The 57,671-nt window shown below is 51.9% G+C and carries 39 protein-coding genes (1 of these 39 running past the window's edge); 23 read left to right on the top strand and 16 right to left on the bottom strand.

Going from position 1 to position 57,671, the window contains the following annotated elements; all coding sequences use genetic code 11:
• The 4 genes from HBA93_RS00195 to HBA93_RS00180 form a co-directional block, all read left to right on the top strand.
• Positions 1 to 411: the final stretch of an ABC transporter substrate-binding protein gene (locus tag HBA93_RS00195; protein ID WP_121993964.1), read on the top strand. The gene continues 474 nt to the left of window position 1, outside the view; 411 of the gene's 885 nt are visible here — the last part of the coding sequence; its start codon lies off the left edge, out of view; it ends in the stop codon at positions 409 to 411.
• A complete protein-coding gene (locus HBA93_RS00190; protein WP_221721927.1) occupies positions 408 to 1,340 on the top strand; it encodes an amino acid ABC transporter permease in 933 nt (310 codons plus the stop codon). The genes HBA93_RS00195 and HBA93_RS00190 overlap by 4 nt, the downstream gene beginning before the upstream one ends.
• Positions 1,340 to 2,122: an amino acid ABC transporter ATP-binding protein gene (locus HBA93_RS00185; RefSeq protein ID WP_221721926.1), complete on the top strand. Its 783-nt coding sequence runs from the start codon at positions 1,340 to 1,342 to the stop codon at positions 2,120 to 2,122. Before HBA93_RS00190 ends, HBA93_RS00185 begins: the two co-directional genes overlap by 1 nt.
• Before the next feature lie 239 nt (positions 2,123 to 2,361).
• A complete protein-coding gene (locus HBA93_RS00180; protein ID WP_221721925.1) occupies positions 2,362 to 3,555 on the top strand; it encodes a M20 aminoacylase family protein in 1,194 nt (397 codons plus the stop codon).
• A gap of 163 nt (positions 3,556 to 3,718) precedes the next feature.
• On the opposite strand, the gene HBA93_RS00175 is transcribed toward HBA93_RS00180, so the two are convergent.
• Positions 3,719 to 4,309, bottom strand: a complete 591-nt coding sequence (locus HBA93_RS00175; RefSeq protein WP_221721924.1) for a 3'-5' exonuclease — start codon at positions 4,307 to 4,309, stop codon at positions 3,719 to 3,721.
• Positions 4,310 to 4,398: 89 nt separating this feature from the next.
• A complete protein-coding gene (locus HBA93_RS00170) occupies positions 4,399 to 5,307 on the bottom strand; it encodes a LysR family transcriptional regulator (RefSeq protein WP_221721923.1) in 909 nt (302 codons plus the stop codon).
• A gap of 123 nt (positions 5,308 to 5,430) precedes the next feature.
• Between HBA93_RS00170 and HBA93_RS00165 the strand changes: the two genes are divergently transcribed.
• From HBA93_RS00165 to HBA93_RS00155, 3 genes are all read left to right on the top strand, one after another.
• Entirely contained in the window at positions 5,431 to 6,633 is a 1,203-nt protein-coding gene (locus tag HBA93_RS00165) for a M20 aminoacylase family protein (RefSeq protein ID WP_221721922.1), read from the top strand.
• A gap of 27 nt (positions 6,634 to 6,660) precedes the next feature.
• A complete protein-coding gene (locus HBA93_RS00160) occupies positions 6,661 to 7,971 on the top strand; it encodes an MFS transporter (RefSeq protein WP_121993970.1) in 1,311 nt (436 codons plus the stop codon).
• A 147-nt stretch (positions 7,972 to 8,118) separates the two neighbouring features.
• Positions 8,119 to 9,051, top strand: a complete 933-nt coding sequence (locus tag HBA93_RS00155; RefSeq protein ID WP_502909996.1) for a glutaminase — start codon at positions 8,119 to 8,121, stop codon at positions 9,049 to 9,051.
• Positions 9,052 to 9,096: 45 nt separating this feature from the next.
• Here the strand turns inward: HBA93_RS00155 and HBA93_RS00150 are convergent, their stop codons facing one another.
• The 5 genes from HBA93_RS00150 to HBA93_RS00130 form a co-directional block, all read right to left on the bottom strand.
• Positions 9,097 to 11,835, bottom strand: coding sequence for a hypothetical protein (locus HBA93_RS00150; protein ID WP_221721921.1), 2,739 nt, complete (start codon positions 11,833 to 11,835; stop codon positions 9,097 to 9,099).
• A gap of 111 nt (positions 11,836 to 11,946) precedes the next feature.
• Complete coding sequence (locus HBA93_RS00145) at positions 11,947 to 13,179, bottom strand: Gfo/Idh/MocA family protein (protein ID WP_221721920.1); 1,233 nt, start codon at positions 13,177 to 13,179, stop codon at positions 11,947 to 11,949.
• A gap of 106 nt (positions 13,180 to 13,285) precedes the next feature.
• A complete protein-coding gene (locus HBA93_RS00140) occupies positions 13,286 to 14,467 on the bottom strand; it encodes an ABC transporter substrate-binding protein (protein ID WP_221722173.1) in 1,182 nt (393 codons plus the stop codon).
• A gap of 59 nt (positions 14,468 to 14,526) precedes the next feature.
• Positions 14,527 to 15,537 carry an N-acetylglucosamine-6-phosphate deacetylase gene (locus tag HBA93_RS00135; RefSeq protein WP_221721919.1) on the bottom strand — a complete coding sequence of 337 codons (1,011 nt, stop codon included), beginning with the start codon at positions 15,535 to 15,537 and terminating at the stop codon, positions 14,527 to 14,529.
• The gene (locus tag HBA93_RS00130; protein WP_221721918.1) at positions 15,519 to 16,268 is read right to left on the bottom strand and encodes a glucosamine-6-phosphate deaminase; all 750 of its coding nucleotides are present in this window, start codon (positions 16,266 to 16,268) and stop codon (positions 15,519 to 15,521) included. Before HBA93_RS00130 ends, HBA93_RS00135 begins: the two co-directional genes overlap by 19 nt.
• A gap of 212 nt (positions 16,269 to 16,480) precedes the next feature.
• Between HBA93_RS00130 and HBA93_RS00125 the strand changes: the two genes are divergently transcribed.
• Positions 16,481 to 17,668 (top strand): ROK family transcriptional regulator, encoded by a 1,188-nt coding sequence (locus HBA93_RS00125; RefSeq protein ID WP_221721917.1) that lies wholly within the window; start codon positions 16,481 to 16,483, stop codon positions 17,666 to 17,668.
• Between the two features lie 187 nt (positions 17,669 to 17,855).
• On the opposite strand, the gene HBA93_RS00120 is transcribed toward HBA93_RS00125, so the two are convergent.
• The 6 genes from HBA93_RS00120 to uxaC form a co-directional block, all read right to left on the bottom strand.
• On the bottom strand, positions 17,856 to 18,695 hold the full coding sequence (locus HBA93_RS00120; RefSeq protein ID WP_022710252.1) for an ABC transporter permease: 840 nt from the start codon (positions 18,693 to 18,695) through the stop codon (positions 17,856 to 17,858).
• A 1-nt stretch (position 18,696) separates the two neighbouring features.
• Positions 18,697 to 19,596: an ABC transporter permease gene (locus HBA93_RS00115; RefSeq protein ID WP_122010291.1), complete on the bottom strand. Its 900-nt coding sequence runs from the start codon at positions 19,594 to 19,596 to the stop codon at positions 18,697 to 18,699.
• Between the two features lie 8 nt (positions 19,597 to 19,604).
• Positions 19,605 to 20,684, bottom strand: a complete 1,080-nt coding sequence (locus HBA93_RS00110) for an ABC transporter ATP-binding protein (protein WP_221721916.1) — start codon at positions 20,682 to 20,684, stop codon at positions 19,605 to 19,607.
• Between the two features lie 59 nt (positions 20,685 to 20,743).
• The gene (locus HBA93_RS00105) at positions 20,744 to 21,922 is read right to left on the bottom strand and encodes an ABC transporter substrate-binding protein (RefSeq protein ID WP_221721915.1); all 1,179 of its coding nucleotides are present in this window, start codon (positions 21,920 to 21,922) and stop codon (positions 20,744 to 20,746) included.
• A 118-nt stretch (positions 21,923 to 22,040) separates the two neighbouring features.
• Positions 22,041 to 23,537 (bottom strand): mannitol dehydrogenase family protein, encoded by a 1,497-nt coding sequence (locus tag HBA93_RS00100; protein WP_221721914.1) that lies wholly within the window; start codon positions 23,535 to 23,537, stop codon positions 22,041 to 22,043.
• Entirely contained in the window at positions 23,534 to 24,934 is a 1,401-nt protein-coding gene (gene uxaC / locus HBA93_RS00095) for a glucuronate isomerase (protein WP_221721913.1), read from the bottom strand. Before uxaC ends, HBA93_RS00100 begins: the two co-directional genes overlap by 4 nt.
• Positions 24,935 to 25,167: 233 nt before the next feature.
• Between uxaC and HBA93_RS00090 the strand changes: the two genes are divergently transcribed.
• The 4 genes from HBA93_RS00090 (at position 25,168) to HBA93_RS00075 (ending at position 29,634) form a co-directional block, all read left to right on the top strand.
• Positions 25,168 to 25,878 carry a GntR family transcriptional regulator gene (locus HBA93_RS00090; protein WP_286201678.1) on the top strand — a complete coding sequence of 237 codons (711 nt, stop codon included), beginning with the start codon at positions 25,168 to 25,170 and terminating at the stop codon, positions 25,876 to 25,878.
• Positions 25,879 to 25,948: 70 nt separating this feature from the next.
• Entirely contained in the window at positions 25,949 to 27,157 is a 1,209-nt protein-coding gene (gene uxuA, locus HBA93_RS00085; protein WP_221721912.1) for a mannonate dehydratase, read from the top strand.
• Between the two features lie 3 nt (positions 27,158 to 27,160).
• Positions 27,161 to 28,693, top strand: coding sequence for a UxaA family hydrolase (locus tag HBA93_RS00080; protein ID WP_221721911.1), 1,533 nt, complete (start codon positions 27,161 to 27,163; stop codon positions 28,691 to 28,693).
• Positions 28,694 to 28,737: 44 nt separating this feature from the next.
• The gene (locus tag HBA93_RS00075) at positions 28,738 to 29,634 is read left to right on the top strand and encodes a sugar kinase (RefSeq protein WP_286201677.1); all 897 of its coding nucleotides are present in this window, start codon (positions 28,738 to 28,740) and stop codon (positions 29,632 to 29,634) included.
• Positions 29,635 to 29,703: 69 nt separating this feature from the next.
• Here HBA93_RS00075 and HBA93_RS00070 read toward each other — a convergent pair whose 3' ends face one another.
• Together HBA93_RS00070 and HBA93_RS00065 are read right to left on the bottom strand one after the other, a co-directional pair.
• Positions 29,704 to 31,281 carry an ABC transporter substrate-binding protein gene (locus HBA93_RS00070; protein ID WP_221721909.1) on the bottom strand — a complete coding sequence of 526 codons (1,578 nt, stop codon included), beginning with the start codon at positions 31,279 to 31,281 and terminating at the stop codon, positions 29,704 to 29,706.
• Between the two features lie 23 nt (positions 31,282 to 31,304).
• A complete protein-coding gene (locus tag HBA93_RS00065) occupies positions 31,305 to 31,889 on the bottom strand; it encodes a MarR family winged helix-turn-helix transcriptional regulator (protein ID WP_221721908.1) in 585 nt (194 codons plus the stop codon).
• 185 nt (positions 31,890 to 32,074) lie between these two features.
• On the opposite strand from HBA93_RS00065, the gene HBA93_RS00060 reads away from it, so the two are divergent.
• From HBA93_RS00060 to HBA93_RS00040, 5 genes are all read left to right on the top strand, one after another.
• Positions 32,075 to 32,782, top strand: coding sequence for a creatininase family protein (locus HBA93_RS00060; protein ID WP_221721907.1), 708 nt, complete (start codon positions 32,075 to 32,077; stop codon positions 32,780 to 32,782).
• Positions 32,783 to 32,889: 107 nt separating this feature from the next.
• On the top strand, positions 32,890 to 33,864 hold the full coding sequence (locus tag HBA93_RS00055; RefSeq protein ID WP_022711035.1) for an ABC transporter permease: 975 nt from the start codon (positions 32,890 to 32,892) through the stop codon (positions 33,862 to 33,864).
• The gene (locus HBA93_RS00050) at positions 33,864 to 34,745 is read left to right on the top strand and encodes an ABC transporter permease (protein WP_022711036.1); all 882 of its coding nucleotides are present in this window, start codon (positions 33,864 to 33,866) and stop codon (positions 34,743 to 34,745) included. Before HBA93_RS00055 ends, HBA93_RS00050 begins: the two co-directional genes overlap by 1 nt.
• Positions 34,742 to 36,421, top strand: a complete 1,680-nt coding sequence (locus tag HBA93_RS00045) for a dipeptide ABC transporter ATP-binding protein (protein ID WP_221721906.1) — start codon at positions 34,742 to 34,744, stop codon at positions 36,419 to 36,421. The genes HBA93_RS00050 and HBA93_RS00045 overlap by 4 nt, the downstream gene beginning before the upstream one ends.
• 136 nt (positions 36,422 to 36,557) lie before the next feature.
• The gene (locus HBA93_RS00040) at positions 36,558 to 36,794 is read left to right on the top strand and encodes a hypothetical protein (protein ID WP_221721905.1); all 237 of its coding nucleotides are present in this window, start codon (positions 36,558 to 36,560) and stop codon (positions 36,792 to 36,794) included.
• Between the two features lie 94 nt (positions 36,795 to 36,888).
• Here HBA93_RS00040 and HBA93_RS00035 read toward each other — a convergent pair whose 3' ends face one another.
• Positions 36,889 to 38,391, bottom strand: coding sequence for an MFS transporter (locus tag HBA93_RS00035; protein ID WP_221721904.1), 1,503 nt, complete (start codon positions 38,389 to 38,391; stop codon positions 36,889 to 36,891).
• Positions 38,392 to 38,505: 114 nt separating this feature from the next.
• Between HBA93_RS00035 and HBA93_RS00030 the strand changes: the two genes are divergently transcribed.
• From HBA93_RS00030 to HBA93_RS00005, 6 genes are all read left to right on the top strand, one after another.
• Positions 38,506 to 39,414: a LysR family transcriptional regulator gene (locus HBA93_RS00030; protein ID WP_221721903.1), complete on the top strand. Its 909-nt coding sequence runs from the start codon at positions 38,506 to 38,508 to the stop codon at positions 39,412 to 39,414.
• 174 nt (positions 39,415 to 39,588) lie between these two features.
• Positions 39,589 to 40,695 (top strand): agmatine deiminase family protein, encoded by a 1,107-nt coding sequence (locus HBA93_RS00025; RefSeq protein ID WP_221721902.1) that lies wholly within the window; start codon positions 39,589 to 39,591, stop codon positions 40,693 to 40,695.
• A gap of 2 nt (positions 40,696 to 40,697) precedes the next feature.
• A complete protein-coding gene (locus HBA93_RS00020) occupies positions 40,698 to 41,156 on the top strand; it encodes a hypothetical protein (RefSeq protein WP_121993993.1) in 459 nt (152 codons plus the stop codon).
• A 532-nt stretch (positions 41,157 to 41,688) separates the two neighbouring features.
• On the top strand, positions 41,689 to 52,308 hold the full coding sequence (locus HBA93_RS00015) for a CLIPPER-2 domain-containing protein (RefSeq protein ID WP_221721901.1): 10,620 nt from the start codon (positions 41,689 to 41,691) through the stop codon (positions 52,306 to 52,308).
• On the top strand, positions 52,305 to 56,117 hold the full coding sequence (locus HBA93_RS00010) for a TonB-dependent receptor (protein WP_221721900.1): 3,813 nt from the start codon (positions 52,305 to 52,307) through the stop codon (positions 56,115 to 56,117). The genes HBA93_RS00015 and HBA93_RS00010 overlap by 4 nt, the downstream gene beginning before the upstream one ends.
• Before the next feature lie 577 nt (positions 56,118 to 56,694).
• Positions 56,695 to 57,671 (top strand): BapA/Bap/LapF family prefix-like domain-containing protein (locus HBA93_RS00005; protein WP_221721899.1); only part of this gene is annotated, 977 nt, incomplete at its 3' end.

Below are 57,671 nucleotides of genomic sequence, written 5' to 3'. Positions count from 1 at the left end.
GTAATGGCGGGCGGTTCGGCTGAAAAAGTGATCAAGGAGCAGAATGAGAAATGCACAGCAGACGGTAAGCCGATTGAAGTGCAGTCTTATAATGACCAGCCAAGCTCCATTCTGGCTGTGCGCTCAAACCGCGCCGATGCGTTTTTCTCATCACAGGCACCTCTGACCTATTTTGTTCAGCAGTCCAATGGTCAGCTGGAACTGGCTGCAACCGGCCAGAAAAACGGCTTTGACGACTTGTATCAGGGCGCAGTTCTGCCAAAAGACTCTCCGCTGAGCGAAGTGTTCCGTGATGGTATCCAGATACTGATCGACAACGGCACCTATGCCACGATCATGAAAAAATGGGGTCTGGAAAAGAACATGATTGATAAAGCCGGTGTCAATCTCGCCGGAAAGACCGCACAATGAGTGAGTTGCGTGGTTCAGGCGCAGCCGTGGGTGATGTCGAACGTTTCGACGTCGCCCGTGCGCGCGCACCCTTTCCGCTGAAACGTGTGATCCTGTGGGCTGTTGTTCTTGGTGTGGCATTGGATTTCGGTATTATTGTCGCCAATAATCCGAATTTCGGCTGGCCGGTCGTTGCCGCTTATTTCTTTGATTCCACGGTGATGGAAGGGCTGTATATCACCCTCAGTCTGACTGTTGTGGCGATGATTATCGGTGTTGCACTTGGCCTTATTCTGGCAATTGCCCGTATGTCGCAGGATAGACTGGCAAGCTCGCTGTCCAATCTGTTCATCTGGTTCTTCCGTGGCACACCGCTGCTGGTGCAGCTGATTTTCTGGTACAATCTTTCAACCTTGTTTCCGAAAATCTCGCTGGCTATCCCGTTCGGCCCGACACTTGTCAGCTGGAATACCAATGATCTCATCACGCCGCTGACTGCTGCCATTGTCGGTCTGGCGCTGAATGAAGCCGCCTATATGGCGGAGATTATCCGTGGCGGTCTGTTGTCTGTTGATAAAGGGCAGGGCGAAACCGCAGCCGCTTTCGGTATGACACGGGCACGCGCTTTGCGTCGTATCATTATCCCGCAGGCCATGCGTTCTATCGTGCCGCCGACAGGGAACCAGCTGATCAGTATGATTAAAGCGACATCACTCGTCAGTGTTATCGCCATGGCCGATCTGCTTTATTCTGTTCAGTCGATCTATAACCGCACATTCGAGGTTATCCCGATGCTGCTGGTTGCGGTTGTGTGGTATCTGCTGATCACATCCGTGCTGAATGTCGGGCAGAGTGCGATTGAACGTCATTATAACCGTGGTGAGCGCGGCGATGCGGTCAAAGATGAGGCGCCGGTTAAGACCCAGGGTCAGGCAGAGGAGAATGCATAATGGATAAGACCAGCAATATGCAAAAACCTCTTGTTCATGCCCATAATGTGCACAAGGCGTTTCACGGTATTGAAGTGTTGCGCGGCATTGATCTGGAAGTGCGCTCTGGTGAGGTCGTGGTTATTCTCGGGCCTTCCGGTTCGGGCAAATCCACCTTCCTGCGTTGCATCAACAGGCTTGAAACCATCGACAAAGGTTCGATTTTTGTCGATGAGCAGCAGATCGGTTATAAATATAAAAACGACCGCCTGCTGCCATTGTCAGACCGTGCTATCGCCAAACAGCGCAGCCAGATCGGCATGGTGTTTCAGCAATTCAATCTCTATCCGCATATGACAGTTTTGCAGAATGTGATTGAAGCGCCGGTAGGTGTTCATGGCCGTAACAAAAGCGAAGCTGTTGAAACGGCAAAGGAACTGCTGGCGAAAGTCGGCATGTCGCATAAGATCAACGCTTATCCGCGCCAGCTTTCCGGTGGCCAGCAACAGCGTGTGGCGATTGCCCGTGCCTTGGCTGTAAAGCCGAAGCTGATCTTGTTTGATGAACCGACATCGGCACTCGATCCGGAACTAGTGGGTGAAGTGCTGACCACTATGCGCAGCCTTGCGGATCAGGGACAAACGATGATCGTGGTCACTCACGAGATTGGTTTTGCCCGTGAAGCGGCTGACCGTGTGGTCTTTATGGATGGCGGCAAGGTGGTTGAAGAGGGCACGCCGGAAGAGGTGATCGAAAATCCTCAGCATCCGCGCACCCGCAGCTTCCTCAGTCGTTTTATCTGATAAAAAACAACACGCCGGAGACAAAACCGGCGTGTTTTGCATATAGAGTATTTCACAGTCAAGTTGGATCGACTTGACGCCCGTGATAATGCGACCAATAAAGAATCTAGAGCAAACGCTATGATCCAATCTGGACGTAAACCGCTCTAGTGTGCAGACAATTTGAGTCTCTGACCGCAATGCAACATGCTTGCCGATAACTATTACAGGAGATCCCGTTATGAGAACGGGAGATGACCATGACACAGTCCGATAATTTTGCCCGTATCACTGATCTTGAACCACGCCGTGAAGCGCTGGAAGAAATCCGCCATCATATCCATGCTAATCCGGAGCTTTCTTTTGAAGAAGAAAAAACCGCTGCTTTTGTTGCGGATAAGCTGGAAAGCTGGGGCTATGAAGTCACGCGCAATGTTGGTGGTCATGGCGTTGTCGGTTGCCTGACCGTTGGCACCGGTGGACGCAGTGTTGCTATCCGTGCGGATATGGATGCGCTGCCAATTCTGGAAAAAACCGGTCTGCCTTATGCAAGTACAGTGGCCGGTAAAATGCATGCCTGTGGTCATGATGGTCATACAACTATGCTGCTTGGTGCGGCTGAACATCTGGCACAGACAAAGAATTTCAACGGTACCGTCACTCTGGTGTTCCAGCCTGCTGAAGAAGCCGGTGAAATCAGCGGTGCGCAGGCAATGATCGCAGATGGTCTGTTCGAGCGTTTCCCGTGCGATGCGATTTTTGGTCTGCACAATCATCCGGGTGCACCGGAAGGCACTGTTCTCACCCGTTCCGGCCCGATGATGGCAGCGGCTGATACGGCTTATATCAAAGTCATCGGCAAAGGCGGTCACGCCTCCCGCCCGCATCTGACCGTTGATCCTGTGATGGTCGCCTGCAGTCTGGTTATGGCTCTGCAGACTGTGGTTGCCCGCAATGTCGATCCGACAGAAACAGCGGTGATTACTGTCGGCACTATTCACGGCGGTGAAGCATCCAATGTTATTCCTGATGATGTTGATCTGGCTGTGAGCATCCGCTCTTTCTCACCGGTTGTACGTGAGTTGCTGCAAAAGCGCGTTTGCGAACTGACTGAGCAACATGTGGCAGCCTATGGCGCGACAGCTGAGATCAAATATGAGCTGGGCTATCCGGTGGTGGTCAATTCTGATGCGGAAACCGCTTTTGCGACAGAAGTTGCGCGTGAACTGATCGGAGATGCCAAGGTTTCAACCTGTCCTTTGATTCCGGGCAGCGAGGATTTCTCTTATTTCCTCCAGCACAAACCGGGCAGCTTCCTGCGTCTTGGCAATGGCGTGGATTCTGCTGTGCTGCATAATCCGAAATATAACTTTAATGATGCCAATCTGCCGGTTGGTTCTGCTCTCTGGGCGCGACTGGCTGAACGTTATCTGGCTGCCGGTGGCAACAGCTAAAGCATGTCTCCCAAAAGTGGGCACCGGTTTTGGGATAAAGACATGCGTTAAAACAAAGAAATAAAGCGGGTGCAGTGGATCAGATTACATGCAGCACGCTCTTGTGAAACGCATCTGAGAGATAAAAAGGTGGTTCGCCACCTTTTTATCTGCACTCCTATTATTATTTCCTGCGGCTGGTGCAGGCTTCATACCCGTTGGCAAAGAGACGACCGGGGCGCATTCCGATCATGCGCGGCACCTCTGCCAATGTGGTAGCGCCCACAGAATGCGCCATAGCGATTGTTGCCTGAGCACAGATCGCAGCATCTTCCGCAGCATTATGATGATGAAAGCTCAGGCCAAGATAATCAGCCAGAATATTCAGCTTGTGTGACGGCAATTGCGGCCAGACTTTTTGTGCCATTTTGACGGAACACAGATACTGAAATTCAGGATAGTTCTGCCGGTATAAATCCAGAGATGCACGCCAGACACTGAAATCAAAAGCAGCATTATGAGCAATCATTGTTGCTCCCGTAAAATCATCAGCGAATTCATCCATCACTTCCGGAAACTCTCCGGCATTTTCCACATGCTCCGGACGAATGCCGTGGATGGCAATGTTGAAAGTGGAAAAACGCATATCTTTCGGGCGAATGAAGCGTTCTTCAACACGCACGACCTGATCATTTTCAATCCATGCCAGACCAACAGAACAGGCGCTGCCGCGTTGTTCATTGGCAGTTTCAAAATCAATTGCAATGGTTTTCACGGGATGCTCCGGCACTGTCTGTATGTGTTGTTACTGGAGAATAATGAGCGCATGGTCAAGAACCGGAGCTGCTGATGGCGGTAAAGCCGTCAGATGGCACTCCATTCTTCCATTCTCTCACGAATGAGATTGCGCAGAATGGGAAACATCGGCGGCTGGGAACGGCCGGACAGACGGATGATCGCGAATTGTGAGGTATCTGAAACAGGACGCACAGGAACTTCCACCAGTTGTCCAGAAGTTATCAGTTCATGTGACGGTGCGATAACGCCGTAATAAATGGTCTGACTGCTCAATGTGGTCTGAAGCAACCCGTCAATCGCATCGGAGTGGAAGGTGACACTCTCATCCGGATGGGCTTCCGGCCCGTAGATCGCGACCATATTGCGTATCTGCTCCGGCGCGAGAATGGTGGTTGCCAGCGGCCATGGCCGTAAGTCTGAAAACTTCACTCGTTGATTTTGCAGTATGGGGTGCCCCTGGCTGACCAGAAAACCTGTGCGCAATGCCGGCAGCATTTCAATATGCAGGTCTGCGGTTATCGTTACGCCTCTGATCTCCACGACCAGCATGTCCAGTGTCCTCTCCCGCAATGCCTGTACCTGCAGCGGAATAGAACCGCGCATCAGCAGAATATGCAAAGACGGATTGGTGGTTGAAAACCGGCTCAGAAGCGGCGCTGTCAGCAGGGCGCTTGGTGTTGATCCAAGTCCGATCCTGATACGTCCTGCACTGCCTTCATGTTGTTGCTTGACCACACGATGGAGTTCTTCTGTCTCGAACAATACGCGGCGTGCATGGTCGAGCACCACATTGCCAAAAGCCGTAACTTCACAGCGCTTGCCGATGCGGTCGACCAGCTTCATTCCCAGCTCGGCTTCCAGCTGCGCAATGCTGCGCGACAGTGCCGGTTGAGTCAGATGCGCATATTCAGCTGCCCGCGTGAAGGAGCCTTTCTCAGCAAGCGCAATAAAATGTCGTAATTGCTGAATGTTCATGAAACTTTCCTAAATTGGTATGCGTATTATGCATGATTATCAAATTTACTATGCATTGGACAAATGAAAATGCACCTCGTAGCTAACATTGGTAATGGTTTCTAAGTTTAGGAGGGTGGAGTCATGAAAAACATCAGAACGCTGAGTGAGCGCGATGTTGAGGAGTTTGTTGCGCTGAGGCGTGATCTGCACCAGCACCCTGAACTGGCATTTAACGAAATCAGAACCGGTGGCATTGTCGCTGATCTGCTGGAAAAATGGGGCTATAAGGTTGAGCGCAATATCGGCACGACCGGTGTTGTCGGCCAGTTGCGCAACGGTGATGGATCAGCGGCCATTGGTCTGCGTGCGGATATGGATGCGCTGCCGATTTTGGAAGCAACCGGTCTGCCTTATGCCAGTGTTAATAGTGGTGTGATGCATGCCTGCGGGCATGACGGTCACACAACAATGTTGCTCGCTGCTGCAAAAGCGCTGGCCGAGCGCCGCAATTTCAATGGTACTGTGAACCTGATCTTTCAGCCTGCTGAAGAATATGGCCGCCCTGATAGCGGTGCAGCCCGTATGGTTGCTGACGGTTTGTTTGAAAAATTCCCGTGCGATGCCGTGTTTGGTATCCACAATATGCCGGGTTCCCCGCAAGGGCAGCTGCAATTTTATGACGGTGCGATGATGGCATCGTCTGACAGTGTTTCTGTCAAGATCACCGGTCGTGGCGGTCATGGTGCGCAACCGCACACAACGGCCGATCCGATTGTTGCAACCGCTTCTATCGTGATGGCATTGCAGACTGTAGTGGCACGAAATGTTAATCCGCTGGATGCTGCTGTTGTTACCGTCGGTGTTATGCAGGCTGGTAAGGCTAATAATGTTATTCCTGAGACTGCACAGATCGAACTGACAGTGCGCTGTTTCAAACCGGAAGTCCGTGATTTGCTTGAAGACCGGATTCGTGATCTGGTCGCCACGCAGGCACAGAGTTTCGGTGTCAAAGCTGATATTGATTATTGCCGCGGCTATCCTGCCTTGCAGAATTCCACTGAAGAAACAGAGTTTGCACGACAAGTCGGTCAGAATTTTGCCGCTGAAGGTAATTTTGTTGCCCAGACCACGCCGATGACCGGCAGTGAAGATTTCGCATTCATGCTCGAAAAGCGCCCCGGTTCTTATGTTTTTCTCGGGAACGGCGATCAGCCAGGCCCTGTGAGCCGTGCGCTGCATAATGACGGCTTCGATTTTAATGATGCGAATATCGTTGAGGGAGCCGCTTATTGGGTAGCCTTGACGGAGGAATTTCTGAACGGCACCAGAGGCCGTAAAGACTAAAACTATTATATCTGTTGGAGGATAACCATGAGCGCTTCTGTTATGCACGCGCCGAATACGGCTTCGGACGATCTGTCCGGCCAGTCTGAGAAACCACCGGTCAAGGCAATTGCCGCGGCCGTTGCCGGTAACGCCCTCGAATTTTACGATTTCATCGTCTATTCGTTTTTCGCGGTTTATATCGGGCAGACATTTTTCCCGCTGGGCAGTGAAACAGCAAGCCTTCTGGCCTCGGTTGCGGTTTTTGGTGTGGGCTTTTTCACCCGTCCGCTTGGCGGCGTTCTGATCGGTGCTTTCGCGGATAAGGCAGGGCGCCGTGCTGCAATGATCCTGACCGTGACGCTTATTACTGTCGGTACATTGGGGCTGGCCGCAACACCAAGCTATGAAACCATTGGTATTGCTGCACCGATTATCGTTCTGCTATGCCGTCTGTTGCAGGGGCTGGCACTTGGCGGTGAAGTCGGACCGGCATCGGCCATGCTTATTGAAGCTGCACCGCGTGACAAGCGCGGCCTTTATGCCAGCTGGCAGATTGCCAGTCAGGGTATTGCCGTTGTTGCCGGTGGTCTGATGGGCGTGCTGGTGTCATGGTATCTGCCGCATGAGGATCTGGTGTCATGGGGCTGGCGCATTCCGTTCCTCGTCTCGCTGGCGCTTATTCCGATTGCGCTTTATATCCGACGTGCATTGCCGGAAACTCTGGAAAAGCCGAGTGATAAAACCGGTGCACAGATTGTGACTTCGGTCTTCTCTGATCACACCCGTTTTCTGGTGCTTGGTATTTTGGTGATGATCTCCACCACCGTGTCGACACAGGTGGGCAACTATATGACCACCTATGCCATTCAGACACTGAAGCTGCCGGCAACACTGGCACAGGCCGGTACAGTGCTTGGCGGTACGATGACTTTCATTTTCGCTCTCGTTGCCGGTTATCTTGCTGATAAATACGGCCGTAAAGGCGTGATGATCTGGCCTCGTATCGTGCTGATGATCGTTATTATTCCGCTGTTCTTCTGGCTGTCGGAATCTAAAGATGCGACTGTGCTGCTGATTGTAACCGCTGCGATTACACTGCTCACCTCGATGACAGGTGCTGCAAGCCTTGTGGCAATCCCTGAGATGATGCCGATTGCTTTGCGTGCCACCGGCGTTTCCCTGATCTATGCGATCGGCGCGACATTGTTTGGCGGTACCACACAGTTTATCATCACATGGCTGATCGGCATTTTTGGTGCTGTGGCACCGGCTTATTATGTGGTTGCAACCAGTGTGATTTCGCTTGTGGCAATGTTTATGATGCCGGAAACCCGTAATTTTGACGTTAAACGTTAAAAGATCGCGCATTTGAGAATGGACAGACTGGCTGGCATTGTTTAGCCATTCTGGCTCACAAGCGGGCGGTGATACGGTGTAAACCGGTCACCGCTGCTTTCATGACTGTTGGTTACGCAATAGCGGTATCTCAAAGGTGTAAAATAGTTGAAACAGCGTTTGCGCGCCGTACTCGATGAAATCGAGACTGAAATCAAAGATACCGGTATCCGTGGCAAAGTCGCTGATTATATTCCGCCTCTTGCACAGGTTGATCCCGCGAAATTCGGCATATCCATTATGCTTCATGACGGCACATTGATTTCTGCCGGTGACGCTCAGGAAAAATTCTCCATCCAAAGTATTTCCAAAGTGTTTGCTCTGGCGCTGGCTCTGGGCAAAAGAGGGGACGGCATTTGGCAGCGTGTCGGCCGCGAGCCTTCGGGCGATCCTTTTAACTCCAGTGTTTTGCTTGAGCTGGAAAAAGGGCTGCCGCGCAACCCTTTCATCAATGCCGGTGCTATTGTTATCTCGGACATTCTGCTGAGTTCGCATCAGCCGCGTGAAACGATCGGCGAGATTGTGCGCTTTGTGCAGTCTATCGCTGAGGACGACAATATTTATATTGATGAAGTAGTGGCGAAAGCAGAAGACCGCACCGGCTTCAATAATGCGGCGCTGGCCAATTTGTTGAAAGCAAATAAAAATCTCGACAATCTGCCGCCTCATGTTCTGGGCGTGTATCACCACCAATGTGCCTTGGCGATGTCCTGTGAGCAGCTGGCGCGGGCAGGTCTGTTTCTTTCTGCATCCGGCCGCAATCCTGTCAGTAATCACCGTATTGTCAGTGTGGAACGTGCCTTGCGTATCAATGCGCTGATGATGACCTGTGGCCACTATGACGGTTCAGGCGATTTTGCATTTCGTGTCGGCGTGCCAGCAAAAAGCGGTGTCGGTGGCGGTATTCTCGCTATCGTTCCCGGTATTTCATCCATTGCTGTGTGGTCGCCGGGCTTGAACCAGCACGGCAACTCGCTGCTTGGCACACGGGCTTTGGAAATCCTGTGCCGCCGTATGGGCTGGTCAGTGTTCGGGCGCTGAAGCGACACTCTCTGTGAGATTTACATCGGGCAAAAACGAAAAACCTCACTCCTGAAGGGGGCTTACACAGAAGCTTCGTTTTGAAACCGGATTGCGCCAGCATTTTGTTGCATCGATATAACGAAGTCCGGCTGTTGTTACTTCGTTGAGTAACCACGTACCATCTTTTTGATAGACGACGCTGCGGTCACCGTCGGGCCATACATAGACTTCGAGCCTGATCTGACGGCGCTCTTCTTTGAGTTGACCGGCAGCTTGATAAAATGAAAATTCACGGCATATCTTGTCGGAATAGACAGACCCGCGGTCATCCTCAACGCGGCACTGCACGCGGTTATGGGAATATAGTCCCTTGCTCCAGTCGGTCAGCAATTTCCGGTTCGCCTGACAAGCCTGCTCAATATTGTCCATGCAGCCCATGTCATAGGCTCTTGAAGCTTCTGATATCATGTCACCTGAATTTTGCAGATCGTCAGATGTTACAGGGTTTACGCTGTCAGGGTTATCATGTGCCTCCAGCAACATATTTCCGTATTTGATGCAGGCCTCGCCATCTGTCGTCTTCACGTGAGGATGAAAACATCCGTTCCGATAGGCTATAGCGGCTTTTTGTAAATCTGCTTCTGTACCAAGTCCTGAGGTATAGATATTTCCGGCCAGTTTGCATGCATAAGGTGACAGCCCCAAATCTGCAGAATTGCAGGCAAATTCCGACCATTGCAGCGCATCGGCATAGCGGGTCTTCTGACTTAATGCGAATTTGGCCGCATCATAGCAAATACGCACATCCTCAAGTTTTTCGCTGGCGTGAGTAACCCGATATCCGCACGCTTTGGTGTAGACATCCATCGCGGCGTTAACTTCACCGGCGGAATCCAGAGCATTCGCCAGTGAGAGGCAAGTACTGGCAGGGTTGTCATCAAAGCGACAACCGGTGCGCAGCACGGACAACAGAGTGACGTTTTTGTCCTCTTCAGGTGACTGATTTATCTCCGGATTATTTTGCGCTTTTGTAGCTATAAGCGATGCTAATGTCTGACAGCCATTGATATTTTCATTATTACACGCATTCGCCAGCATCGTTTCAATACTGTGTACCTGATCCGTGCTTTCCAGAGAAGCATAGGCAGATACCGCAGAGCTGCACGCCTGCGGGCCGTTGGACGACTTGTCTGTCATACATGTCATAACAAGCGTGTCGTAGACTTTGCGCTGGGCCGGTTTTGCCGTTTCGAGATTCGGATCGAGCGCAGCACCCAGACTGTCACAAACGCTGTCCTTGTCAGACTGTCCGGCGCACAACTTGATTGCTCTGGCAGCTGCCGTATTCCGGTCTTCAGCAGACCAGTGATCAGCTAGTTTGGTTTGTACTGCGCAGGCCGCCGGATCACCCGCGATACAGCCGCGCTCAAGCAAATCCTTTGCTTTTGCAATTCTTGTATCCGTGGCCGACGGCGTTTTGTTTGCCTGCAGAAAATCACGATATTTATAATAAGCTGGTTTACAGTGTACAATATTGGGTTGTGACGGGCCGGGCGTACAAATTTCTTCGGTCAGCGATCCGAGTGAATAATTCTCGTCGGCTGTTGCAGATGTATATTCACTGCGGGCTTGCACGACATATCCGAAGGCATCAGGAACTTCTTCACAAGCCCATGCAATATCGGATCTGCATGCTGTGAGTTTTGCGGTAAAGTTCGATGCGGACTCTGCAAGCATAGGCTTTGTATAAGTTGCGGTGCCGCGGGCAAGCAGAATGCAGCTCACAGCCTGACGTGCGTCGCAGCCCGGCTTGGCAAGTTCAGGCAGTACAAGATCTTCAGCATTGCCGGTGCCGCCCTCGACCGCGCGAAACTGCGCATTCTCCAACGTATTGTCTGAGCGGTTGATCGCCAGCTGACAGCCGCGTATGTCTCCCCCCATACAGCCCATCAGAGCGTAATGTGTAACCTTTGCGGGTAAAGTGCCGTCCGGATCTTCTATATTGTAGATCGCTTCAGCATAACGGCTGCAGGCTTCGTTCAAACCCAGATCGCAGGCTTTCTTAAGATCAGTCGCATTTCCTGCCTGTCCCATCAAATTGCGGGCGGCGGCAAGACGTTCAGAGGCGGATGCAAAATTTCCGTATTCTCCGTCTGAAAATTCCTTTTCATTTTTTACTAATGCTTCAATGAATTCGGTTCCAGTTGAGCATTCGCTGTTTTCAGGAAGATTACTGGCGCGCCCCATAATATTGCCGCTCGCCCGAATATTAAGCAAGCCAAGAGAAAGCGCATATTGACCGTCAGCCAATCGGTAAGCGGCCATGGACGGGCGATATTCTTTCAGAGCAACGGCTTGCTTGTTTAAAGCTGTTAGCGTGTCTGTTTTAACCGCGATCAGATGACAGGTATTAGGAGGAGCCAGAAAATTGTGCCCGCTGTCAGAACGTTTAGTGAAACCGCAAAAATTACTGATTTTTTCTACAGGCACAAAACCTGTCGCACGTTGCAGGCCTGTTCCTGTTGCATAGTCGACTGCAAAATAGGGCAGATTATCTGCCCCGAAGGTGACGTCCTTTATCCGAACCTCTTCGCCTGACTTCAGCACACGGGCAGGGGATTTTCCCGGAGCAGCCATCACTGATGTGGCTTCGCATACGTGTCTGGTACTCAGTTCCTGATAGGGAGGTAAATTTTGGGATAGAGCAGAATGAGTTATTGTGAAAACCGACAGTAACAGCACCGATAAGCGCACAGCTTCTTTTTTGATCCGGCTGATACTGATCACTTTGCAAATCATCATGCTTTCTCCGCAATAATTCCGCACGATACAATGCCGGAATACATGCTTCATGTAACATAGATAATAATGATCTGAATATATTATCTTCGCACGATCAAACACATGCGGAGTTCACAGCTCAATGACCTGTTTGCTCACTCTGGCCTGTTCTGCAGCCAGCGCCATCAAATGACTTGTGACCGATTTATGCGCAGCGGTTCTGATTTCACGGCCGAACGGTGCGCGAAGAGCAGCGGCGAAATCTTCCATCAACCGTAGATCACCGCCCATATGGTCGCCGGCAAGTGTTTCAATCTGAATTGTAATATCCGGCCGGTCATCAAAGAATTTAATCACCAGACTGCCGTCTTCAAAACAACCGGTCAGTTCTCCCTTGCTGCCGCCGATATGGATATGGCGTTCGGTGCGCTTGTTGAAGGCGTGCACTTCAAAACTAGCCGTAATATTATTGGAAAATTCGATACCCACAATCTGCCGGTCAACCACTGTATTGTCACTGTGATAAACACAACGGCCATAGGGCCCGTTACGGATCGCCTTTGTGCGTGCCTCAATGCTGGTATCAACAGAAATCATCGAAACCGGCCAGCCGGTATGGTCTCCCAGATAAATCCGGCGCGCGGAATAGGGGCATGTCGTCTCAACCAGACAGCCATCGAGACAGCGCTCAGCAGCGCCCTGCGGGGCATTTTCCGGTGTAAATTGTTTGAGGCTGCCGAAACTGGAAATACGTAACGGCGTTTCATCCGTCAGCCAGTGCAGAATATCCATATCATGGCTGCATTTCGCTAAGATTAGCGGACTACCGTCTTCTAAGCGCCGGAAGTTGCCGCGCACATAACTGTGTGAGTGATGGTAATAGCCGATATTCTCGGAAGCACGAATACTTTGCACAGTCCCGAAAGTCCGGTTCTCAATCAGTTCTTTGATTCTGGCAAAAAACGGTGTGTAGCGCAGCACATGACAGATCATCAAAAAGCGCTGGTTGCGTTCCGAGGCTTCCGCCATGCGCTGACAGGCTTCAACCGTGGAAGCCATCGGCTTTTCCAGCAGCACGTTGAATTTTCGATCAAGAGCGGCAACGGCAACAGCTTCATGATCCTTATCGAGATTGGCAACCACAACAGCATCAATATTTTTGAGCGTATTGAGCATGGTGAGGCTGTCTGAAAAGCAGTTCTCCGGCGCAATGCCATGCTTGTTGGCAAATGCAGCAACCGCATCAGGTCTGGTATCGCAGACGGCGGCAAATTTCATAAGATGCGGGTTTTTCAGGGCAATATCGCCATAGGCATTGCCGCGATAACCGGCACCGATAAGAGCAACCTGCGGGATCTGTGTCATAATGCTATCCGCTGTAACGGTAAAAAATGCGGAGCTTTAGAGCGCTGTATATCGAATAGACACACAAGGCTGCAGGCTCCGCAGTCTGGGGGTGAAGGTGTAATGGTTATGATTTGCGAGCGCCGACCAGCTCATCCCACTTTCGGAAAGCCTGCACCATTTTTTCCGGTTTCAGCGGTAGCTCAATCGGATTATTGGCAATCAGATCATCATATTCAGGGCGGCCGAATTGCTTGATAATGTCCTGACTATGCTGTGGTGCCATGGAAAGCGGTACATTCTTCACCGCAGGCCCCGGATAGAGCGAGCCTTCATTATAGGCAAAGGCCTGTGCTTCGGGTGTGAGCAGGAAGGCCATAATGTCCAGCGTTACCGCCAGAACATCATCTTTCACGCCTTTCGGAATACACATGAAGAAGGCATCAGAAACCCAGTGGAAGCCTTTCAGTGTGGAGATTTTAGCTGTCTCCGGCACAATGCCGACTGCACGCGGATTAATATCCCAACCGGTGGTGGTCACAATGATATCGCGTGAACCTTCACCGAATTCTTTCATCGTTGCGCCGGTACCCGCCGGATAATAATCAATATAATCGCCGAGTTCCGCGAGATAGTTCCATGTCTTCTCCCAGCCGTTGATCGGATCGGTCGGGTCTTTATCACCGAGAATATAAGGCAGCCCCATCATGAAAGTGCGGGCAGGGCCTGAATTTGTCGGACGAGCATAGAGGAAACGTCCCGGATTTTCTTTTGCCCAGGCCAGCAATTCCTCAGCACTTTCCGGTGCTTTTGCCACGCGCTCCGGTGCATATTCAAGCAGCGGGCCCGAAGGGTAATAGGTGACAACCACACCGTAACCGGCACCCTGAATTTTATGCAGGTTCAGGGCTGCAGGCTCGTAATTGGCTTCAATATCAGGGAAGGTTTCATTAAATTCCGGCAGGATTTGCATCCATGTGTCTTCGACAAGGCCGGCTGCCAGCCCATCGCTGCCGGTCAGCACAAGATCAATATCAACGCGGTTACTCTTTTGCTGTACTTTGAGTTTACCGGCCAGTTCGGTCACCGGTGCTTTTAGAAACACGATGCGGGAAACTTTATCCGGATTGCGCTCGGCATAAAGTTCAAGCGCAGGCTGCACGAGCGACAAAGCCCCGCCGACATCCATCAGCCTCACTTCAACCGGTTTGGCAGGCAGAGGCATTTTGCGGGCAAAACTTAAGCCGCTGCCGGTCAGAAATGCGGTGGCGGATGCACCTGTAATCAGCACGCGCCGGTTCATTCTCAGATCATTGATTTTCATCTTGTTCCCCTTTTTTATTTTTATAGGTAAAGCGGTTTTGATGCTTATGCGTCATGCTCCGGAAAGGTTGCTTTCCGTATAAACAGATCAGATGTCCATTCGATGAAACTCACAGGCTGTTTTATGCCGCGGGCAGCGAGGACAGGTGCCAGAAGTGCCTCAACATTAGCGGATGCCATGCGTACTGCTTCTTCAAAAGAGGCAATGCCCCATGCCACAAGATTGCGCACAGCCTGATCGAGACACAGTGTTGAACCGGCAAGACCGGCACCATTCGGATTTTTGACCATGCCATTGTCATGGCGCTCAATCCGCATATCCGCAAAATGATAAAACCCTGTCTCAGCCGCTGCTGCGGAAACCGCATCGGTTACCAAGACAGAACGCGAAATTCCTTTTGCCCGTATCATTACTTTGAGCGCTTGCGGCGGAATATGAAATCCGTCGGCAATGAAGCAGGCGCTGAGGCGGTCTTCGGCCAACTGGGCAAACAGCGGATTATCCAGCTTTGGCATATGCTGCGGCAGGCCATTGCCGAGATGGGTGGAAAGGCTGGCTCCGGCCGAGGCCGCATGAGCTGCAGTCTCAAAGTTACAATCAGAATGACCGATGGCTGTGAGAATATTGCGGGTCTTCATTGCCGCAATGAATTCTTCAGAACCGGACAGTTCCGGCGCCAGCGTCACCAGCAGGATCGGTGTGGTGATCCGCGCCTGCAGCTCCTCAATCAGGCTGGCATATGGTGGTGTCATAACGCCAGCCGGATGGCATCCGGCAAAACCCTGTTGCGGATTGAGAAACGGCCCTTCAATATGCAGGCCTAAGCACATCAGGCGGCCAAGTCTGCTATGCTGAATGGCATTATCCAGCACTTGAATACGCTGTAACAGCACATCCGGTGCAGCAGTGATCAGCGTCGGCAAACAGGCGGTGACACCTGTCGCGAGCATAGCTTCTAATGCATGGTCGAGCTCAGATGCAGTAAGCTTGCCGGAGTTGAAATCAACACCGGCAAAGCCGTTGACCTGAAGATCGGTTAAACCTTTGGTGCGCATGATAAAAGCGATGCTGATTGTGTGTCGAGCAAAGCCACAGTGTTGTTGTGGTTTTGCAAGATGGATGCCGGATGAAGCGGCGTTACTGATCCTTCAAGGGCATTTTTGACTGCCTGCGCCTTGCGTTGATCCGGCACGGATAGAATGATCAGCGATGATTTCATAATCTGTTTAATGCTCATGGAGACAGCCTGAGCAGGCACATCTTCCAGCGTGGCAAACCAGCCTTCACCCATTTGCTGGCGGCGGCAGGCTTCGTCCAGATCAACAATAATATAAGGTTTGTCGGTCTCGAAATCGGCCGGCGGGTCATTAAAAGCCAGATGGCAATTTTCGCCGATACCGGCAAAGCAAACATCAATGCTTTCATCCATGATCAGCTTGCTGAGCCTGCCGGCTTCTGCTTCCGGATTATCTTCGGCATTGATTTCGTGGAGTGTGACTTTACCGCCGAGCGGTTCAACAAAGCGCTCAATCAGATAGCGGCGGAAGCTGGCCGGATGGCTCTTTTTCATGCCGACATATTCGTCCAGATGAAAAGCGGTGACTTTGGCCCAGTCAATATCCGGTTCGCGGATCAGTACTTCCAGCATTTCAAACTGGCTGGCACCGGTAGCAACAATAATTGAGGCTTTCCCCTTGTTGCGCAGAGCCGATCTGATGGTTTCCGCACCACGTTTTGCTGCAGCCTCTCCCAATTGTTGTTTCGTGTCGAAAACACGTATTTCCACGCCGCTCTCCCCGTTTTAAAAGACAAAGCATCAGCATTCCCGCGCATGACGCAGGCTGCAAAGCTCTGATTGTAAGACTGATCGGTAATGTCGCTTTTTTAAGCTGACACTGACCTCTGCCTCCTCCTGATTAAAAGAATACACCTTCATTTTAGGCTTGCAAGTTATTTTTGAATAATATTATTCAAAATAATAATATGGGATGAGTTGCTATGCAGAATTTTCAGAATCTCCGCTTTTCCGATGCGCATCAGCGCGATTGTGCCCGTGTTATCGGCAGTCTGCTGGAGGCGGACGGGCAGTCGCGCGCCAGCCTTGCGGCTACCCTTGAACTCACGTCCATGACAACCTCCCGCATTATCGCGGATTTGCTGGATAATGGTTTTGTAACGGAAGACGTGGCGGAAAGGCGCGGACGCGGGCGCCCCGGAACACTTGTACGGCTGAACGCACAGCGGATCGGCTTCACTGTTATTAAAATGACCAGCTATCTGGTGGAAGGCGCTTTGCTGGATTGGCAGGGGAATACTATTGCATCGCAGACCAGGCGTTTGAATGATGATGCAGATAATCAGCAGATGACGGTTTTTCTGCAGCAAATGATACAGGCGTTACGGGCTTCACAACCGGATATGATGGTGCATGTCGGCACGACAATTCTCGTGGCGGGTATTGTCGATGTTAAAAAAAGGGTTTGGCTGATTACTTCCCGCTGGCCGCAGGTGCGGGACTTTAATCTCGCTGAAGCCTTAAGCCCTGTTACGCCGCTTGTCTGTTTGTTCCGCCAGCTGGATATCGAGCTGGATGTACATTTCAAAGCAGAGACTGCGCCGGTCAATACCGCCGCATTATTGCATTGGGGCTGGGGGATCGGGCTCGCCTATTGTTCCCGCGATGTCGCCAGCATTGCCCATCAGGGGCCTTTTGGTGAGATCGGCCATTGGCGTTTCGATACATTGCAGGATCGCCCCTGCGGTTGCGGAAATCAAGGTTGTCTGGAAACGGCGGTTGCCCTGCCGGTCTTGTTGCAGCAACTGGGGCTGGATGAGCTGATCAGCTTGGGCCAAGAGCAGGATATCGGCGGATATTTGCAGGATGCATCACTTGCAGACCATGCTGATATGCAGCTGGCAATTCGTCTTGTGGCGCGGGCGCTGGGCAATATGTGCCGTATTCTGTTTCCGGACAGAGTCTATCTGACAGGACCGTTCACTTCCAACAAGGCTGTTTTTACTCAGCTATGCAGTCAGTTTCAGGCGGAAGGGCTGGTTGGTGCTTTAAAATTGCCCGATGTGATTATGGTACAAACCGAAAATCAGGACATTTTGCACAGCGCTATTCGTCCGCTGATTGAGAATGCTCTCGGAAATTTACCTGCAATTGCAGCGGGGGAATTATAGCGTACCCCGAAAAGTGTGAAGCGCCTTCGCGGGGAAATCAGTCCACCGGACTGATTTCTAAATCCCGCTTCGATCAGATAAGATACGCGTTGAAACAAAGAGTTAGAGCGATTTTACCGATTTAATTTTAAGGGGAACCGCTCTAAACCCGCCGTCAGATCATGTTATCTGACGGCGGGTGTGTTTTCTAATTGTTAGACTGTTTGGCGCGGGCAACAATCTGTGTCGGATTGACAAAGCGCAGTGCCAGCAACAGCCATACCAGAGTGGTAATCATATAGATCACTGCCATGGCATCAATAGACTGGACTGAGCGTACGCCCGAGGCAAAGACAGAATAATAGAGCGCCACAACAAGCGTCTGGCTGGTTGGTCCTGCGGTGAGAAATGTCAGCTCAAACATGGCAACTGTGCGGACAAGCACCAGTAGCAATGCAGCCAGAATGCCGGGCAACAGCATCGGCATCAGTACATAGCGAAACAGCTGGAATTTATTCGCGCCAAAGACATGCGCGGCTGCTTCCACTTTCGGGTCAATCTGCTCGATAAACGGGATCATCACCAGAATAACAAAGGGAACGGTCGGCACCAGATTGGCCAGCACAACGCCCCAGAATGTCCCCCCGACACCTGCCTGATAGAGCACGGTTGCCAGCGGAATACCGAAGGTGATCGGCGGCACCAGCAATGGCAGCAGAAACAACAGCATCACCAGATTGCGGCCGGGGAAATTGCGGCGCGCCATCGCATAGGCTGCCGTAACACCGAGCAGACCGGACAGAGCCACAACTGTGAAGACGATCTGGAAGGTGACGATCAGCACATCGCCGAGCTGGAATTCCCGCCAAGCGGTGAAGTACCACCGCGTTGTCAGTGCCTGCGGCAACCATGTGCCGAGCCAGCGCGTTGAAAAGGACGAGAGCACGACTGTCGCGATCATTGCCAGTAGGTTGATGACAAAAAAAGCAACAATGACCCATACGGCGGTGATCCATAATTTGGATCCGATAGAGGTATCTCTGATCATATTAGCCTTTACCTCCGCTGGTCGCGCCGCGATAAAACAGACTGCGTATGCCAAGGACTGCCGCGACAATAGCGAGCTGTACACTTGCCATAATCATGGCAACGGCGGATGCCATTGAATAATCATATTGCTCAAAGGCTGCCTGATAAGCGGCAATGGAAATGACGCGTGTCGGCCCTGCCGGAGCGCCAAGCAATACGGCGGACGGGAAAACTGCGAAAGCCAGCACAAAGGACAGGCAGAAGGTAATTGCCAGTCCCGGCATCAGCAGCGGGAGAAGGACGTGGCGGAAGCGTTGCCAGCTTTTGGCGCCGTGAGTTGCTGCGGCCTGTTCCAGTGCCGGATCAATACCGGTGACATAAGACAAAGTGAGCAAAAAGGTGAAAGGAAAGCCGGTAATAATCAGCGATGCGAAGACGCCCCAGTAATTATTGGTCAGCTTTAAAGGGCTGTCGACAAGGCCGATAAACATCAGCGTGCGGCTAAACCAGCCCTGAGGCCCAAGATAATTCAGCAGCCCTTCGGCAACCAGTACTGTACCCAGTGTAACCGGTAGAACAAGAATGGTGGTCAACAGGCGCTGACGGCGCATCAGCCGGACACGGAATGCCACCGGTACAGCAATCAGCAGGCTGATCAGCGTGACAGGGATGGCCAGCCACAATGTCGTTCCGATGGTTTTATACAAAAACGGATCGGAGAAGAATTTGATATAGTTGGCAAACATACCTTCGCCCTCTTGCGGGGTGAAGGAGAGCAGCAAGCCATAGATGAAGGGATAGATAAAGACCCCCAGCAGGAAGATAACCGCAGGCAGAACCAGCATGGTTGTGCCGTCGATCCCTTTGACGGCGAGCCTTTGTCGTAATGACAGTTTTTCAAGATCGGAAGAGGTGTTCATGTGTCACCTCACGCCGGAAACACAAGAGCACGGGCAGGGTCTATAGCCAGCGCGATAGCGCTGCCTAGTGCTGCATTCGCTGAAGCATGAAACACCAGCTCATGTGCATTATCTGTGCTGGCAGTGCCGACAAAATCACGGCCGCGATATTCAATAGTCTCAACTTTAGCCAGAATATTTGATTGGATGGTTGATGCGTCTGCGGCTGTCGTGCTCACATCATCCGGTCGCACTGCAAGAACAGCATTTTGCCCGACGGTCAGCGGCACCCGTGCGGTGCCGGATATATGGGCATTGCCGATATCGAGTGTCACCTTGCCGTTCTGTTCGGCGATAACTTTACCGGAGAGGCGGTTGCGGTAGCCCATGAACTCAGCCACATCCAGATGATCCGGATGTTCATAAAGCTCGACCGGTGAACCGACCTGCCGGATTTCACCATCGCGGAGCACCACAATCCTGTCGGCCAGCGACAGCGCTTCGTCCTGATCATGGGTCACATAAATTGTTGTGGCACCAAGTTGATTATGAATGCGGCGGATTTCAGCGCGCATTTCCAGACGTAGCTTGGCATCAAGATTGGACAATGGCTCGTCCATCAGAACCAGAGGCGGTTCAATCACGATGGCGCGGGCAATGGCAACACGCTGCTGCTGGCCGCCTGATAGCTGCCCCGGCAATTTGTCTTCCTGACCATGCAAACGTACCATGGCAATGGCGGCTTCCACGCGGCTGTTCATTTCCGCTTTGGGTGTGCCGCGCATTTTCAGGCCGAAACCGACATTCTGGCGTACAGTCATATGCGGAAACAGCGCATAATTCTGAAACACCATGCCGAAACCACGATCTTCCGGCTTCAGGGTGTCGATACGGGTTTTATCGATATAAATACCACCACCCGTTGTTGCGAGCAGTCCGGCGATACAGTTCAATGCTGTGGATTTTCCGCAGCCGGACGGGCCGAGCAGGGCAATAAATTCGCCTTTTTTGATCGAAAGGGAGATGCCTTTTAATGCCTGATGAGCTCCGAAAGACCGGCTGAGCTTTTCAAGCCGGATTTCCTCAAAGGGTAGTGACGCAAGTTGCATGGAATACCTCATTGCTGGATGTCACCTGACAGGCCGATGACATCCGTCGTTTACCGGTTTTATTTTGGCTGGCTGGCGACTTCTTCGTCCCAGCGGCGGAACGCGACGACCATGGCATCCGGATCAAGCGGCAGCTCCACCGGATTATTGGCGATCCAGTCGGCATATTCTGCGCGGCCATATTCCGCGATGGCATCCTGACTGGATTGCGGTGCCATGGAGAGCGGCACATCTTTGACCGCAGGGCCCGGATAGAAATAGCCTTCATCATAGGTGTATGCCTGCTGCTCAGGGGTGAGCAGGAAGCTCATCAGATCGAGCAGAACAGCGAGTTTTTCATCGCTGACACCCTTCGGCACGCTCATGAACTGCGCATCGGCAACCCAATGGAAGCCATCCAGTTTGGCAACGGCTGCCTCTTTTGGCACCACGCCAAGCACGCGCGGATTGATATCCCAGCCGGTTGTGGTCACAGTCATATGACGGGTGCCTTCGCCGAGCTCTTTCATCAGAGCGCCGGTGCCGGTCGGGTAATACTCAACATATTTATGCAGCTCTTTCAGATAAGCCCATGTCTTATCCCAGCCTTTGACCGGATCACGCGGGTCTGTATCACCGAGCAGATATGGCAGCCCCATCAGGAAGGTACGGCCGGGGCCGGAATTGGCCGGACGGGCATAGGCAAATTTATTCGGATTTTCTTTTGCCCATGCGAGCAGTTCTTCCGCATTGGCGGGCACTTTTTTCACATGCTCAGGCATATATTCGAGCAGAGGGCCCGACGGATAATAGACGACTGCAACGCCGTGATCCTTGGCAAAGGCCTGCATACGCCATGCCGGTTCCAGATAAATGGATTGCAGGTCCGGCAGCGCACTGGCGTGATCCGGAAAGAGCTTGACCCACAGGTCCATTTCCAGTCCGGCAGCCAGCGCATCTGCGCCGGTCAGCACCAGATCAATATCGAGGCGCTTAGCGGCCTGCTGCGCTTTCAGTTTGCCCGGAAGTTCGGGTGCCGGTGCTTTGGTGAAAGTGATTTTTGAAACCAGTTCCGGCTTAGCTGCAGCATAATTTTCAATTGCTTTCTGGGTCAGCGCCAGATTGCCGGCGACATCAACAATGTTGATTGCGACCGGCGATGTCGGCAGTGCCAGTTTGCTCTGTGCCCAGAGCTTTGTTGCCGGAAGTGTAGCAAGAGCTGCCAGACCACCCAATGTCTGTCTGCGTGTGAAATGCATGATTGTTCCTCCCCGTTGATTTTATTGGTTGTACGGCCTGCCTCCTCAGAAAAGCCGCTCTTTTATTTTAATATATTAGTCTATCAATTTTGCAGGGCAAGCAAAAAATATCCCGTTCTTACGCCTTGGTGCTTACGGACTTGAAATTCTGAACTGTTTTAGCCGCGCCGTTTGTCAGTAATGTTTCAAGCTGCTGTAAAACGACGGATTTGAAATGTGCATTTTGGGCGAGTTCAGGTGCGAAAATACTGTCAAAAGCCAGCAATGCATTCAGTATATCCTGCGCAGTGGTGAGTCCCGCCGTTGCCTGTAAGAGTTGTTCACGTAGCGGATCGCGAATGTCGATAGCTTGTCCGTGTTCATCTTTACCGGTCACAAAACGCATCCATGCGGCGACACCAAGTGCGAGGCGGTCAAAAGACTGACCGGCCAGAAGGAGGTTCTGGATTGTATTGAGCAGGCGCTGCGGCAGTTTCTGCGAGCCGTCCATAGCAATCTGCGCAGTTCGGTGATGCAGAGCCGGATTACAGAACCGTTCAATCAGCTGGTCTTTATAGGTTGAAAGATCAAAATTCGGCAGAGCGGGCAGTGTCGGCGTTATTTCCTCATCCATCATGGCGCGGATGAATGTTTTAAAACCGGCTGCGGCCATGGTCGCGGATACGGTTTCATGACCGGCGAGAAAGCCGAGATAGGCAAGTGTGGAGTGACTGCCATTGAGCAGACGCAGCTTCATCAGCTCAAAAGTCGCGACATCGCGGACAAAGGTTGCGCCGGATTTTTCCCATGAAGGGCGACCGGAAGGGAAGTGATCTTCAATCACCCATTGGCTGAACGGTTCTGTGCAGACCGGCCATTGATCTTTCACGTTCAAAGCACGGCTGACACTTTCACGATCCTGATCGGTGGTTGCCGGTACAATGCGGTCAATCATACTGGACGGGAATGCAACATGTTCCGCGATAAAGCTGCCAAGTTCCGGATTGGTCAATTCGGCAAGCCGGAGAGTCACACGCTTCAGTGTTTCTCCGTTGGCTGGCAGATTATCGCAGGAGAGAACTGTGAAAGGCTGTAGTCCTGATGCGTGTCTTCTCCTGATAGCCTCTACCAGAAAGCCGGGGGCAGAGCGCGGCGCATGCGGGTGTCTCAGGTCATGGATAATATCGCTGTTGCTCTCATCCAGCGTACGGCTGGCCGGGGCATAGCAATAGCCCTTTTCGGTCACAGTAAGCGTGACAATACGGATATCCGGCTGGCACATGGCTTGCAGCACGGCTTCCGGATTTTCCGGTGCGACCAGAATATCGGTGAGACAGCCGATAACATGCAGCTTTTCACCGGCACCATCACGGACAGCAACGCTATAGAGATAATCCTGCGGGGCGAGCGCATCTCTGGTGTCGGGGCTGCGCAGAGAAACACCGGTAATGCCCCAGCTCGTATCATCCTGCAGGATATTCTCCGTGTAAACTGCCTGATGCGCACGGTGAAATGCACCGATGCCTAAATGGATAATCCCTGTTTTCAATTGAGAGCGATCATAGGCAGGTTTGCCCACAGGTGCGGGCAGATCGGCCAAGGTTTTATCGGATAGAGAATTGAGTGTTCCGGTCATAGTTTATAAGCCTGTTTGGCCAGCCGGTAGCTGAGGTCATGAGCGACTTCATAGGCTTCTTCCTCATCAAGGCGGTGCTCAGCAACAAGGCGGGCAAGGAAAGCGCAATCCACACGGCGTGCCATATCATGGCGGGCGGGAATGGAGAGATAAGCGCGGGTGTCGTCATTGAAACCGACAGTATTGTAGAAACCGGCGCTTTCCGTCGTCAGTTCACGATAGCGTCTGATCCCCTCCGGACTGTCATGGAACCACCATGCGGGGCCGAGCTTGAGGGCAGGGTAATGCCCTGCCAGCGGTGCGAGTTCGCGGCTGTAAGCCGTCTCATCCAGCGTGAACAGAATAAGCGTCAGGCGCGGATCATTGCCATGCGCATCAAGCAATGGTTTGAGTTCTTTCACATAGCCGGTCTGGTTCGGAATATCCGCACCTTTGTCAAAGCCAAAAGCGGAGAAAACTTGCGGATTATGGTTGCGGTATGAGCCCGGATGGATCTGCATGACCAGCCCGTCATCAATGCTCATACGTGCCATTTCGGTCAGCATCTGCGCACGAAACAGTTCTGCATCTTCCGGTTTGACCGGCTGTTTGATGATACGTTCAAATAGTGCTTCCGCTTCCCCTGCCGAGAGATTGGCTGTCTGTGCAGTCGGGTGACCATGATCGGTGGATGTTGCGCCGCGTGCCTTGAAATAGGCGCGGCGGTTGCGGTGCGCCTGCAAATAACCCTGATAGGTCATCGGATTATTTGTCAGTGCGATAAATTTTCCCAGTTCACTATGAAAGTCCGGTCGGGATGCATCAACCACTGCATCCGGCCGGTAGGCGGGCACAACGCGGCCATGCCAGCCTGAGCTAAGGATCGCATCATGATGTGTCAGCGGGTCATTGGCGGAATCCGTGGTGGAGATCGCTTCAATATTGAAGCGGTCATATAGCGCACGCGGACGCATTTCCGGCGTCGCCAGCCTCTCGGAAATCAGGTCATACAGCCGGTCAGCATTGTTCTCGCTGAGACGTTCTGTAATGCCGAAAACGCTCTCCAGAGAATGTTCAAACCAGAGGCGTGACGGTGTGCCGCGAAACAAAGGCCAGTGTTTTGCAAATAGCCGCCAGATGGTGCGGCTGTCGGTTTCCACCGCTGCGCCATCCAGACGGGCAATGCCTAATTGCTCCAGCGGAATGCCCTGTGAGTAGAGCATACGGCAGATATAATGATCGGGTTTGACAAACAGGGTTGTCGGATCGGGAAAAGCGGCATCTGTCGCATACCATGACGGTTCGGTATGCCCGTGCGGGGAGATGATCGGCAATTTTTCGACCGATGCGAACAAGCGTCGCGCTATGGCGCGGCTGTCTGCCTCCGCAGGCAGAAGGCGATCCGGATTGAGTGCCATTGCTGGTCTTTTCCTCCCTGACAGACTTTGAGGTCTGTTTCCCGTCATTGCTGTCCGGCTTTTTCTGTCTGCGGTTTTTGATCCGTCTTGTACAGAATTTGCATCCGGCGCTTGGCGAACAGTAAATAATAATATATTAGTATGTCAACAGCGCATGGATTTTTTGTTTCGGATCGCAGTTGCGAGCGGATAAACAAGACCTGAAGACTTGAGATTCAGGCAGGAGAACAAGATTGAACACGCAGCCGACATTCGGGCAGATATCCTCAGGAAGGCGGCCTGCCACAGGACGTGAAACCGCAGCAAAGCTGATTTATCGCGCATTACAGGCGGATATTGTTGCAATGAAGCTGCTGCCTGGCACGGCGCTGAACGAGAAAACTTTTATTGAGCAATTCGGTGTGAGTCGCACGCCGGTGCGTGAGGCACTTATTCGTCTGGCTGAAGAAGGGCTGGTCGATATTTTCCCGCAATCAGGCACTTTCGTGGCGCGTATTCCGGTTGATCTGATACCGGAATCTGTGGTGATCCGTCAGGCGCTGGAAGGAGCGACGGCGGAACATGCGGCATTATCGTCAACACCGGAAGCAGTCGCTAAGCTGGATGAGCTGATTGATATGCAGCAATTCCATGCCAGCCGTGAAAAGCTGGGACTGTTTCATGAAGCAGACGATGCTTTCCATGAGACTGTTGCGGAAATCGCCGGTTATCCCGGCATCTGGCAACATCTGAAGCTTGTGAAAATCCAGATCGACCGTGCACGGCGCATGACCGTTCCGGTGCTGGGGCGTATGGATCAGGTTTTGCGCGAACATAAACTTATCAGGGATGCCATTGCCGCTAAAGATGCACCGGAAGCGATAAAGGCGATGAAGCATCATCTCAGCGCGGTTCTGCCGGATATTGACGAGTTGCGGAAAAGCCATCCGGATTTCTTCGTCTGATCAGGCGTTCGTCCGCTGTCACAGATTTTCAAAATCATAAAATATAAAAACTTATTCGGAGGAGGGGTTAATGCGTCAAGCGTGGAGATGGTTCGGGCCGGATGCCGGTGTGCCTTTGGATGCTGTACGTCAGGCCGGAGCGACAGATATTGTATCTGCTTTGCATGATGTGCCGATCGGACAGGCATGGACATCTGGTCAGATTGCAGAACGCAAGACGTTGATTGAAAATACCCCTTCTGACCGCACGCAGCTTGTCTGGTCTGTGGTGGAAAGCATCCCGATTTCAGATGCGATCAAGCGTGAAGGCGGTGCCGCAAAACAGGATATCGCCGCATGGATTGCCTCAATGGAGGCTTTGGCGGCACATGATATTAAAGTTATTTGCTATAATTTCATGCCTGTTGTGGACTGGTGCCGCACCGATCTGGATTATGTAACGCCAACCGGCGCGACAGCCATGCGTTTTGATCAGGATCGTTTTGCTGCTTTTGATTTGCATATTTTGCAGCGTAAAAATGCAGAACAGGATTATTCCGAAGCTGATCGTCTTGCTGCCCGCGCAACCTATGAGGCGATGAGCGAGGCTGAGATTAATCAGCTGATTTTCAATATTGCCAGTGCTTTGCCGGGTTCGACAACCGAACCGCTGACGATACCGGCTTTCCGCGACAAGCTGGAAACCTATGCCCATGTCGATGCTAATAAGCTGCGGCAAAATCTGATCGCTTTTTTGGAAGAAGTGACCCCCGTTGCGGACGAGCTGGGTGTACGCCTGACCCTGCATCCGGATGATCCGCCGCGCTCCCTGTTCGGACTGCCGCGCATTGCTTCAAATGAAGCCGATTATGCGGCGATTTTTGATGCGGTGCCGTCTCCGGCCAATGGCATGTGCTTTTGTTCCGGCAGTCTTGGCGTGCGGGCGGATAATGATCTGCCTGCAATGGCGCGCCGCTTTGCATCACGTATCTATTTCTCGCATTTACGGGCAACCACGCGACAGGGTGACGGACGCAGTTTCTATGAAGCCGCCCATCTTGAAGGCGATGTGGATATGGTTGCATTGCTGCGGGCGCTGGTCGAGGAAGACCGCAAGCGGGATAGCGGATCAAAGATTATTTTCCGCTCTGATCATGGTCACCGTATGCTGGATGATCTGGCAAAACAAGTGACGCCGGGTTATCCGGTTATCGGCCGGCTGCGCGGGCTTGCAGAATTGCGTGGTGTGATCACCGCATTGGATGCCGGTGCTTTATGTCCGGCAAAGGCGGGCGGGTGAGCTATGACCCGTCAGAACAGTCCGGTTATTGTCCTTCATCCGTCTGACCATGTGGCGGTTGCGCGGGTGACAATCCGCGCCGGAGAGCCTGTCGGCAGTGGTGAACTTGTAGCCGCTAATCTGATCGGCAAAGGGCATAAAGTTGCACTTGTACCCATCACAAAAGGACAGGAAATCCGCAAATACGGCAATGTGATTGGTGTGGCGACAGAGGATATTGCTGCGGGTACGCATGTGCATCTGCATAATCTGGCAATGCTGCCGTCACAGCACGAGCATGAGTTCTGTGTTGATTATGCGGAACCGGAACTGTTTCCTGAAACGGAAAGACGCAGCTTTTTGGGTTTTGACCGCGGTGTAGGCGGGGTTGGTACGCGCAATTATATTGGTGTGATTGCGACGGTGAATTGTTCGGCCACAGTTTCGCAATATGTGGCGGATCATTTCAACCGCATGGGCGGGCTGAAAGACTATGACAATATTGACGGTGTTGTGGTGCTCGGACATGCAGGCGGCTGCGGGATCAATACCCAGTCGGAAGCCTATCGGGTTCTGACCCGCACGATACAGGGCTATGCTCGTCATCCCAATTTCGGCGGCGTGTTGCTGATCGGGCTGGGTTGCGAAACCAATCAGATTGCTCCGATCCTTGAACATTACAAACTGGAAGAAGGTGAGCGTTTGCAGACGCTGACCATTCAGCAATATGGTGGCACACGGAAGACAATTGAAGCGGCGATTGCGGCGATTGAAACTATGTTGCCGGTTGTGAATGCGGCGCAGCGCACACAACAGCCTTTGTCGCAGCTTAAACTCGGTTTGCAATGCGGCGGGTCGGATGGCTATTCGGGGATTTCCGCAAATCCGGCTCTGGGCTATGCATCGGATTTACTCGTGCGACATGGCGGCACTAGTGTTTTGTCAGAAACACCGGAGATTTACGGTGCTGAACATTTGCTGACCCGCAGGGCGGCGCGGCCGGACATTGCTGAAAAGCTGTTGTCACGGATCGATTGGTGGCGCGATTACACGCAGCGCAACGGCGATGAGCTTAATAATAATCCGTCTCATGGCAATAAGCTGGGCGGGCTGACCACAATCCTCGAAAAATCGCTCGGTGCCGTGGCGAAAGGTGGTTCAATGCCACTGCGTCAGGTTTATGAATATGCGCAGACGATTGATGAAATGGGTTTCGTGTTTATGGATACACCGGGCTATGATCCGGTTTCTGTGACCGGACAGGTGGCAGGAGGATGTAATCTCATCTGTTTTACCACAGGGCGTGGATCGGTTTCGGGTTTCAAACCGGCGCCGAGTATTAAAATCGCAACCAATTCAGATATGTATGAGCATATGAAGGAAGACATGGATCTGAATTGCGGTGGTATTGTTACCGGTGAAGAGACTATTCAGCAGGCAGGCGAACGTATCTTTGAGGAGATTATCGCTGTTGCTTCCGGCCGCAAGACAGTGAGTGAGATTTATGGCTATGGCGATAATGAATTTGTGCCATGGCAGCTCGGGGCAACGACCTGACAAACAAATAGCATGACGGGGGAATGGTGAGGAAAAAGCTCTTTTTGTCTGCCGGTGAATGTATGATTGAAATGTCCTCACTGGGAGGCAGTGAGTTTCATCTTGGCTTTGCAGGCGATACTTTAAATACCGCATGGTATGCCCGTGCTTGCTTGTCTCCGCAGGACTGGGATGTGTCGTATTTTACCCGTATCGGTACGGATAGTTTTTCTGCCAAGATGAAAGATTTTCTGAACCGGAACGGGATCGGTACTGACTATATTGAGGAAGATGCGCAGCGTCAGGCTGGTCTTTACCTGATCGAAATTGAGAACGGGGAACGGCATTTTACTTATTGGCGCAACCATTCGGCAGCACGTCTGCTGGCGGTCAATCAGCCATTGCTCGCCAAGGCTTTTTCTGATGCCGATGTTATCTATTTTTCTGCGATTACGCTGGCTATTCTTTGTCCTGAGCAGCGGACAGTATTTATCTCTCATTTGCGAGATGCTGCCCGCGCCGGAAAAACGGTGGTGTTTGACACCAATATCAGGCCGCGTTTGTGGGAGAACCACGATATTTTGCGAGAAACGATCATGCAGGCGGCAGCGGTTGCACAGATTGTTTTACCGAGTTTTGATGATGAAGCGGCAATGTTTGGTGATCGTAGTTTAGAGGATTGCGCTGCCCGCTATCGCACTGCCGGTGCGCAAGCTGTTGTGGTTAAAAACGGCGGCGGCACAATGCTGATTGCTGATGACAATGGCATGCGTCAGATCACGGATATTGAACCACTCAAACCGGTGGACACAACAGGTGCCGGAGATTCTTTCAGCGGCGGGTTTCTGGCAGCACTGTTGAGTGGCAAAGATATTGAGACTGCTGTCAAAGCCGGACATGCTGTTGCCTCTCAGGTGGTGATGCAGCGCGGTGCATTAATGCCGATGGGGCAATTAGTGTAATATACAAAAGTCATTTATTTGCAGAGCCCTAATAAAAAAGGCCGGTTTAAACCGGCCTTTTTTATTCATTTATTTTACTGGTTTGATATTCATCGCCAGCGTGTCTTCATCAGCGCGCGGTGTCAGTTCCACCTTGTCCTTCTTCACAGCCCATGCACTGAGCTGAATGGCAAGCGGCAGATCAGGACGATCCGTTGCTACCAGATTATTCGCCTTTTCAAGTAAAGTGCGGCGCTCATCTGCATCCATCGCTGCTGCAGCATCTTCAATCAGCTTGTCCATTTCCGGATTGGCATAGCCGCGCACGTTAAACGCACCCAGCGATTTTGCCGGTTCATTGGAATGCATCAGCGATGACAACATGTAATTGGCTTCGCCGGTCAATGTACCCCAGCTTGCCATATAGAGCGAGTATTCACCGCGGGTTTTCGCAGGGTTGAACACCGCCGCCGGAACGCCGTTAACATCCGCAGTAATGCCGATAGCTGCCAGCATCTGGGCGACTGTAGGTCCCAGTTCATTCGGCATACGGTCATTCGAATAGCTCAGTGTGATTTTGAAACCATCCGGATAACCGGCTTCTGTGAGGAGCTCTTTTGCACTATTAATGTTGAATTCCGGTGCCTGCAACGACTTGTCATAGCCGAAAATATTGGAGGTCACCAATTGCGTCGGTACGGCTGCCATGCCTTCCAGAGCGAATTCAACTATGGTCTCGCGGTCAATTGCCAGATCAAAAGCCTCTCGCACACGCGGGTCAAGCAGCGGGTTTTTGTCCAGCTTGCTGCCATCCTTGGCAAATACCATCGGGCTTTTTTCGCGGAAATCAAATTCGAGATAGCTGATATAGATGCTCTCATTTTTCACAACTGTCAGCGATGAATCCTGTTCAAGAACAGGCACATCCGAGGCCGGCACTTTGGAAATAACATCAACCTGACCGGCTTTGAGCTGGGCAACGCGGGCAGCATCATTCGGAATTTCCTTACGGATAACCCGATCCCACGGCTGTGCACCGCCCCAATAACCGTCGAAACGCTCCAGAACCAGATCCTGTGTCGGTGCCCATGAAACGAATTTATAAGGGCCGGTGCCGATTGTCGCTTTACCGGTATTGAAGCCTTCTGCTGCGGTTTCCTGCGTTGAATAGGCAGCCGCCGCTTTATGCGAGGTGATAAACAAACGGATAAAATCATTCGGCAATGTCGGTGCCGCAGAATTTGTTGTCACGCGCACAGTCAGAGGGTCGACAACTTCTACTGATTTAACGCGGCGCACAAAAATCGTTGCCGGGTTTGGTCCTGTTACATGCGGAATGCGCTCGATAGAGAATTTCACATCTTCCGCGGTAAAGTCTGAGCCATCATGGAATTTCACGCCTTCGCGCAGCTTGAATTCCCATGTTGTATCATCAAGCGCCTGCCAGCTCACTGCCAGCGACGGCTCAAGCTCAAGGTTATTGCCTGAGCGGATCAGCGTATCGAAAATATGTTTCGTCGCTTCGGCATTGGCGGCGGTTGCCGTAAAATGCGGATCCATCGAGGCAGGGCCGGCTTTAATTGCCATAACCAGATCGGCGGCAAAAACCTGTCCGGCGCTAAAAAGCAATGTTGTGCCGAGCATTAAAGCATGCAGTGTTTTTTTCATCTGAATAGTCCAGTCCCCATTTATTAGTCTTGTTCAAACTCTTCATCACGCTCCGGCAGATCGGAGGCAATTGTTTCCGGCCATTCGCGGGAGGCGATCACCAGTTTGGTCAGAAGTTCCGAGAGCATCATGCGCTCAGCAGGGCTGAGTGTTTCCAGCATCAGACGTTCCCGCTCCAGCATCGGCGTCATTTTCGCTTCAACAATGGCGCGACCAGTATCAGTCAGGCACAGCACAACACGGCGCAGGTCATCACTGTCACCCTCGCGTTGCACCAGTTTCAGACGGGTCAGCTTTTTAGTGGCGCGGCTCAGCGTGTTTTTCGGAAAGCCGGAACCGGCAACCACTTCGGACAAAGTCGTGCGGTCGCGCAGAAACAGTGAATACAGAACCACAAATTCCGGTCGCAGCAGATCATGATCCGCACCGATCAGCCCGTAGATCGGATTGTTGTAATGCAGTGCCAGATAGTTAATCCGGAAGGACAACCAGCACGGATTTTCCCATAATTTAGTATGCAGAATATCGCTTTCGCTGATGCGGCTGTCTGCCGCCTCACTGCGCCCCGCGCGCCCCTCCAAAAGAGCGATTGCTACGCGTTCCTCCATCACTTCTCCCCGTGACAGTTTAGCAATTAAGTTCCATTCAGAACAAGATATAGCTTGTTTTAAGGATGTCAAACGTAATTTTTGTTCCAATTGGAACTTGTCTGTGAAATATTTTCATGGATAATAGTTTTCAGAAACCCATGAGCACAGACTCGGGAACACTTTTGAAATGAGAGGAATTTCACATGCATATTAACGCCATGCACTGGGCGCAGGTTGAAGAGTGTGTCAAACAGGACGACCGCTGCATCCTGCCGATCGGCAGCGTTGAGCAACATGCCCGCATCAGCCTTGGCACTGATATGATTTTGGCTGAAAAAGTATCGCTGGATGCCGCAGAGCCGCTGGGTGTACCGGTATTTCCTGTTCTGCCTTATGGCCTGGCATCCAGTTTCGCCGACTTCCCGGGCACGGTATCCCTGAGCCTGCGCACCTATATCGGCGTGATTGAAGATATTCTCGACAGCATCTACCACGCCGGTTTTCGCCGTATCCTGATCGTCAACGGACATGGCGGCAATGCGCCTGCCGGTACCGTTGTGTCTGAGTGGCTGAACCGCAATCGTGATGCCAGTGTCAAAATGCACGATTGGTGGCGCGCACCACAAACCATGGGCAAAGTGCTGGAAATTGACAGCCGCGCTTCGCACGCCTCATGGATGGAAAACTTTCCGTGGACACGTCTCGCAGGCGTTCAGCAACCGGAACATGCGGTAGAGCGCATTGATTTCGGCGCCATGGCACGCGTTGACGCCGGCCGTAAACGTGCGCTGTTGGAGAGCTGCGAAGGCAATTATCACGGCCTTTTTGAACGTCCGGATGCTGACATGCTGGCGATCTGGGATGTTGCTGTGCGTGAAACCCGCTTTGAACTCGAAAACGGCTGGCACTGATAATCATAAATTTCCGGACAGGAGAAATCCTGTCCGGCATTAGAAATAGTTAAGCGGATACGGCGGGAGGAAACTGTCCGTTATCCGCTTTTGGGGGAGCATAGCTGATGATTGCATTTATTGTCAGACGCTTATGGCAGGCAGCATTGGTGATGCTTGTCATGTCGCTATTGGTGTTTATGGGGGTCTTTGTCATCGGCAATCCTGTCGATGTGCTGATCTCACCGGATGCGACACAGGAAATCCGTGACAGGGTGATCGCCCAATACGGGCTCGATCTACCGGTATGGCAGCAATATCTGCAATTCATGAGCAATCTGCTTCATGGCGATTTGGGGCGCTCCTTCGTCTATAATATGCCTGTCTCCGAGCTGATTGCATCACGCCTGCCTGCAACTGCCGAGCTGGCGCTGACTGCTGTGTTCATGGCCAGTCTCATCGGTATTCCGCTTGGTATTTATGCCGGTTACAAGCCGGACAGCTGGGCGTCGAAAATTATTATGGCGCTGTCTATTCTCGGCTTTTCCGTTCCGACTTTCTGGATCGGGCTGATGCTGATTATGGTCTTTGCTGTGCAGCTTGGTATTATGCCTGCGGGCGGACGCGGTGCCACAATTTCCGTACTCGGTGTTCCTGTCAGCTTCCTGACACTTGACGGTCTGCATCATCTGGCATTGCCCGCCATTAATCTGTCGCTGTTCAAACTGTCGCTGATGATACGACTGGCTGCGTCCGGTACGCGTGAAATCATGCTGACCGACACGATTAAATTTGCCCGAGCCGCCGGTATTAACGAGCGCACAATTCTGCGCCGTCATGTGCTGCGCCTGATCTCCATTCCGCTTGTGACCGTCTTTGGTCTGGAGCTTGGCTCAACCGTTGCTTTTGCCGTTGTTACCGAGACAATCTATTCATGGCCGGGTCTTGGCAAGCTGATCATTGACAGTATCACCTCACTCGACCGTCCGGTGATGGTGGCCTATCTGATGCTGGTTTCCCTGCTTTTCATCACGATTAATCTGATTGTGGATCTGTCCTATGCCGTGCTCGATCCGCGCATGCGTCAGGGAGGTGGCAAATAATGTCATTGCTCAACAGCAGATCATTACAATTCTGGTCAGAATTCAAACGCCATCCGGTGCCTATGGTTGCCGCTTTTATAGTGCTGCTCATCATTTTGCTGGCCGTCTTCGCACCGCTGATTGCACCGCAGGATCCTTACGATCTTTCCAGCCTTGTGCTGCGGGATGGACGCCGTGCACCCGGTTATATCGGTCAGGGTGGTTACACCCATATTCTGGGAACTGACGGACAGGGGCGCGATCTCTTCTCCGCCATTCTTTACGGCTTGCGCATTTCGCTGGAAATGGGCCTGCTCGCCGGTGCGATTGCCTTTGCCATTGGTGCATTGGTCGGCTCAACGGCAGCCTATGTCGGCGGTCGTTTTGAAGCCTTCATCATGCGCGTTATCGACCTGCAGCTCTCCTTTCCGGCTATTCTGCTGGCCTTTGTGGTGGCAGCACTTCTCGGACAAGGCAAAAGCCAGCTGATTATCGCTCTGGTCTTTTCGCAATACGCCTATTTTGTGCGTACGGCTCATGGTGCAGCCTCTGCTGAACGCCATAAAGACTATGTGGAAGCCGCACTTTCTGTGCCGATGAGCGGCTGGTTCATTGTCACCCGTCATATTTTGCCTAATGCTATGCCGCCACTGATTGTTGTGGCGACAGTACAGGTCGCCTCAGCAATTTCTCTGGAAGCAACGCTGTCATTCCTTGGTGTCGGTCTGCCGCCGACAGAACCGTCTCTCGGTATGCTTATTTCCAACGGTTTCCAATATCTGCTGTCCGGCCGCTACTGGATTTCGATTTATCCGGGCATTGCACTGATCATTCTCATCATGGCGATCAATCTCGTTGGCGATCAGATCCGCGACCAGCTTAATCCGAGGTTGAACAAATGACAGCTCATCTTCTTGAAGTCACTGATCTGCATACGCATTTCGAAACCCGTGCCGCTACGGTCAAATCTGTCGATGGTGTTTCCTTCTATCTCGACCGCGGGGAAATTCTGGGGCTGGTGGGTGAATCCGGTTCCGGTAAATCCATAACCGGTTTTTCCCTGATCGGGCTGATCGACAAGCCGGGACGCATTACGCAAGGCTCCGTTAAACTGGAAGGGCGTGAGCTTGTCGGCCTGAGTGAAAGCGAGTTACGTAAATTACGCGGCCGTGAAATCTCGATGGTCTTTCAGGATCCGATGATGACACTCAATCCGGTGCTGACCGTTCTCGATCAGATGACGCTGGCATTGCGCGCGCATGAAACTATTTCGGACAGCAATGCCCGCACACGATGTGTGGAAGCCTTGCGCCGTGTGCGCATTGTCGATCCGGAACATAAGGTTGATTTCTATCCGCATCAGTTTTCCGGTGGTATGCGCCAGCGCGTGGCAATTGCGATTGCTTTGTTGCACAATCCGAAGGTCGTGATTGCGGATGAGCCGACTACAGCACTTGACGTATCCGTACAGGCGGAAATTCTGACCGAGGTGAAAGCACTGGTTGCCGAGCTTGGCATTTCGATGATCTGGATCAGCCACGATCTGGCAACTGTCGCTTCAATTTCAAAGCGCATTGCCGTGATGAAATCGGGCAAAATTGTCGAGACCGGCCCCGCTTCAGAAGTGTTGAAAGCACCTAGCCATCCTTATACACAAGGTCTGCTCGATGCCCTGCCATCCCGCTCCAAACCGGGGCAAATGCTGGGCAAACCAACGGATGAAGAAGAAGCATCGTTTCAAATCGCGACACCGGTAACGGAAGTCAAACTGGATTTTGTGACCGTCCGCAATGCAGTTAAACGCTTTGAATGGAAAAGTGATTTCTGGGGCAGGCTCGGCCAGAAAATCGGCCTGCTAAAACCACGCAAACCAGTTATCGCCGTCAATCATGTCAACCTGACCATCGCCAGAGGGGAGGCGCTGGGGCTGGTCGGAGAATCCGGATCCGGTAAATCAACGCTCGGCCGCATGGTCTGCGGGATTTATCAGCCAACTGAGGGGGAAATCCGGCTATCCGGCCAGCCTGTCATGTCTGACCACGTACACGGGCGCAAATTGACGACTAAAATCCAGATGATTTTTCAGGATCCGTTTGCATCCCTTGATCCGCGCCGCACCATCGGCCAATCGATTGCCGAAGGGCCGATTGCCCATGGTCTGACCACAAAAAGTGAAGCCCGTGCCTATGTAGCACAGTGGCTGAAAGCAGTGAGCCTTGATCCGGCTTTTGCAGACCGTTATCCGCATCAGTTTTCCGGCGGTCAGCGGCAGCGCATTGCCATTGCCCGTGCTTTGGCGATGAAACCGGAGGTGATTGTCTGCGATGAGCCGGTGGCGTCGCTTGATGTATCCATTCAGGCGCAAATTCTCAATCTGCTCCTGCGGTTGCGCAAAGAACTAAACCTGACATTGCTGTTCATCAGTCATGACCTGTCCGTTGTGCGCCACCTCTGTGACCGCATTGTCGTTATGCATCACGGTAAAATTGTTGAAGAAGGCATGGCTGAGACAATCTTTGAAGCCCCGCAGCAGCCTTATACAAGGATGCTGCTCGATGCCATTCCGAAGCTGGCCTAGACGCGCGATACCTGCCAGTATATTTAACGCGATTATCGGATCGCGTTAAATATTCAGTAAGGGGATGCCATTGAAAAATGCGGTGTTTTTCAGTCTTCTGATATTTTTTATACTCGTCGCCGGTTTTTTCAATTGGTTGCTTAATCCTGCGCCTTCGCAATATCCGTCGATTGGCGGTGGCGGATATGACTTGTCCGGATTTGTCTATACGCTGTGCCTGCTGCTTTTTACTTGTCTGTGGTCTGTCATTCTGCTGATTACCAGCCAATGCGTAAAAAAGCCGGTTACAGCACGCCGGCTTTTTATTTTGGCTATGATCGGCGCTTTGACATTTGTTGTCTCGCTACTGCTTTATTACGATAATCTGACGTAAAAATATGATGCTCTGTCAGGCAGTTGAGCGATGCCCTTCCTTTGTTCTCCGCATTGTAAGATGGGTCTTTCCAGTTCGGATATAAAACAAAATGCTACTCGGCGCGGTTTGTTGCTATGGCAGGTGCTGCGGAACGAATGAGCAGAAAAGCGAGTACAGCAGCTATTAGCGCAAGTATTGCAGCAAAGTGTGACAGGCTGGAGATAGCCGATGTAAGGGCTGTGATTGCTGTATCATGTGCTTCTCCCTGATCGCTGCTGATTGCTGAAACTGCTGTGGAAACATCGCCGGAGGCCACACGTTCGAGAAATAACCTGTCGAATTGTGAAAGGTCACGGATCAGGCTGGCGCTGAAGATCGCACCAAGTCCGGCGATGCCTATACCAAAGCCGAGCTGGCGCATGGTGTTGCTGATACCCGAAGCCATGCCGCTGCGGTCTGATGGAACAGCGCTTATTGCGACATTCGATAATTCGCCGTTAATCAGTCCGGCACCGATGCCGGTTGCGATCATTCCCGCATAGAGTGCAACTGCCCCGTAATGATTAACGAGGCCAAGTAAAAACGCACCCCCGGCGATAATGAGCAGTCCGGCCGATAAAAACAGCCTTGGTGAGATTATCATGGCAAGACGCGCGCTGACTGGACCCATGATAAGCAGCGGTACTGCCATCACAACCAGAGCCAGTCCCGTCTGAGAAGGACTATAGCCAAGGACGCCTTGAATATAGACCGGCAGATAAACGAGCAGAGTGAAAAATGCGGCTGCAATGGCTATTGCAACGACAGAAGCTCCGGTGAATACCGGATTGGCAAACAGCGACAGATCAAACATGGGGCGGGCTTGACGCAACTGTGTCCGCACGAAGAGTGTAAACAATATAGCGGCTATAGTGAGTAAGCCGATGACTGTCAGACTTGTCCAGCCGAGATTGTTGCCCTCAGTCAGCGTATACATCAGCAGCATAAACATGGCAGTGAAGCTTAAAAGTCCGGCCCGGTCGATCGGCCCCGCTTGCGGATCACGCGACTCTCCGGCGCTCCATAAAGTTAGCCAGATCAATGGCAGACAAACCGGCAGGTTGATGAGGAATATCCAGCGCCAGCCCAGATTATCGGTGAGAAGACCACCGACTAATGGCCCGAGAGCAGATCCGGCACCAACGACTACACCCCAGATGGCGAAAGCCTGTACGCGCTCTTTACCGTGAAACACCTGTACCATTAACGCAAGACCGGCACTGAGCATGAATGCGGAACCGACTCCGGATACTGCACGTCCGAGGATCAGCATGGACGGGGCTGACGCGATGCCGCAAACCACAGAAGCACCGGTAAATATCCAGAGGCCACCGATGAAAACACGTTTGCGTCCAAAGCGGTCGGACAGTGCGCCGCCTGTCAGAACCAGGGCAGCGAATGTCAGTACATAGGCGTTCAGAACCCATTGGAGTTCGGTAAAACCGGCTCCTGTTGCGCGCTGGATGTGAGGCAGGGAAACGGTCACAACCGTTGTGGCGAGAGGTTCAAGAAAGCTGGCGACACATACGGCCAGCAACAGCCAGTATCGGCGATGGTCATAGAATAAAGCGGGCATGGAATATCTTTCGTATTCAGATAAAATCCATGAGACGCTATTGCGGATATAAAAACATATTAAGTGCTTATTATTCTCTTCATTGGGGAATAAAAGTGTGCAATTGGATGACGGATGAATCTGGATCGTATGGGTGACATTATTGCTTTCGTTCGCACGGCGGACGCGCGCAGCTTTACGGTAGCGGCTGAACAACTCGGCCTGTCGCGTTCGGCTGTCGGCAAGAGAATTGCGCGGCTGGAAGAGCGGCTTGGTCTGCGTTTGCTGCATCGCACCACCCGCAGTGTCGGTCTTTCCGATGAAGGCGCAGCCTTTTATGACCGGTGCCAGAGAATTCTTGCCGATCTTGATGAGGCTGAGGCGGCCATGGCAACACGCAGAGAGGAACCGCGCGGGCGGTTGCGGATTGATGTCCCGTTTTCATTCGGCCGGTTGCATATTCTGCCGGTCCTGCACCGTTTCATGGCAATGTGGCCTGAGCTGGCAGTCAATGTCAGTTTCAATGACCGGTATATCGACCTGATAGATGAAGGTATTGATCTTGCCATTCGTATTGGCGGGGCTGACGACAGCCGGTTAATGGCTAGAACGCTTGCACCGCACCGGCTTGTCACCTGTGCCACACCGGCCTATCTGGAGGCGCATGGCGTGCCTTCCGCAATCGAAGACCTTGCGGCACATAGTTGTCTCGCCTTTATGCATGCCGGCCGTCCCGCTGACTGGCGGTTCCTGGCTGACGGCAAGATGCGAACGCTGCCGGTGCACGGGCGTTTTTGTGCCGGCAATGCAGAGGCGCTGCGTGACGGGGTTTTGGCCGGTTACGGAATAGGCCAGTTAGCCACATTTCTGGTTGGTGAAGATGTGCGGGCCGGACGGCTCATTCCTGTTCTCAAAGCTTTCACAGCGGAAGGAGAACCGATCCGCGCTGTATATCCGTCACCACGCCATCTCTCGCCAAAGGTGCGGCGATTTATCGATCTGATTGTTGAGAGCTGGTCACCGTTACCGGACTGGGATCATTAAAACAGGCTAATATTGTTGCTAATGATGTGGTTTAAACCGGCCGGAGTGTCAATGAATAACCCTGTACTTTGCATGATCTGTTCAGCATCCGTTGACAGCGCGTACGGGCGGTCTTACTCTATATAAATATATTCTAAAATATAAATTTTCCTCTTTAATTTTCATGGTGATAGGATGATGACACGCCGTCAAACTTTGCTGGGGGCTGCTGCCACTGCGGTTGGTCTGTCGGTGCAGGCGCGCCGCGGGCATGCGGAAGATTTATCCGCGCGTGCTGCCGGTTTTTGGTATCCGGAAGAAACAGAACCGCATGAGCGCACTTTCATGCAATGGCCGGTAAATCCCGCTGTCTATGACGATCCTGATTTTCTGGATGATATTCAGAAAACTATAGCGAAAATCGCTAACACGATCGCAGAGTTTGAACCGGTTGTGATGCTGGCTGCTGCAAAGCACCATCGCGCTGTTCGCAAGCTGGTATCGCAGAAAGTAGAGCTATGGGACATTCCGACTGACGATTTATGGTGTCGCGATTCCGGCCCTTCATTTGTCATCAATGGCAAGGGCGGACTGGCTGTCACACAGTTCAATTTTAATGGTTGGGGGAACAAGCAGACCCACGGCGCAGACGGTAAGATCGCTGCACGGATAGCCGAACGATTGGGTTTGCAGGTTTTTGATGCAGGGCTGGTAGGAGAAGCAGGAGGTGTTGAAACCGATGGCCACGGCACGCTGATTGCTCATGAAAGCAGCTTCGTTAATGCCAATCGCAATCGGGGCAGCAAAGCTGAAATTGAGAAGATGCTGCTGGATACGATGGGTGCGCGCAAGATGATCTGGGCACCCGGAATTATTGGTGCAGATATTACCGATTATCACATTGATGCGCTTGCCCGTTTCGTTAAACCGGGACAACTGCTGATCCAGATGGGCGACGAGATTGACGCTGAAGACCCATGGTCGGTTGCCTCCTTCGAGACGCATGACATTCTGGCCGCAGCGACTGATGCCGAGGGGCGCAAGCTGGATATGGTCATTTTACCGGAACCTTATGATATCCGTTCGAAGAGTCGCGATTTTGTATCTTCTTATGTGAATTATTATGTTTGTAACGGCGCGGTGATTGCTGCTGAGTTCGGGGATCGTGAGGCCGACGAGCGGGCTGCGGCTATACTTGGCAAATTATATCCCGGTCGCGAGATTGTTACACTGAATATCGATCCGGTAGGCGAGGTTGGTGGTGGTATCCATTGTGCAACCCATGAGCAACCCAAGGTCTGAACATGTGGAATTGGCTACGGCGTAATACTGAACCTTTAGCCGCTTTAGGCGGAATTGCCACGGCCTTTGCCGCGCTTTCAGCGTTGATTATTATTCCGTATCAGGTCGGTCAGGCCGATCTGATACAGCGGGATCAGACCGCACGCGAAATATATCGCGAGTTTCTGAACCTGACTGTGCAAAAGCCCGAACTGGCGCGGGCAGATTATTGCTCGCTCAGTAATAAAACAGAGCTCACCGCTTACGGGGCATATGTTGAATATCTGCTTTATACGGCTGAGCAGATGGTCGAGACTTCACCGGACTGGCGTACGCCGATGGCCGGATATTTGAGCGATCACATGGAATATCTTTGCGATCCCGACGGGCTGGGTGCACGTGATGGTGTGGCTGATTTGCTTGCGCAGACGGGACTGGTCTGCAAACCCGAGAATACCTGCCCGCAAAGCACCGGCCCTTAGAAAATAAATATAAGCGGGAGATTTCATGTCCCGACGACATTAGCACATCAAGCCTGAATGCTTTTTGATGAGCAACAGTGCTGTCATTATTCTGGCGCTGTCCCGGTCATTGTTGCAAAAACGGGGGCTGTTTCGGCTTTTGATGCGTGATGCAAGATTGCATTTGTCATCCCTGGGGAGGGGGATAATCATCAGATGAGCCGGTAATAAAGTCGAAGAATAACTCTGCTTTGGGGGCTAACTCATAATCTTTGCTGCTAAGCGATTATTGTTATTAAGTTTACGTTAACTTTTGTGGCCTTGGTGCAACTGTGACGGGTTAAACGTATTGGATAACAACAAACACCGGTTGTCCCCGATTCACGATAAACATATAGCTTCTCCTGATATTGAAATGAAATTTTTGTGTTCGACGGCCTTTTCGTTCCAAAAACACAACCTCAGATAATCAGGAGCGCAGCCGGTGTTGACAACTGAAAGTGTATTAAAGTCTTTCTTTGTACGGTGTGCGTATCTTTTATCAGTTGCAGTTTTGTGTTTTTCTCCGCCTGCCTATGCGCAGGTGCAGCGCAGCTTTATCAATCAGAGCTTTGAAAGCCCGAATTTAGGCAGTACGAATTGTCTGGCATTCTTGCCGGATAGTCAGATTCCGGGCTGGCTGACAACACATCCGAGTGCCGCTACAAGCAGCGGTTGTACGTTGAAGCCGACCAGCAATAACGGTCGCCTTATTGAGATGTGGACGAACGGGTTTCAGAGTGTCAATGCTGCAAGCGGTACACAGTTTGTTGAGTTGAATGCGAATGTATCTTCGCGTCTGTATCAGAATGTCTGTCTCGTAACTGGTGAGCAGTTCAGCTGGCAGTTTTCGCATCGCCGCCGCGCCACATCCGGAACGGAAAGTATTTCGTTTAATATTGCGGCAACGCCGACCGGTACAACGAGCCAGATTTATCGTTCCGATGCAAATGCCAGCTCATGGTTTCCCCGTAGCGGAACATATACCTATAACGGAACTTCCGGTGTTCAGACGCTCGGGTTTGAATCCCTGAATGCCGGCAGTGTCGGAAATTTTCTCGACAATATTCAGATCACGCTCACGCCTTATGTCGAGTTTCAGCCCGGCACCAGTTCCGGAAATGAAAATATTCCGACAGCCAATCTGCCAAGTCTGCGGGTTGCCGGTACGCTGACATCAAACGTTGTTGTTCAGGTCACGCTCAGCGGAACCGCCGTGCTTGGTACGGATTACACAACGCCGACGGGCACAAACAGCTTCAGTGTTACAATTCCCGCAGGCGACTATGACGGTACGCAGCGCATTGAAACCGGCGTTCGTGTTCTTGATGATAATATCATTGAGCCTGATAAAACCATTCAGTTTGCAATGACGGCTAATCCGGGTGCTTATACAATTGCGAGTACGCAGAGTTGCGGCGCGCAGGCTAACGGAAGCGCGACTTATACAATTCTTGATGATGATGCCCGTATCAGACTGAATAAAGCACTGAACGGCAATCGTTTTGCAGCTGCGGATCAGTTCAGTCTTTCAATCGCGGGTGCGACTTCCGCAAGCGCGGTCACGACCGGCTCTGGTTCTTCCGTCAGTGGTCAGGCATTGCTTTCGGATGTGCGCCCGGGCACAGCCTATACACTTTCTGAAGTGGTTACAGGCAGTGGAACGATTAATAATTACAGTCCGGTTCTGTCCTGTACCAATGCCAAAACCGGTTCGCCGACAACTTTACCGTCCGGGGCCGGATCGAGTTTCAGTGTGACACCTGCGCGTGGTGATGACATTTCCTGTATTTTTACAAATACGACGAAAACCGCATCGCTGACGATGGTGAAAACGGCGGGAACGCCGACCGGCAATACAGCCGGCTCAACAATTCCTTATACTTTTACTATCCGGAATACAGGTCAGGTGCCTTTGTCATCGCTCCTGATTACGGATAATAAACTGGATGCTGCTGCAAGCTGCCAGCCGTCAACTGTTGCCCCGAATGCGACGGCCACCTGTACCGGTGTGCATACGATCACACAGGCAGAAGTTGATGCCGGTAAAGTTGATAATAGTGCAACGGCAACGGCTACGCCTCCGGGCGGCGGTACACCGCTTACAACACCGCCAAGCACCACTTCGACACCGCTGGTTGCAAACGGTGCTTTGACCCTTACCAAGACTGCAAAAACCCCGTCAGGTCACACAGCCGGATCGACAATTGATTATGAGTTTGTCATCCGTAACACCGGCAATGTGACGATCAGCAGTATTGCTCTGAGTGATCCTAATATTCCTGCACCGGGTCCGTCCTGTCCGGCAGCATTGCTCGCGCCGAATGCAAGCATGACCTGTACCGGTACGCATACGGTTACACAGGCGGAAGTTGATGCGGGTAAAGTCGATAATACAGCGATTTCCCGTGGTAAAACACCTGCGGATGTTCCTGTTACAAGTAATGAAGCTAAAGTTTCAACGCCGCTGACACGCACACCTTCTATGAAGCTGACAAAAGCAGCCGGTGCTCCGAGCGGAACTGCGGTCGGTTCAACCATTGCCTATTCTTTCCGTGTTGAAAATACAGGCAATGTGACGCTGACCGGTCTGACAATTGCCGATCCGAAACTGGATACGGCTGCACAATGCGCGCAGACAGTTCTGCTGCCGGGTGCTGTAACCACCTGTACCGGCACGCATACGATCACGCAGGATGAGTTTAATGCGGGTCAGTCTGTCAATACGGCAAAGGCGCAGGGCAAAGGACCTGACAGCGGTAATGTTGACAGTAATGATTCAACCGCCACGACACCGATCACCCGTGTCGCAACCCTGACTGTTCAGAAAACAGCAGGCGAGAAAACAGGTGATACAGCCGGTTCAACCATTCCGTACAGCTTTATTGTCCGCAATACCGGTAATGTCACGCTCACAGGTGTTACAGTCAACGATCCGAAGCTTGATGGTCCTGCGGTTTGTGATGTGACGACATTGCTGCCGAATGCCACGGCCACCTGTACCGGCACATACACAATCACGCAGGCTGAGGTGAATGCGGGAACTTCGAATAACAGTGCGACTGCAAGCGGTAATGATCCGGCAGGTACAACCCGTACCAGTCCGCCGAGTACAACCACAACACCTCTGACACGCACACCGGCGATTACTGTCGAAAAGCAGGCCGGTGCGCCGAGCAGTCAGAATGCAGGCGGTACAATTGCCTATACATTCAATGTGCGGAATACGGGGAATGTCACATTAACATCCGTCGGTATTAATGATCCGAAACTGAATGCGCCTGCCCAGTGTCAGGCGACAGTACTGGCGCCGGGTGCGACAACGACCTGTACCGGTACACATACGATTACACAGAGTGAAGTCGATGCGGGTACATCCGATAATACAGCGACAGCCAATGGTCTGCCGCCTGCAGGCTCGCGTGTTATCAGTGAGCCAAGCAGCACACAGACCCCGCTGACACGCAGCTCTGCAATCTCGCTTGTTAAAACAGCAGGCGCGCCGAGCGGTAATACGCCGGATTCAACGATCAGTTATTCTTTCACTGTAAAGAATGAAGGCAATGTGACGCTGACCGGTATTAAGATCAATGATCCTAAAATTCCGGCGCCGGGCCCGTCCTGTGCGGTCACTACACTCACACCGGGTGCAAGCACAACCTGTAGCGGTGTCTATAAAATCACGCAGGGTGATATTGATGCGGGTGAGGTTCAGAATAGTGCCACAGCCACAGGTACATCACCGACAGGCGATCTGACCAGTGATCCGTCCGGTACGCTGACACCGATTACCCAGTCAAAATCTCTGACCGTGGTTAAAACGGCAGGAACACCTTCCGGTAACACCGCTGGATCGACAATCGGGTACACATTCGTTGTCCGGAATACGGGGAATGTGACGTTCAAAACCGTTGCTATCAACGACGCACAGCTCGATGCGCCCGGCGCAGTCTGTCCTGCAGGGGATCTTACTCCCGGCAGTGAGGTGATCTGTACCGGTACGCATACAATTACACAGGCTGAAATTAACAGCGGTCGCGTTCGTAATACGGCAACTGCCACAGGTACACCGGCAACAGGTGATCCTGCGACAAGCGGCCCGAGCAGCACAGTGACACCTATTGCCAGCGTACCGTCGCTGACGATCACAAAGCTGGCCGGCACACCAAGCAGCCAGAATGTAGGCGGTACGATTGCCTATACTTTCAACATCCGGAACACAGGCAATGTGACATTGACCTCGGTTGGCGTTAATGACGCGAAGCTTGATGCCGCAGCAGTATGTGCGGTAACTGTTCTTGCGCCGGGAGAAAGCACCAGCTGTACCGGAACGCATACAATCACGCAGGCTGAGGTGAATGCCGGTCAGGTTGACAATACAGCAACCGCCGCAGGTCTGACGCCGAACAGCACACCTGTTGTCAGTCAACCGGATACAGTAACAGTTCCTGTGCAGCGCACGCCAAACCTGACTGTTCAGAAGACGGTTACAGCAGTAAGCGGAAACAATGTCGGTGACACGATCACTTATGCTTTCCGCGTGGAAAATACAGGTAACGTCACTTTAACTCAGGTTCGTATCAATGATGAACTGGCAGGGGTTGTACTTGCCGGCGGTCCGATTGCGTCTCTTGCGCCAGGCGCGGTTGATACAAACACATTCACTGCGACCTATACGCTGAAACAGGAAGACGTTGAGCGTGGTGAGATTACGAATACGGCCAGAGCAACAGGCACTGGCCCTGACAATACAGATTTTGTGAGCCAGCCCTCCACGACCGAGACATTGATCACCGCTGCACCTCAGCTCTCCCTTGTGAAGACTGCAGGTATACCGAGCGGCAACAGTGCGGGGTCGACGATCAGCTATACATTCCGTGTTACCAATACAGGGAATATCAAAATTGCCGGCCTTGCGGTGACTGATCCGAAAATTAGTGCTGTGACTTGTCCGGTTGCTGCGCTTGCTCCGGGTGAGGTCACACTTTGCACGGGCAGCTATGTTCTCACGCAGGCCGATGTTAATGCGGGACAGGTGGATAACACTGCTGTTGCCACGGCAACGGGAACACGCGGCGGTTCGGTAGACAGTAATGAATCTTCCACCAGCACACCGATTGTTGCGGAGCCGGACATTACACTGGTGAAGAATGCCGGTACACCGACAGGTGAGATTGCGGGCTCGACCGTAGATTTCAGCTTTGTTGTTACTAATACCGGTAATTTGCCTTTGAAGAACATCGCTTTAACGGACCCTCAGATATCTGCGGTGACTTGTCCGAGCGTTGCTTTGGAGCCGCAGGTCTCAATGACCTGTACCGGTACCTATACAATCACACAGGCTGATGTCGCAAAGGGCAGTGTTGTCAATCAGGCGACTGTCCGCGGTGAGACAGATAAAGGTGTTGCGGTTACAGATGAAGATGCCGAAACAGTCCATATCAAACAGAATCCGGCGCTGGAAATTGTCAAAACTGCCGATCCGTTCAGCGGAAGTGCTGTCGGTGATGAGATCACCTATAATTTCAAGGTGACCAATACCGGAAATCTGGATCTTACCAATGTATCTGTGACTGAAACATTGCCTGATGTCGTGCTGAATGGTGCGGTTATCGGTAATCTTGCGGCCAATGGCGGCACGTCCACAATCACCGGTACTTATAAAATCAAGCAGGAAGATATTAATCGCGGCTATGTTCTGAATACTGCTTTCGCATCAGGTACTGACAGCAATAATGGAGCTGTGCGCAGTTCTGACAGCTCCACAGATACGAAGATTGCGCAAAGGCCGGCACTGACACTGGATAAGCGGGTTGTATCCGGTACACCGCAACAAAATCGTCCGGATTCGGAAATTCAATATACATTTACAGTTACGAATTCCGGTAACCTGCCGCTGTCCTCTATTGCGGTTTCTGATGATAAGACTGATGCGCCGGTCAGTTGTCCGGTTACGGCACTTGCTCCGGGTGCCAGCACGATTTGTACCGGCTTCCGTGCCCTGACACAGGCCGATATTAATGCCGGAAAAGTGGAAAATATTGCTACCGTAACCGGCGTGACAGCAAAGGGCAGTACTGTTACCAGCCCGCAGTCCGCAGCGATTGTAACGATTCCGGAAGAAGGTGCTCTTCTGACGGAGAAGAGCGTTGCGACACCAACCGGTAATACAGCCGGTTCTATTGTCCGCTATACTTTTAAAGTCACGAATACCGGTAATATACCGCTGACACTGGTTGAGATTGTTGATCCTAAAGTGCAACCGCTGATCAGCGGCGGTCCTTACACAATGCAGCCGGGTGACGTAAAGTATTTCTCTGCTGATTATACGCTGACGCAGGCTGATATTGAGAGCGGAAGAATTGACAATACTGCCCATTCTACCGGTACGACGCCGTCCGGTAAAAAAGTGGACAGTCCGGACGATTCAGCAACAACGACTGTTGATGCGGCTCCTGCACTTACACTGGTGAAAACCGCCGGCGAACCTTCAGGTTCAAGGGAAGGTGCGCAGATTGTCTATACTTTCCGCGTGACGAACAGCGGTAATGTCAGAATTGCCAATCTGGCGATTGCTGATCCGCAGGTAGCTGGACTGGTCTGTGATGTGCAGGCGCTTGATCCGAAAGCCGTTGCAACCTGTAGTGGTACACATGCGATTACACAGGCTGAAGTGGATGCCGGAAAAGTCCTTAATACGGCAACCGCTACAGCAACACGGCCGGACGGCAGCAATCCTGTCACCAGTAATGCAAGCAGCACAGAAACGCCGCTTGCATCTGTCCCGTCTGTCGAACTGACGAAAACAGGTAGTGCACCGTCAAACAATGCTGAAGGCGGTACAATCAGCTATACATTTACTGTGCGTAATACCGGTAATGTCACGCTGAATGCTATTGCTGTGAGCGATACCAAACTTGCCGCTGCTCCAAGCTGTGCTGTTACAGTGCTGGCACCGGGGGCAGATACGACCTGTACCGGCACTTATACGCTGACACAGGCTGATGTGGATGCCGGTAAGGTTGATAATGAGGCGACAGTCAGTGGTATGCCGCCTGCAGGTACTGCGGTGACTGACACTGATGATGTAACTGTGACAGTGAACAAGACCCCGTCACTGACTGTTGAGAAGACAGCCGGTACCCCAAGCGGTAACACAGCGGGCTCGACCATTACTTATACATTTATTGTGTGGAACACAGGTAATGTGACGCTGACCGATGTTCGTCTGAACGAGCAGCTGGCGGGTGTGGTCCTTTCCGGCAACCCGATTGCCTCACTGGCACCGGGCGCTTTTGATGATACGACATTTACTGCGGTCTATACGCTGACGCAGGCTGATGTGAATCGCGGTTCTGTGATCAATACTGTTACGGCAACCGGCACAGTGCCGGGCGGCGGCACTGTACAGGATGATGATAGTGTTACGTCATCCATCCAGCAGCAGCCGGCAATTTCTCTTGCTAAACAGGTTGTGGGAACACCGGGCAATGCGGCCGGTGAGACAATCGAATACAGCTTTACAGTTAAAAATGAAGGCAATGTCACATTGACCGGCATTGCTGTAAACGATCCGAAGATTCCTGCACCGGGTGTATCCTGCCCCGTTGCGGTGCTTGCCCCGCAGGCTACGATCGTTTGTAGCGGTACCTATACGCTGACACAGGCCGATGCGGATGCAGGTCAGGTTGACAACACTGCAACCGTAACCGGCAATCCGCCGTCAGGTGATCCTGTTAACGGTTCCGGCAGCACGACAATATCTCTGCAGGAAACAGCGTCTCTGACACTGGTGAAGACCGCAGGTACACCAAGCAGTTCGGCAAAAGACGGCACGATTGAATATACGTTCACAGTTACCAATACCGGCACTGTAACACTGGCCAATCTGACAATTGCCGATACCAAGCTGCCGGTTGCACCAAGTTGTGCGGTTATAACACTTGCCCCTAAAGCCGAAACCACCTGTACCGGTACTTACACCCTGACACAGGCTGATGTGGATGCGGGCAAGGTTGACAATGAGGCAACAGCAACAGCCACTTCGCCTAAAGGTACAGAGGCTTCCGATACGGATGATGTTTCTGTTGTTCTCAGCCTGACACCATCGCTGACTGTTGTGAAAACCGCAGGTACACCGAGCGGTAATACAGTTGGCTCGACTGTCGGTTATACATTCCGTATTGAAAATACCGGCAATGTGACACTGACCAATGTTCATCTGAATGAACAGCTGGCAGGTGTGGTGCTTTCAGGCAATCCGGTTGCTTCTCTGGCACCGGGGGCTGTTGATGATACAACATTTACCGCTGTTTATACGCTGACACAGGCGGATATTGACCGTGGCTCTGTGGTGAATACCGTTACAGCGAACGGAACCGCACCGGATAACAGCGCGGTTACGGCGGACAGTCAGGTGACCGTAACAATTAAAGCTGAGGGTAAAATCGGGCTGGAAAAAACAGCCGGTACTCCTTCGGGTAATATTGCCGGTGCAACGATCCCTTATACCTTCAAAGTTACCAATGAGGGTAATGTCACCCTGAGCAATATTACGCTTGCGGATCCGAAATTGCCTGAACCGCCTGTTTGTGAAACAACGATTCTGGCTCCCGGCGCGAGCATGAATTGCACAGGAACTTATACACTGACGCAGGCTGATATTGATGCAGGCAAAGTGGATAATGAAGCGACTGCAGCTGGCACAACACCGGCAGGTGATCCTGTTGAGGGGGCTGATACTGCCACTGTGAATATTGCACAGGACAAAAATCTCGGCCTGCAGAAGAAGGTTACAGCGGGTGATCCGTTTGCTGCGGTCGGTGATACAGTCAGCTATGAATATCTTGTGACCAATAATGGTAATGTGACAATCACCAATGCCATTCAGGTTGCAGATGACAAGATTGCCGCGGTTTCCTGTCCGGCATTGCCGCAGGGTGGACTTGCGCCGAAAGCAACGCTGACCTGTACCGCAACCTATAGTATCGTGCAGGCCGATCTGGATGCCGGTCAGGTAACAAACCGTGCAACAGCAACAGACGGATCCGTTACATCCAATGAAGCGACTGCAACGGCACAGGCAACGGTTACACCGGGGCTTGCGGTTGAAAAGAAAGCCGGAGCGCCTTCAGGTAATACAGTCGGTTCGACAATCGATTACACATTCACAGTTACCAATACCGGTAATGTGACTATTAAGGGTATCCGTATTAATGACAGTCTGCCGGATATTGTCATCACCGGTGGTCCGGTTGATCTTGCTCCGGGTGCCAGTGACACAACTTCGTTCCGCGCGACCTATACGCTGACACAGGCTGATCTTAATGCCGGACAGGTGGTCAATGTCGCAACTGCAACGGGAACATCTGTGAACGGCAATGATCCGCTGACCAGTGATCCGAGTGAAGTTATAACCAAACTCAACCCGCGTGCAGCCCTGACTGTTGTCAAGGAAGCGGGAGATCCTTCCGGAAATACAGTCGGATCGGTTATTGATTATGTCTTTACGATCACCAATACCGGCGATGTGGATCTGAAAGATGTAACGCTGGCAGATGCGCTGCCTGATGTGGTGATTTCCGGCGATCCGATCCCGCTGCTTGCTGTGGGGCAGGTGGATTCCACAACCTTTACCGCACGTTATGTTCTGAAGCAGAGCGATCTTGATGCGGGTCAGGTTGTGAATTCCGCGACGGTGACAGGTGCTCCTGTTAATGGCAATGATCCTGTAACAAGTGATCCGAGTGAGGTCGTCAAGCTCATTGAACGGGCGCCGAAGCTTGAACTGGTTAAATCCGGCGAATTGAAAGATACAGACGGCAACGGCACATTTAATGCCGGAGACCAGATTATTTATCAGTTCACAGTGAGCAATACCGGTAACCAGAGCATCAGTGATGTTGTTCCGGTTGATAACGGTCCGGTCTTCAATAAAAAACCTGCCTCAAACAGGCTGGGTGCCTTTACACCGTCGTCAGCAACTTTGCTGCCGGGAGGAAAACAGGTCTTTACCGCGACTTATGTTTTGAGTGAAACCGATATTGATGCCGGTGCAGGTATCCGCGACGGTGTGGTCAATACCGCAACGGCGACGGGGCGTTATGGTGCAGGCGATGAAGTAAAAGCTGCGGAATCGCAATTTGTTCTGTCGCTGCCTGCCGGTATTCCTTCGGATATTGTCATTGCAAAACGTGCGGGCCTCAAACAGATCCGTCGTGGTGAGAAAGCGCCGTTTACAATCACGGTAACCAATAAGAGTAACCGGACTGTTTCCGGTGTGATGGTCACAGACCGTATGCCGTCGGGTTTCCGTTATGTCGAGGATTCTGCAAGCGTGAACGGAACAGCGGTGACACCGGTCATCAATGGTCTGAATATACGTTTCCCTGATCTGACAATTGCGGCAAATTCCGAAGTCGTGATCCGGCTGCAAATGCTGGCGCTCAGTTCTGCTTCCTCGGGCAAGCACACCAACCGTGCCATTGTAACCGATCCGTCTGGCAATACACTTGCTCCGGATGCGACCGCACAGATCGAGATCATGGTCGATCCGGTTTTCGAATGCGGTGACATTATCGGTAAGGTCTTCGACGACAAGAACGGTAACGGTTATCAGGACGAGGGTGAGCCTGGTCTTCCGGGAGTCCGTGTTGCCACGGTACGCGGTCTTCTCGTGACGACAGATAAGTATGGTCGCTTCCATGTGGCTTGTGCGGCTCTTCCGGATTCACGTATCGGCAGCAACTTCATTATGAAACTGGATCCCCGCACGCTGCCGACAGGCTACCGCGTGACAACAGAGAACCCGCGCGTTGTGCGTTTGACAGCCGGTAAAATGACGAAGATCAATTTCGGTGCTTCGCTCGGCCGTGTTGTACGCCTCAGCCTCAAGGATAATGCATTTGTTTCCAACAGCCTGCAGCTGAAGGAACAGTGGAGCAAAGGGCTGGATCAGCTGATCGGGGTTCTGAAACAAGAGCGTTCAACATTGCGCGTTACCTATACGACAAAAAATCTGAAAGCAGCCCGCCAGCGGATGAATGCGGTACAGGAGGAGATAACCAGACGCTGGAAGGCCGCAGGGGGCGGCTATGAACTCGACATGGAAACACGCGTGGAGGCTGACAAATGAAACAGCAAAAACTAAACTCCATCGCTTGCGGAACTGTCGGTGCAGATCGTCTTATTCGCCTGATGCAACGCGGACTTCTTGCCGGTTGTGCTGTCATGGTTGTTAATCTGAGCGGCGGGGTTGCCTCCGCTCAGGAAGCTGACAAGGACAGTCCGGCTGTGCGGGGCAAGGTTCTGGATACAAGCAGAACTGTCAAAAACATTCCTGTCGCTCCGAATACGGAGCAAAGCGGCGATGAAGGTGACATTCCGTTTTCAATCAGCGTGGACGGTGAGCCGCTTGTAGAGAGCAAGAAACCGGAAACCAAAGCTGCGGATGTTAAACCGGCTTCGGGTGGAAAACAGACTGCGGATGCACAGCGTAAAACGGATATCGGTCTCAGTGCGGTTGATATTCAGGTTAAGTTTGACGGGTTGGAAGCACAGCCGCTACTGAACATATCGACGGTACCGGTGCGCCGTGCTTACAAAGCGGGTGAGCAGGTTCGCTTCCTTGCCACATCCAATTATCCGGCCTTTATTGAACGTTCGGAAATTCGTATTTATGCGCTGCAGGACGGCAAGGATGAAGAACTGGTTACAGCTGTCCCTGTGAATATTAACGGGGAAGCGGGCTGGACTATGCCTGCTATGCGTCCGGCGATAGGCAATGCAGAGCCAAAATATAAATATGTACTGCGCGTTTATGACGGTACAGGACGTTATGACGAGACATTGCCGCGCTCCCTTGCGCGTACGGATCGTGATCTTGAGCCGGAAAAACAGGTCAAGCTTGAGGGCGAAGCCCCTGGCATGGGTGAGGATTATACGGGGCTGCGGAATATTCCGATCCATGGCGGAGCCGTTACGGTTTACGGACGTAATGTGCCGGAAGGCTATAATGTCCGTGTTCTGGATGATACGATCCCTGTTGACAGGGACCGTGCTTTTGTCATGCAGCGTATCCTGCCGCCGGGTGACCATGATGTCGGCGTGGAAGTTCTGAGTAATGCCAAAGGCAGCGCGCTTGACTTCAGCCGTCAGGTTAACATCCCGAAAAATGACTGGTTCTATGTGGCATTGGCCGATCTGACTGTCGGTAAACGTTCCGGCGATCAGAATATCGAAGCCGTTCGTGATGGGGAATATGACAAGGTCTATACCAAAGGCCGGCTGGCTTTTTACCTCAAAGGTAAGATCCAGGGGAAATATTTGCTGACAGCATCGGGTGATACCGGCGAGGATAAGATTGAGAATATGTTCCGCGGCATTGATGCCAAGGATCCGCGGCAGCTGCTGCGTCGTCTTGATCCGAATGATTTCTATCCGGTTTATGGCGATGACTCGACCATGGTTGATGACGCGCCGACCAACGGCAAATTCTATGTGCGTCTGGATCGCGGCGACAGTCATGTGATGTGGGGCAATTACAAAGCGATTATTAAAGGCACGGAATTTATGCGTTCCGAGCGCGCGCTTTACGGTGCCAGTGCTGTTTATCGCTCGGAAGAGACCACTTCTTTCGGTGAGCGAAAGTCGGAAGTCACACTTTATGCGGCGCAGCCTGACAGCCTGCCGCAGCGCGATGAATTTCTCGGAACAGGCGGCTCAGCCTATTTCATGCGTCGTCAGGATATTACCGTTGGTTCGGAAACAGTCACTGTTGAGATCCGCGATCAGATTACCGGACAGGTACTGGAACGCCGGACACTGCGTTATGGTGAGGATTATTCCTTCGATTATATGCAGGGTGTACTGATCCTGAAACGTCCTTTGTCTTCCTCAACCGGTACAACCGGACCGGTGCGCGAAGGTGCATTGGGCGGAAACAGAGTTTATCTGATTTCGCAATATGAATATACACCGCCGATCGGCGAGATCGACGGCTATGTCTATGGTGGTCGTGCACAGCAATGGCTTAATGAGACAGTCCGTGTCGGTGTTACCGGTATGAGCGAAAATACCGGTCTTGCCAATCAGCAGGCCTATGGCGCCGATTTACAGATACGCAAATCGGAGAAAACCTTTATTGAAGGTGAGTTTTCACGTTCTAAAGGGCCGGGCTTTGGTATGTCCCGTTCAACTGACGGCGGTCTGACACTCAGTGATGTGCGCACCACCGGCACCCGTGACCGTGTGGCAATGGCCTGGCGCACCAGAGCACAGGTCGATCTGGAGGATCTGACCAAAAGTGGTATTAAGGGCACTGCCGGTATTTATTATCAGGAGAAGCAGGCCGGTTTCTCAACGCTGGCGGAGCAGGTTGCTGCCGATCAGCGTATCTGGGGTGCGCATGCTGATATTGATGTGACAGACACGGTCAATTTCAAACTGACCTATGATGATTTCACAGAAGATCAGGCCTATAGCGATATCGATAATCGTGCTGTCGGCGGGCGTACAAAGCGTAAAGGGACTGCTGCAGCCAGCAAACAGTTTAACGAATACTGGAAAGCGTCTTTCGGTGTTTCCTACATGGAGCTGCAAAACCCGCTCGCCAGCTCTTATAAGTCCGGTTACAACGGTTCCCGTCTGGATGCGGGTGCCCGGCTGGAATATACGCCGGATGCGGATCAGCTTTATTATATATTCGGACAGGCGACGTTATCGCGTTCAGGTGATATCGACCGCGGTGACCGCGTGGGTGTCGGCTCCAAATATAAGCTGACCGATAAGGTTAATCTGGAAGGTGAAATCTCTTACGGTACGAATGGTATCGGGGGACTTGCCGCAATTGCCTATAACCCGACGGCTGAAGATACATATTATATCGGTTACCGTCTTGATCCGGACCGGGCTTTCGATCTTGACCGGACTTATGATCTGTCGGGCACGGATCACGGGACGATTGTGTTCGGGGCACGCCGCAAACTTAATGAATACTGGTCGACTTATGGTGAGAACAACTACGATCTCTTCGGCCGCCGGCGCTCACTGACAGAAACCTATGGTGTGACTTATACACCGGATAAAATCTGGACATTTGACGGCGGTTTTGAATCCGGCAGAGTTAATGATGATACGATCGATCCGGTGACGGGCCGCGAACGCTCTGACTTTGACCGTACTGCTGTTTCCATGTCGGTTGGTTATAAAGATGAAGACCGGATCAATGCCCGCATTCGCGGTGAAATCCGGTTTGAAGATTCTGAGGACGGCACACGGGATCGTAATACCTATCTGCTTGCTGCAGGTCTTGGCTGGAAGACCAGCGAGGACTGGCGTCTTCTCGCTGCAGTTGACGCGGTTTTGTCAGATTCCACGCATGAAAGCTCATTCCGTGATGGCAATTATGTCGAAACATCGCTGGGTTATGCCTATCGCCCTGTAGACAATGACCGGTTGAATGCGCTGTTCAAATATACCTGGCTTTATGACCAGCCGGGTGAAAATCAGGTCAGTGCCATTACCGGTCAGGATTATGGTCCTGCGCAACGCAGTCATATCCTGTCAGCGGATTTTACTTATGATCTTTTCCCGTGGTTGTCGGTCGGTGCCAAATACGGTTTCCGCTATGGCAAGGTACGCTATCGCCTGATGGAGCAGGATCGTGAGAAATTCGGAGAATGGCAGAACTCATCTGCCCATCTGGGTATCATCCGTAGTGATCTTCATATTGTGAAGAACTGGGATGTGCTGCTTGAGGGGCGTGTTATGCATATGCCTGAGGCCGGAACGACCGACTATGGCGCACTGACCGCAATATACCGGCATGTCGGTGAGAATTTCAAAGTCGGTGTCGGTTATAATTTCGGCAAATTCTCTGATGATCTGCGTGATCTTTCACTTAATGACCGTGGTGTATTCCTCAATGTTGTAGGAAAGTTCTAAGCGGGCATAACAGACGGCGGCAGGGAAACCCTGTCGCCGTGTTTGCACTATGGCGTATCTGTTAAGCGGGCAGAATTGAACCGTTTTTGCCTGAAACTCTAAGCTGTTTTGGACAGGCACGATGAAAGTTATATTGTTGGCGATCAGAATGCGCTGTTCTTAAGGGGGGCAGGCGAAGCGTCTTAAGGATTCGGACGCTGGTGATGTTCGCCGGTATATGCGGTTTTTCTGCTCAGGTGCATTAATCGCGACTTTTTGATGTATTTCATCTGCTGATTTTCGCAGAGGTTCCGAATATAAGCATTAAATAATGAATAATTTTAGAGTAATAATAATTTTATACAAAGAAAGTCGATATTTGCATAGATTATGAACTTATAATCAATTTCATTATAAAATTAGAACTTTGGCTTTGAAAATCGAACAGAAACTGCCAATGAAATTGGGGGACGTATTTTTATTTGATTTTCATGTGGAATTTATATTTTATTAGCGTACTCTAATAATAAACCCGTTTTCATGAGTGCAATTAATGCTGATCGATTTTCTTTGCTTTTAAATAAGCGAGGAGAACGTTATGCTTGTTGTTGTTACACATAAAAATAATGGTCACGTAAGTACTGTTTCTGGAAACAAGATCACGCTATCCGAACCCAGCATTGTGAAGCTGGCGCTCAGCCCTCGTGATGTTTCTGATTTTCAGCGGGCAGGTGAAGATCTTTTGATCCATTTACATAATGGTACAACAATACGTATCGTTAATTTTTATAAGTATTTTATTAACAATCAAGATAATGACCTTGTTCTCGAAGACAGTGACGGAAAGTTGTGGGCTGGCCACCATTCTGATGGTTTGGCAGACTTTAACTTTGCGGAGATTCAATCTGTTGATCAGCTGGTCGAGAAAGATCGGGGTATATTACCGATTTTGTTGGGTTTGGGCGGCCTTGGTGCAATAGGTGCTGCCGTTGCAGGAGGCTCGGGTGGAGGGGGAGATCGGGGGCCTGGAGGGCAGCCTGGTGAGAGTGATCATACACCTCCGGAAGCTCCCGTCGTCAAACTTGAAAATGATACTGGTATTGTTGGTGACGGTATAACGAAAGACGGTAATGTTATTGTCAGCAATCTGGAAGCCGGAGCAACTTGGGAATATAGTATTGATGGCGGTAAAACCTGGCAAAAAGGGACAGGTAATAGTTTTGAATTAGCGCCTGGTGATTATGAGAACGGAGATGTACTCGTTCGCCAAATTGATCAGGCGGGGAATATAAGTTCAAATGGTTCTCTGGGGGAAATTACAGTTGATGTGACAGCACCGGGTGCAGACTTTGTTCTGAGCGATCCGGAAGGCGACAATATCCCGACAGCGACAGGCACAACCGAGCCGAATTCTGATGTGACAGTGACCTGGCCGGATGGTACGCAGACGCAGGTTACAGCAGACGGTTCGGGTGAATGGAGTGCGACAGCACCGGGCGTTCAGCCGGACGGCGATGTCAGTGTTGTTGTGACCGACCCTGCCGGTAACAGCGGCACGGGTAATGAGAGCTGGAC

The sequence above is a fragment of the Ochrobactrum sp. SFR4 genome (assembly GCF_019730395.1).
Taxonomy (GTDB): Bacteria; Pseudomonadota; Alphaproteobacteria; order Rhizobiales; family Rhizobiaceae; genus Pseudochrobactrum.
This window is presented reverse-complemented; position numbering and strand designations above follow the sequence as displayed.

Coding starts and splice junctions, on each gene's coding strand:
- HBA93_RS00190 (WP_221721927.1), top strand. CDS start 408: ATGAGTGAGTTGCGTGGTTCAGGCGCAGCCGTGGGTGATGTCGAACGT.
- HBA93_RS00185 (WP_221721926.1), top strand. CDS start 1,340: ATGGATAAGACCAGCAATATGCAAAAACCTCTTGTTCATGCCCATAAT.
- HBA93_RS00180 (WP_221721925.1), top strand. CDS start 2,362: ATGACACAGTCCGATAATTTTGCCCGTATCACTGATCTTGAACCACGC.
- HBA93_RS00170 (WP_221721923.1), bottom strand. CDS start 5,307: ATGAACATTCAGCAATTACGACATTTTATTGCGCTTGCTGAGAAAGGC.
- HBA93_RS00165 (WP_221721922.1), top strand. CDS start 5,431: ATGAAAAACATCAGAACGCTGAGTGAGCGCGATGTTGAGGAGTTTGTT.
- HBA93_RS00160 (WP_121993970.1), top strand. CDS start 6,661: ATGAGCGCTTCTGTTATGCACGCGCCGAATACGGCTTCGGACGATCTG.
- HBA93_RS00150 (WP_221721921.1), bottom strand. CDS start 11,835: ATGATGATTTGCAAAGTGATCAGTATCAGCCGGATCAAAAAAGAAGCT.
- HBA93_RS00145 (WP_221721920.1), bottom strand. CDS start 13,179: ATGACACAGATCCCGCAGGTTGCTCTTATCGGTGCCGGTTATCGCGGC.
- HBA93_RS00135 (WP_221721919.1), bottom strand. CDS start 15,537: ATGCGCACCAAAGGTTTAACCGATCTTCAGGTCAACGGCTTTGCCGGT.
- HBA93_RS00125 (WP_221721917.1), top strand. CDS start 16,481: ATGCAGAATTTTCAGAATCTCCGCTTTTCCGATGCGCATCAGCGCGAT.
- HBA93_RS00120 (WP_022710252.1), bottom strand. CDS start 18,695: ATGATCAGAGATACCTCTATCGGATCCAAATTATGGATCACCGCCGTA.
- HBA93_RS00115 (WP_122010291.1), bottom strand. CDS start 19,596: ATGAACACCTCTTCCGATCTTGAAAAACTGTCATTACGACAAAGGCTC.
- HBA93_RS00110 (WP_221721916.1), bottom strand. CDS start 20,684: ATGCAACTTGCGTCACTACCCTTTGAGGAAATCCGGCTTGAAAAGCTC.
- HBA93_RS00105 (WP_221721915.1), bottom strand. CDS start 21,922: ATGCATTTCACACGCAGACAGACATTGGGTGGTCTGGCAGCTCTTGCT.
- HBA93_RS00100 (WP_221721914.1), bottom strand. CDS start 23,537: ATGACCGGAACACTCAATTCTCTATCCGATAAAACCTTGGCCGATCTG.
- uxaC (WP_221721913.1), bottom strand. CDS start 24,934: ATGGCACTCAATCCGGATCGCCTTCTGCCTGCGGAGGCAGACAGCCGC.
- uxuA (WP_221721912.1), top strand. CDS start 25,949: ATGCGTCAAGCGTGGAGATGGTTCGGGCCGGATGCCGGTGTGCCTTTG.
- HBA93_RS00080 (WP_221721911.1), top strand. CDS start 27,161: ATGACCCGTCAGAACAGTCCGGTTATTGTCCTTCATCCGTCTGACCAT.
- HBA93_RS00070 (WP_221721909.1), bottom strand. CDS start 31,281: ATGAAAAAAACACTGCATGCTTTAATGCTCGGCACAACATTGCTTTTT.
- HBA93_RS00065 (WP_221721908.1), bottom strand. CDS start 31,889: ATGGAGGAACGCGTAGCAATCGCTCTTTTGGAGGGGCGCGCGGGGCGC.
- HBA93_RS00060 (WP_221721907.1), top strand. CDS start 32,075: ATGCATATTAACGCCATGCACTGGGCGCAGGTTGAAGAGTGTGTCAAA.
- HBA93_RS00055 (WP_022711035.1), top strand. CDS start 32,890: ATGATTGCATTTATTGTCAGACGCTTATGGCAGGCAGCATTGGTGATG.
- HBA93_RS00050 (WP_022711036.1), top strand. CDS start 33,864: ATGTCATTGCTCAACAGCAGATCATTACAATTCTGGTCAGAATTCAAA.
- HBA93_RS00045 (WP_221721906.1), top strand. CDS start 34,742: ATGACAGCTCATCTTCTTGAAGTCACTGATCTGCATACGCATTTCGAA.
- HBA93_RS00035 (WP_221721904.1), bottom strand. CDS start 38,391: ATGCCCGCTTTATTCTATGACCATCGCCGATACTGGCTGTTGCTGGCC.
- HBA93_RS00030 (WP_221721903.1), top strand. CDS start 38,506: ATGAATCTGGATCGTATGGGTGACATTATTGCTTTCGTTCGCACGGCG.
- HBA93_RS00025 (WP_221721902.1), top strand. CDS start 39,589: ATGATGACACGCCGTCAAACTTTGCTGGGGGCTGCTGCCACTGCGGTT.
- HBA93_RS00020 (WP_121993993.1), top strand. CDS start 40,698: ATGTGGAATTGGCTACGGCGTAATACTGAACCTTTAGCCGCTTTAGGC.
- HBA93_RS00010 (WP_221721900.1), top strand. CDS start 52,305: ATGAAACAGCAAAAACTAAACTCCATCGCTTGCGGAACTGTCGGTGCA.